Raw genomic sequence first — 56,834 nt, forward strand, 5'->3', positions numbered from 1 at the left:
AGCACCTGCGCCCGGGCGACGCCCGGTTCGCGCTCGACCCGGGCCAGCAGCTCGTCCACGTGCAGGCCCAGCCCGCGGACCTGCACCACGTTGTCGCGGCGCCCCAGCACCCGCATCGCCGGGCCCGGCCGCCCGCACGGGCAGGGGTCCAACTCGCCCGCGTCGCCGGTGCGGTAGCGCAGCACCGGGTTGAGCATGGCGGGATCCAGCGAGGTGAAGTCCAGCAGGCCGTCGTCGCCGACGTGCACCAGCTGGTGCGGGAAGGGGTGGAAGGTGTCGGCCGGGCAGTCGGGGGAGTTGGAGCCCACCACCCAGGTCTCGGTGGAGCCGAACATGCCGTGCCGCCGGGCCTTCGGCGCGACGGCCGCCAGGTCGTCCTCCAGCTGCGGCTGCCAGGCCTCGCCCAGCCACAGCACCTTGCGCAGCGACGGCAGTTCGATCCCGGCGGCACGGGCGTGCGCGAACCACAGCCGCAGCACGCTCGGGGTGCCGCCGATCGCGGTGACCTTCCGGTCGGCCAGGAAGCCCAGCCACTGCGGGTACTCCTCGGCGGTCACCGAGCCGAGCGCGATCACCCGGCAGCCGGACAGGTCGGCCAGGCCCGCCGCCAGGAAGTGCGCGCCCCACATCCGGCCCGCGCCCCAGGCGTTGACGAACACGTCGTCCCGCTCCAGCGGCTGCCAGTGCTCGAACACCTTCGCCATGTAGAACCCGGTCGGCGCGTACCCGACCTTCGGCGCGCCGGTCGAGCCGCCGCTCTGGAACAGCCAGGTCGCCCCGTGCTCGGCGGCGGGCTCCAGGTGCGCCAGCGCCGTGTTCAGGTCGTCCTTGGCCAGCGGCGGCAGCGCGGCCAGCTCCGCCAGCGTGTACGGCGCCGGACAGGACGCGTACCTGCCCTCGAACTCCGGTACGCCGCGCAGCAGTTCCAGCGTCCGGCGGGCCACCGCCAGGCCGTCCGCGGCCGCCGCCTCGGTGAGTGAGAAGGTCATCGTCCGGCACCCCCGCCCGCCACGAAGGCCGCGTGCGCGTCCCGGTAGGCGGTGAACCGGGCCCGGGTGACCGCGCGCTGCACCGGGCGGCCGGGGTCCTCCAGGTCGGGGGCGATCACCCCGTCCGGCTCCAACTCGGAGAACCAGAACCGCTCGCCGTCGTGCAGGAAGTCCACGCAGAAGAACGGGATCGGCAGCTTCTTCGCGAAGTAGGCCGTGGCGTCGACGAGTTCGGGCGGGATCTCGCAGAACTCCATCGACCCGCCGCGGCTGGCGTTCGCCACCGGCGACCCCGCCTCCGGGGTGCGCCGCAGCGCCGCGTACGGGCGCCCGTCGACCACGTACACCCGGTAGTCGACCGTGCCGTCCCCCAGGTACGGCTGCGCCACCAGCACGGTGTCGCCGCCCTGCGCCAGGCTGGCCAGGCCGCGCACGTCCTCCCGGGAGCGGGCCAGGCAGATCCCGCCGCCGCCGCACCAGCCGGACGGCTTCACGATCGCCGGGAAGGTCAACCCGTCCAGCGCCGCCTCGTACTGGTGCTTGGAGACGTCCCGGCCGGAGCCGATCCGCACCGACGGGATCGGCGGCACCGGCGAGTCCGCCAGGAACAGCACCGTGGCGAGCTTGTCGTTGCCCAGCAGCGACACCTGGGCCGGGAACGGCAGGTAGAACCCGGCCTGCTCCAGCACCGTGCACAGCGTCAACTGGTTGAACACGTCCATCGACTGGTACGGCAGCGAGTACAGCGCCGTGATGAACAGGGTGTCCGCGGGCGTGACCGGCTCGCCGTCCACGTACACCCGCGGGCGGCCCGGGTCGGTGCCGTCCACCGTCACCGCCTCCGGCGCGTGCATCGTCCAGGAGAGGCCCAGCTCGGCGGCGATCTCCGCGTACATGTCCCAGAAGTAGTGCTTCCACATCGCGCCCGACCGGCTCGACTCCCGGTCCGGGAAGATCCAGCACATCCGGCGCAACGGCGCCTGCGGCTCGCTCACTCGTCCTCCTCCAGCTCGCTCACGTCGAAGTCCCGCCCCGCAGCCGCCCGTTCGGCCCACCAGGCCCGCCCCTCCGGCGGCAGCGTGTCCACCGGGTCGACGTACGGGTACCGGCGGGCCAGCCCGTCCGGGCCGGACGACGGCTCGCCGCCGCGCAGTTCGAGCCCGGTGCGGTAGTTCTTGGTCCACCACGAGACGCCGCGCGCCCGGTCGTAGCCCACCGCCTGGTGCACCCAGCGCTTGCCGACGTGCGGCACGTCCGCGACCAGCCGGGGCGTGGCGTAGCCCGGCAGGTAGCCGAGGATCGCCTCCTGCAGGCGCTGCGCCGCCGCCAGCGGCAGCCGCCAGTGCTCGGCGTTCGGGACGACGTCGCACAGGTAGAAGTAGTACGGCAGCACGTTGGCCTCGCCCTGCAGCGCGAAGCACAGGTCGAGCAGCGCCCGCGGGCTGTCGTTCACGCCGCGCATCAGCACGCCCTGGTTGCGCACGTCCCGCACGCCCGCGTCCAGCAGGGCCCGGGCCGCCTCGGCGACCAGCGGGGTGACGGACGCCGCGTGGTTGGCGTGGGTGTGCACCGCCAGGTTGACCGAGCGCCGGGCCGCCAGCCGGGCCACCCGCTCCACCCCGGCCAGCACCTTCGGCTGCAGCCAGTGCTGCGGCAGGCCGACCACCGCCTTGCTGGCCAGCCGGACGTCCCGCACCGAACCCAGCTCCAGCAGCCGCAGCAGGAACGACTCCAGCCGCGGCCACGGCACGTTCGCCAGGTCGCCGCCGGAGACCACCACGTCCCGCACCGACGGGGTGCGCTTGAGGTAGTCGAGCATCTGCTCCTCGCGGTCCGCCGGGCGCAGCACCAGCCGGGTCTTGGCGACCTGCGGGGTGGAGCGGCCGACCAGGTCCATCCGGGTGCAGTGCCCGCAGTACTGCGGGCAGGTGGAGAGCAACTCGGCCAGCACCTTGGTCGGGTAGCGGTGGGTGAGCCCCTCCACCACCCACATCTGCGCCTCGTGCAGCGAGTCCCGGGCCGCCAGCGGGTGGCTCGGCCAGGACGGGTGCCGGTCCGCGCGCACCGGCAGCATGTAGCGCCGCACCGGATCGGCCAGGAAGGCCTCGGTGAACGCGTCCGGCTCCAACTCCGCGTCCGCCGCCATGGTGTTCAGCATCTGTGGCGGCACCAGCATCGACATGGTCGCGAACTCCCGCTGGTCGGACGCGAGTTCGTCGTAGAAGCGGTCGGTCAGCAGCGGCCCGTACACCTGCCGCAACTGCCGCTCGTCCTGCACGCAGTGCGCCCGCTGCCACTGCGCGTCCCGCCACTGCGCCGCCGTCACCCCCCGCCAGCCCGGCAGCCGCCGCCAGTCCGGTTCCACCAGCGGCCGCCGCACGTACTGGTAGGGCTGGGCCAGGTGCTCCATCAGGCGGCCGACGCGGTGAGCAGGCCGGCGTGCCGGGTGCGCAGCTCCCGCTTGAGCACCTTGCCGGTCGGGCCGAGCGGGAAGTCCCCGTCGGTGCGGGCCACCCGCAGCGCGGCCAGCTCCGCCAGCCCGGCCCGGCCGAGTTCGGCGTTGGCGGCCTTCAACAGCCCTTCCTCGTCCAGCACTCCGGCCCCCTCCTGGAGCCGGACCACGGCGATCGGCCGCTGCCCGCCGTCCGGGTGCGGGACGCCCACCACCGAGCAGTCCTGCACCAGTTCGGCGCAGTCGGCGAGCAGCACCTCCTCCAGCGGCAGGCTGTACACCGGCCCGTCCAGGGTGTCGATCACGTCCACCGTCCGGTCCAGGTGGAAGAACCGGCCCTCGGCGTCCCGGTAGGCCACGTCCCCGGTCAGCCAGTACCCGGACAGGTGGAAGCTCGCCGTCAGCCGCTCGTTGTTCCAGTACCCGGGCGTGATCGACGGCGCCCGCACCGCCAGCAACCCGGGTGTCCCCTCCGGCACTTCGGCGCCGTCCTCGTCCAGCACGGTGGCGTGCTCCACCACCTCGGACGGCCTGCCCACGCAGCGGTCGGCGCGCTCCGTCTCCGGCGAGGTGACCTGCCCGAACAGCGCCATGCCCATCTCGGAGGAGCCCAGCCCGTCCACGAACTGCGAACCCGGCAGCGCGGGTCGTTCGTCCTTCTCCTGCGGCAGCAGCCACGGCCTGATCAACCCGGCCGGGCGCTCGCCCAGTTGGACCAGCCGCCGGATGTGCCCGTAGTGCGCGCTGTCGCCGGTGTTGAACCAGGAGTGCACCTTGGCCGCGCCCCGCACCGGCAGCTCGCCGGTCGCCAACTCGACGAAGGTGCGCGGGAAGGAGGCCACCATGGTCGGCTGGAACGCCTCCATCACCGGCTCCACCACCGTGCGTCTCCACCCCGCCATCACCACCGTCGGCAGGCCCAGCAGCGTCGCGGTCAGGAAGTAGCTCAGGCCGCCCGCGTGGGTGTGCGGCATCAGCGACATCAGCCGGTCCGTGGGCTCGGCCGGGAAGCGGGTCATCCGCGGCTGCTTGCCCTCCCAGAACTGCCGGTGCGCCAGGATCGTCGACTTCGGGGTGCCCGTCGTCCCCGAGGAGTGGATCAGCGCCACCACATCCTCGGCCGCGTGCCGGTACGGGTACTGCTCCGGTAGTGCCGCCGCGGCCGGGTCGGACGCCTGCACCTCGGCGGTCAGCGCCAGGAACCGGGGTCTGCGCTGCGGGTCCTGCCGGTACGCCGCGGCCAGCCGGGTGGTGTCGTCCGCGACCACCCCGACCACGCCGACGTGGTTCAGGTAGCGCACCATCACGTCCGGCCGCATCGCGTCGTTGACCAGCGCCGGGACGGCCCCCAGCGCGGTCAGCGCGAAGAAGTGCAGCAGCGGCTCCAGCCCCTCCGCCACCACCACGCCCACCGGCTCGCCCGGCCGCACCCCCATCGCGTGGTACCAGGCCGCGTACCGGTCGCGCAGCGCCGCCAGGTCCAGCAGGCTGTGCCCGACCAGCACCACCTGCCCGCGGTGGTCCAGCCGGTGCGAGAACGCGTACGGCACCGCGCAGTTCGGGTTCGCCTCGATCGCCCGGTCGAGGAAGTTGCCCGCCCCCAGGGTCGGATCGGTCATGAACCGCTCCCGGACGGGCAGCGGGGCGAGGGGCGTCTGGTCGCTCATGGCGGTCTCCAAGCAGGACTCGTCGCCGGGCCCGCCCCGCGAGGGCGCGCACCGGTCAGGGGAAAGGTCCGAACGGGATCGAGCAGAAGGGGAGGTGACGGTGCGTCAGTTATCGAGCAGTTCGGCGGCCGCCCGGCGGCCGGAGCGGACCGCACCCTCCAGCAGGCCGAAGAACGCGGTACTGGTCTCGGTGCCCGCGAACCGCACCCGGCCGTGCGGGGCGGTCAGCGTCGGCCCGAGCGCCGACCAGTCGCCGGGGCCGAACAGGGCCGCGTAACAGCCCCTGCTCCACGGCTCGTTGACCCAGTCGGTGACGTGGAAGCCGACCGGCTCGGGCAGCACCGGGAACAGCCGCCGGGCCTGTGCGACCGCCGCCGCCCGCTGCTCGGCGGGCGACAGAGCAGCGAAGCGGTGTGCCTCCGCGCCGGTCACGAAGCCGGTCAGCACGCCCGGCGAACCCTCCGGCGGGGTGTCGTCCACCGTGGACAGCAGCGGACCGGCCGCGTTCACCGACCAGCCGGACAGGCCGTGCGCCCGCCACACCGGCTCCGGGAACACCAGGTGCAGCTTCACCGCGCAGCCCCGCCCGGTCCGCGCACCCGCCCGCCGCACCGGCAGCCCCGGACGGTACTCGATCGCGTCCGCGAGCAGCGGCGGCACCGCCACCACCGCCGCCTCCGCCCGGTAACTCCCCTCCGGCGTACGGACGGTGACCTCGCCGTCGGACTGCTCCACCGACAGCACCGGCTCGGCGGTGCGCAGCACCCCGCCCGCGGCCAGCAGCCTCCGGGCCAGCCGCTCGCACAGCCGGTGCGCGCCGCCCGCGACCCGGTCCTGCTGGGCGCCGCCCGCGAAGGCGTTCAGGTAGCGCAGGCCGCCGCCCGAGCGCAGGTAGAAGGCCATGTGCAGGACCGACACCTTCGCCGGGTCGGCCGCCATCATCTCGCCCAGGAACAGCGGGAAGAACAACCGGGCGTCCGGGTGCGGGAGCTGCCGCTCCGCCCAGTCGGCGGCGGTCAGCGCGTCCAGCCGCTCGGCGTCCGGCGTCAGCCAGGGCGCGTCCGGGCGGACGGCCGCCGCCAGCTCCTCCAGCTGCTCGAACAGGTCGCCCAGGGCGACCGCGTTCAGCGGCGGGAAGCGCCCCTCGACGGTCGCGGCGGCTCCGCCGTCGGCGCCCAGCGCGAACCGGGCGGCGCCCGTCATCTCCGTCGGCGCGGTCTTCAGGTCACAGGCGGCCAGCAGGGCGTGCAGCTCGGTGTGCCGGTCGCCCAGGTACGCGGCGCCCGCGTCGATCCACCGGCCGGGTGCGACCTCGATGCCCCGGGTCCGCCCGCCGACCCGCTCCCGGGCCTCCAGCACCGTCACCCGCACGTCCCGCTCCGCCAGCTCCACGGCCGCGGTCAGCCCGGCCGGACCGGCGCCGACCACCACCACCGAGCGCGGCGCACCGGTGGGGGCGGGGAGGGCGGGGGAGGGGGACGGGGAGAACGCCGCGGCGCTCACCGGGCGGCCGCGACGGCCGTGGCGGCCGTGGCGGCCGTGACGCGGGCGGCGAGGCCCGCCGGGGTCGGGTCGGCGAGGAACTCGTCGAAGGTCAGTTCGACGCCGTGGGTGCGCGCCACCGCGCTCAGCACCCGGGTGGCGACCAGGGAATCCCCGCCCAGCAGGAAGAAGTTGCCGTCCGCGGGTACCTCGGCCAGCTCCAGGACGCGGCGGAACACCGCCGTCAACGAGCCGAGCAGCTCCGCGTCCGAGGGGGCGTCCGGGGCGTCCGGGGCAGACGGGGCGGACGGGGCGGTGGGTGGAGCGGCGGGCGGGACGGCGGGCGTGTCGAGGCTCATCAGGGGTCTCCTTCGACCGGTGCGTGGTGCGCGTGGTCCGGTGGTGCCAGCGGGTGCGTGGTGCGCTGTGCGAAGGTGCGGGGTGCGCGAGGTGGTGCGCGGGCGGTGCGGTCACCGATCTTGACGGATCGTCAGGTGCGGTGCGAAGGGCGGTGGTTCAGGAAAAAGTCGCAGTGCTGGTGCTGGTGCCGGTGCTGCCGTGCAGGCGGTGCGAGGCGGCGCGGTCGATCTTGCCGCCGGCGGTGCGGGCCAGGTCCGGGACGACGGTCAGTCGGCTCGGGACGAGGTGTTCGGGCAGGAACTCCCGCAGGTGGCGCAGGAGTTCCTCGGGGCTGAGCGGGGCCTCGGCGGCTGTGGCCCGGCCGCGCGGGACGACGTAGGCGACCAGTGCGGTGCGTCCGGCCAGGGTGGTGGCGGTGACCGCGGCCAGGCCCACCCGGGGGTGGGCGCCGAGCGCGGTCTCCACCTCGGTCGGGTCGACCCGGATGCCGCGGATCTTGACCTCGTGGTCGATCCGTCCGCGGTGCGTCAGCACCCCGTCCGGGGCCCGGGAGACCCGGTCGCCGGTGCGGAACCAGCGCCGCCCGTCCCGTTCGACGAAGCGTTCCGCGGTGGTCTCCGGCAGGCCGGGGTAGCCGGACGCCAGGGCCGGGCCGCCGATCAGCAACTCTCCCTCGGTGGTCAGCAGTTCATCGACGTGCGGCAGGGCGCGGCCGATCGGCGCGCGTTCGGCCGCCGCCCACGGACGGCCCGGCTCCGGGGTGTCGGGGCCGAGCAGGTCCACCGCGTGGGTGATCAGGGTGGTCTCGGTGCAGCCGTAGGTGTTCAGCAGCCGGATCCGGCCGCTGTCCGCCAATCGGCTCCAGTCCGCCAGCCTGGCCGGATCCGCGGCCTCGCCGCCGATCACCACCAGCCGCAGGCAGGACGGCAGTCGGGCGTCCGGGCCGTCCTCCGCGAGGTGCAGCACCAGTTCGTGCCAGAACGCGGTGGGCAGGTCCAGCACGGTGACGCCGCGCCGCTTCACCGCCCGCAGCAGCCGGGGGAAGGAGGCCGAGTGCGCCTCCGGCTCGAACACCAGCCGGGCGCCGGAGGTCAGGGTCGGAAGGATCTCCTCGAAGCAGGTGTCCCAGTTCAGCGAGGCGAACTGCAGCACCCGGTCCTCGGGCGTCACCCCGAACAGCCCGCGCAGCGACCCGACCACCGCCGAGACCGCTCCGCGCGGCGTCAGCACCGGCTTCGGCTGCCCGGTCGACCCGGAGGTGAACAGCAGGTACGCCGGGTCCGTCGGCTCGACGGTCACCGCTTCCGGTGACTCCCGCTCCCCACCTGCCGGTTCGCCCACCGGCGCGACGTGCGGGAGCCCGAGCGCCGCCGCCTGCCCGGCCGCCCCCACCAACGCGGTGCAGCGGGCCGCCGCGACCATCCGGCGCTGCCGCTCCAGCGGGAAGGCCGGATCCAGCGGGACGTACGTGCCACCCGCCGCGAGGACGCCCAGCAGGGCGACCACGGTCTCCGGCGCGTGCCCGGCCGACACCGCGACCGGGCCCGGACGGTCACCCAGCGCAGCCGCCAATTGGTGTGCGGAGAGCGCGAGTTGACGGTAGCTGAGAGTGCTTGTGGGGGACTCGGCCGCGATCCGTTCGGGCCACCGGAGAGCGGTATCCGCGAACGCGTCGAACAGGTCGGAACCCGGTTGGTTGACGCCGCCGTTCTTTGACATGCCCGCTCCAAGAAAATGCCCAGAGGTGCCCGTCCGTGCTTCGGCGAACCCGGACTCTACCCCCCGTGATCCGGGCCCACAATGGCTGCTGGGCGGGATATCCGGGGGAGCCGTGATCGACCCGTGAACGCCACCCGCCCACCCCTTGATCACGTTCAGTGATCGGCTGGACGTGCGCCGCTGCGGCCCTCCCGGGCGGCCCGGCCTTCTCGTCGCGAGAGCCGCCGTGCCGGGAACGACGTTTCGTCGGCGAATCGGTGCGGCTTTCCGGCGGCGGGGCGGAAGTGCGCGCGGAAACCGACGCACGCGATACCGGACCCGACCGATCACGCTTGCTTGGCGTCCGAACCGACTTTCCCCGGCCCGGCCCCGAACGCCGCATTCCCGGAACGGTCGGCCGCCCCCCGAAAGCGTCCGGGGCACCGAGCCCCCACCGGCCCCGGAGTCCGCCGCTCCGCCGCCGCCCGCCCCCGCCCGCCGTCCGGCCCGGGCCGCCCGTGGTGACGCGGCGTGACGGGCGACAGTAACATCCCTTGAATGAAGACCACCGTGCTGCTGGTCGATGCCGCCGTCCTCGGCTCCACCGGCGCCGCCCTGCTGCTCGGCCCCCGCGCCCTGCGCGCACCCGCCCTGCGCGCACCCACCCGGCCCGCACCCGCCCGATCCGCTCCCGCCCGCCCCGCACCCCGGCCGGAGCTGCTGCTGGCGGCGGTGACCGCACTCATCTACTTCAACCAACTCCTCTGCTCCGCCTACCTGCTGCGGGTGCACGGCGGGGACGCCGGGTACGTCACCCGCTACCTGCCGCCCGGCTGGTTCGCCGAGCCGACCGGCCACCCGGCCGTCCGGGCGCTGGCCGCGCACCTGCCGCGGCCCGGGCTGTTCGCGCCGACCGTGCTGCGCGTGCAGGCCTTCCTGGAGCTGCCGTTCGTGCTGCTCGCCTACGCGACCGTGCTGCACCGCCTCAGCCCCGCCCTGCTGCGCCGCGTCCTCGGCTCACCCGCCCTGGTGTGGACGACCGCCGCCTCGTACACCCTGGTGTTCTCCGTCGTCGAATGGGCGCTGCGCAATCCGTGGACCCTCCAGGACGTGGCGATCCGGACGCTGGCGGCCCTGGTCACCGCACCCTTGCTGCTCCGCACCGCCCGCCGCGCCCCCGGGGCGGAACGGCGCCCCGGCCCCCTCGGGCTGCTGCGCTTCGCCGCCGAACTGTGGGCCGTCGGTACGCTCGTGATGGTCGTCTACGACACCGCGCTGCTCTACAACCTCCGCCACCTGTCCGGCCGTTGGCCCGAGGCCGCGCTCGCCCTGGCCGTCCTCGCCGCCACCGCGCACGACCGCCGCCCCGCCACCCCTGGCCCCACCGCCCCCGGCCCCGGCATCGCCGCACTCACCGTCCTGCTGCACCGGACGCTGGTGCTGTTCCTGCCCCCGGCCCTCGCCGTCCGCTACGGCCTCGGCTACGCGCACCCCCAACTCTCCGCCGCCGCAGCCCTGCTGGTGGCCCTGGCCGCCCTCGCCGACCGCCGCGTCCGCGCGGCCGCCCTCCCGCTCGCCCTCGCCTGCGCCACCGGCCTGGCCGCGGCCTGGCTCGCCCTGCACCTGCGCCACGACACCTACCCCGAGAGCGGTCTGCTCCGCGCCATGGTCGCCCTCCCCGTCGCGGCCACCCTGCTCCTGGCCTTCACCGACCGCCCCGTCCGGACGGCACCCGCCTGACGGCACCCGCCCGACCGCGCCGTACGCAAGGAGTTCGGTGCCGCGGGCGCCGGTCCGGTCGGATGGCACCGCGACGGGGCCCTCGGCCACCGGAGTTCGTCCGCCCCGCCCGCAACGCCCGCCGGGCGGGGCTCAGTTGCGGGCCAGGTCCGCGTCGTCGTCGACCTCGCCGAGGTCCAGCGGGGTCGGGCCCGGGCCGTCGCGGAGCAGGTCGGTGAGCAGGGAGGCCAGGTTGTGCGGGCGGATGACCTGGTCGGTGGCCGCCAACTCCGCGACGCTCCACCAGTGGTGGCCGAACCTGGCCTCGCCGGGGTCGACCCGGACGGCGGCGGTCTCGGCGGCGGTGAGGCGCAGCAGCCGGTACTCCTCCCACTGCCGGAAGGGGCGGCCGTCGAAGGTGAATCTGGTGGCGCGGGTCATGACCGGCGGGCCGAGGCGTTCGGCGGGCAGGTCGAGCCCGGTCTCCTCGCGCAACTCCCGGGCGGCGGCGGCCGACGGGTCCTCGCCCTCCTCCGTACCGCCGCCGACGGTGAACCACCAGCGCCCGCTCCCAGGCCGCGGGTCGCGGGAGCGGAACAGCAGCAGACGGTCCCGGTCGTCGAGCAGCAGGACGCGCGAGGTGTGCCGCACAGGGCGCCGGGCGTCCTCGGAGTGCGCCGTCACGGCCCGATCCTAGGCCGCCGTTCCTCCGGGGAACGGGACGCACGATCCTCGAGCGGCTTCCGGCTCAGGCCACGCTGCCGACCTGTGCGCGGCGCGGCCGCGGGACCAGCTCACCACCGCAGTTGGGGCACACGTGCCGCATGGCCTCGCTGCAGGCCGGACAGAAGGTGCACTCGTACGAACAGATCCGGGCCGCCGCCTCCGGAGGCAGCTCCGCGGCCCCGCACTTCTCGCAGTGGTCGCGCATCTCCAGAGCCATCGTTCTCTCCTAGGGATTCGGGCATCCGCCGACGGCCGGACACGCGCCCATCCTCCGCAAGGTGATCTTGAGCAACAAGCAGCACCGTTGACAGATCCCCGCAAGATCCTGCCACGGGCCGCCCCTCCACCCGGAGACCCGGAGGGGGGACGGCCGATCGCGACGGGACCGGAACCGCCGGCCGTCGCCGGGCGCCGCCGTCAGTCGACGACCTCCCAGGTCTCGTGCATCGAGGTGACGGTGCCGCTGCCGTCGGTGCTGTAGATGAAGAGCGGGCCGCACAGCAGGCCGGCCGGCCGGTTGTCCGGGTCGGGGATGTCGAAGCAGGGCTTGCGGGTCTTCGCGTACTCGGCGAAGGACACCTTCTGCGCGGTGTAGCGCGGGAAGCCCGTCTTGTTGTCGCTGGGCTTCACGAACATGGTCACCGAGGCGTCGGCGGCGACCTTGAAGGTGGTCCCCGGGCCGGAGGTGTCCAACCGCAGGCCGTACTGGCTGCACTCGGTCTTCACCTTGGTGCCCTTGATCTGGCTGCCCGCCGCCGAGGTGACCAGCAGCACCTGGTGCGTCTTGTAGTACGCGGCGCAGCCCGCAGTGTCCATGCTGGCCTTCTCGAACGCGGCCTCGTCGGAGGGGCTGACCGCCTGTCCGTCGACCGGCGCGGCGGCAGCGGGCTCGGACGCGGCACCGCTCGCGGTACCACTCGCGGGGGCGGACGGGGCGGACGCGGTGGCAGAGCCGGCTGCGGCAGCGACGGTGGTGGTGGTCGAGCCACTGCCCGAGCCGGTGCCCGAGCTGTCGTCCGGACCGCACCCGGTGGCGGTCAGGGCGACGGTCAGCAGACCTGCGGCGGCAGCGAGTCGACGGTTGCGCGTGCTCAAGGAATCCCCCCGTGGGACAGCGGTGACGGTGACGACGGTCGGAGAACATACCAACCCGCCCGGGAGACCGGGGAATCGCCACCGCGAGCCCCGGCGGCCCCCCATCGCGCGCGTCCCGGATCCGTCCTCAGCGCCCGAACGCCGCCTCCACCGGCGGGTACGCGGACGGCGCGGCCGACGGCCCGGCGAGCGGCACGGCGGGCCGGGCGGCGGGCGAGCGCAGGTAGGTGGCGTACAGCGCCAGCACGGCCAGGACGTGCACGGGGGCCACCAACTCCTGCACCGTCAGCGCGAGGAACGGGGAGTCGCTCCCCAAGAAGGCCTCCGCGTACAGTTCCTGGACCAGGCTCTCGGCGAGGAACGCACCGAACGCGATCGCGCCCAGCCGCAGCGCCGTCACCCAACTGCCGCACAGCAGACGCCAGGAGGCGCGCAGCCCGCCGCCCTCCAGGAACACGGCCGCGGGCAGCGGCGCGGTCACCAGGCCGCCGAACGCCGCCAGCAGCAGCACCAGGACCACCGGACCCCGGTACAGGTCGAAGGCCACCACCGGGTAGAGGGCCAGCAGCAGTTGGGCCAGCACCGGCACCGACAGCAGCGACGACCACAGCGCCATCCGGCCCAACTGCCGCGGCGGCACCCGCAGTACGGCCGCGAACAGCGGTCCGAGGGCCAGCAGCCGCATCGCCAGGCCGTACTCGCACGCCAGCAGCAGGGCCTCCAGGACGATGTGCACCGCGCGCGTCCACGGGTACGGCGGCACCACGTACACGACCAGCTCGACGACAACCAGCCGGACCGCCGTCAACACCGCCACCACCGCCAGCAGTTGCCACCCGCAGGCCCGGGCGCGCTCCGCGACGGTCCCCCACCAGCTCGCGCCGCCCGGGCGCGCCCCCTCGATCATCATGGGGGGAGGGTAGCGGAGACCGGCCGGGCGGGCGCGCGGGTTCCACCGCTACGGGGCGTGCACGATCTGGACCGGGTCGCCGCAGGTGTCGGCGAAGGCCGCGGCGGCCGGAGGCCCTCCGGCGTCAGTCCTCCGGCGTCCGGCCGAAGGCGTGCTGCAGGACGTCGGCGAGGTCGTCCGGGGCGAGTTCGGCGCGCAGCCGGGCGAGGACCGGAGGGTACTGCCCGTCGTCGATGCCGCCGCCGTACTCGTCGCGCAGCTCCTTGACCAGGGCGACGATCTCGGGGCGCAGCCGCATCCAGGCCCGGGAGGTCTCGATCTCCCGCTCGACCTGCTCCAGGTACCAGCGCAGCACCGGCACCGGGATGTCGAGGTGCTCGGCGCCGTCGGGGGAGCAGGTGCACACCGCGGGCTCCCGGGCCGGGTCCTCGTCGGGGACGATCGCCGGCATCAGGGTGGTGCGTCCGCTCGGGAGGTGGTCGAACTCCAGGTACCAGGCGTCGTCGGGGACGGAGTACAGCGTGGTGATCTCGAACTCGCCGGAGGGGTGCGGGACGGCCATGCGACCCGATGGTGCCAGAGCGCCCCGCGGGCGCGGCGGGCCGGGTCAGGACGGCAGGCGGGCGGCGAGGGCGTCGAGCAGCAGGTCGAGGGCGAGGGGGTAGGCGCTGCGCCGCATGTCGGCGGCGAGCAGGTCGGCGGTGGCGGCGATGTGCGGGTGGGTGTCGGGGGAGAGGCCGCGGTAGGCGGTGTCCCAGACGCCGCTGTCGGCGTGCTGGGCGGGGGCGGGCAGGGCGAGCGCGGCGGAGTCGAGGACGGCGAAGCCCAGCGCCTGGTCGATGAAGGCGTGGTAGAGGCTGACCGCGTCGGGGTCGGGGAACCCGGCCTCGCGGAGTATCCCGAGCATGGTCTCGATGGCGCGGATCTCGTTGGCCCGGCCGGTGGTGCGGTACGCGGCGAGGACGGCGGCCTGCGGGTGGGCCAGCGAGCGGGCGTGGATGCGCAGTCCGACCTCGCGCAGGTCGGCGCGCCAGGCGCCGGTGGGCCGCCAGCCGTCCAGGCCGAGGCCGATGAGTTCGTCGGCGACGGCGAGCAGCAGGTCGTCGGTGCTGTGGAAGTACCGGTAGATCGCGCTGGGGTCGGCGCCGAGCGCCAGGCCCAGGCGGCGGACGGTGAAGGCCTGGGCGCCGTGCTGGCCGACCAGCCGCAGCGCGGTGTCGACGATGACCTGTTCGGAGAGCACGGTGCCCTGCTTGGTGGGGCGTCGGCGGCGGCGCGCGGTCTCGGGGACGACGCGGTCGGAGCGCTCGGGGCGGTCGGGGCGGTCGGTCATGGGCCGTGAGCCTAGGCCATCCGCCCTTACGACAACAGCATTGACGTTCTACGGGGGCGGGGGTTTCATGGCGTCCCTACCGGCGGTCACCCCGCCGGTGGCCCCCACCCGGCGCGCCGAGCCCGCGACGCCCGCCGGCGACCAGTGCACCCCCCGCGCCACCGCTCCGGCGCATCCCTCACCCGGCGCCCGCCCGCGGGCGTCCCCCCACGACACCTCTCGGCGGTGATCCTTTGGCAACGACGGTCAAGGACCGGGGCCTCGTCCCCGACGGCGGTTCCGGCGGCGGCTCCCCCGCGGGCCCGGACGCGATGCGCAGGTCGGTCGGCGTCGGCGCGGCGGTGGTGATCGCCGCGTCCAGCACGGCCGCCACCACCTCGATCGGCATCGGCCTGGGCCTGATGGCGGGCGTGGTCGGCCTGCACCTGCCCGCCATCATGCTGCTGGCCTTCCTGCCGGTGCTCGGCATCGCCTGCGGCTACGGGCAGCTCAACCGGGTCGAACCGGACGCGGGCAGCTCGTACCGCTGGGTCGGCAAGGCGCTCAACCCGTGGCTGGGCTTCCTGACCGGCTGGGTCAACATCGTCACCACCGTCGTCTTCATGGCGTACACCACCACCGTCACCGGCTCGGCGATCATCCAGCTGGCCGGGACGGCGGGCCTGCACGCGCTGCCCGGCGTGCGGCTGGACCCGGACTCCAGCTTCCAGTGCACGCTGATCGGCATGCTGGTGCTGCTCACCGCGACGGTGGTCGCCGTCCGCGGCCTGGACCTCGCCGCCAAGCTGCAGAAGTACCTGCTGGTCTTCGAGTACGCGGTGCTGATCGGGTTCTGCGGCTACGGCCTGTTCGCCGGGGACCAGCCGTTCAGCCTGTCCTGGTACGACCCGTTCGAGATCCCGTCGACGGCGGCGCTGGCCCAGGGCATGGTGCTCGCGGTGTTCTGCTACTGGGGCTTCGAGTCGGTGTTCAGCGTCGGCGAGGAGGTGCGCGACCCGAAGGACGCCACCCGCGGCGGCTTCCTGTCGCTGCTGCTGATGCTCGGACTGTTCCTGTTCGCGGGCACCGCCTTCCAGCGGGTGCTGCCGATCGACGAACTCGCCGACCACGGTGCCACCGGCCTGGCGTACTTCGCCGACAGGCTCGCCGACCAGCCGCTGGCCGCCCTGCCGCTGGTCGCGCTGACCTTCTCCGCCGCCGCCTCGCTGCAGGCCGCGGTCATCCCGACCGCCCGCGGCACCTACGCGATGGGCCGCGACGGCACCCTCGGCAAGGTCTGGACGCGGCTGCACCCGCGCCACCGCACCCCCGCCGCCGGGACGTGGCTGATCACCGGCATCGCGCTGGCGCTGGCCGGACTGGCGCTGGCCATCCCGACCGTCACCGAACTGATCGCGGCCACCGTCAACGCCATCGGCATCGTGGTCGCCCTCTACTACGCGCTGGTCGCCGTCGCCTCCGCGGTGCGCTTCCGGCACCTGCTGCGCGAGAACCTCCTCGAGGGTCTCAAGGCGGTGGTCGCCCCGCTGCTGGGCGCGGTCGTGCTGCTGCTGGTCGGCGGCTACCTCGCCTGGACCTTCTACGACTCCACCGACCACTTCGAACTGACCGCCTACAACGGCTGGTTCGAGCTGACCGTCCCCGTCCTGATGATCGCCTCCGGCCTGGCCGCCGCGGCCTGGTCGTGCTGGGTCCGCCGCTCGCCGTACTTCACCGGCGCCACCGACCGGGCCGGCGCCGACACCGGGGCGGAACCCGCCACCGCAGCCTGACGTACCGTCAACTCCCGTACCCCGCAACGAAAACGGAGCACCACCCATGAACCGTGCCGACCTGGTCTTCACCGGCGGGCCGATCCACACCGGCGACGCCGCCCGCACCCGGGCGAGCGCGCTGGCCGTCACCGGCGAGCGGATCACCGCGGTGGGTCACGACGAGGTACGGGAGTTGATCGGCCCCGGCACCGAAGTCGTCGACCTGCACGGCAAGTTGCTGATCCCCGGCTTCCAGGACGCCCACGTGCACGCCGTCTACGGCGGCATCGAGATGGCCGCCTGCGACCTCACCGGCACCGTCACCGTCGCCGACTACCTGGCCCGGATCGCCGAGTACGCCGCCGCCCACCCCGACAGGGAGTGGATCACCGGCGGCGGCTGGTCGATGGAGAGCTTCGACGGCGGCCTGCCCACCCGGCAACTGCTCGACTCCGTCGTCCCCGACCGCCCGGTCCTCCTCTCCAACCGCGACCACCACGGCGCCTGGGCCAACACCCGCGCCCTCGAACTCGCCGGACTCACCCGCGACACCCCCGACCCCGTCGACGGCCGGATCGAGCGCGAGGCCGACGGCACCCCCAGCGGCGTGCTCCAGGAGGGCGCCGTCGGCCTGGTCGGCCGACACGCCCCCGACCCCACCGCCGCCGACCGCCTCGACGGCCTGCTGCGCGCCCAGACGATGCTGCACTCGCTCGGCATCACCGCCTGGCAGGACGCCCTGCTCGGCGAGTTCGGCGGCAATCCCGACCCGTCCGACACCTACCTCACCGCCGCCCAGGACGGCACCCTCACCGCCCGGGTGGTCGGCGCCCTGTGGTGGGACCGCGAGCGCGGCGCCGAACAGATCCCCGAACTCGTCGCCCGCCGCGCCAGGTTCAGCCACGGCCGGTTCCGGGCGAGCTCGATCAAGATCATGCAGGACGGCATCGCCGAGAACTTCACCGCCGCCCTCACCGCCCCCTACCTGGACGGCTGCGGCTGCGCCACCGGCAACAGCGGCCTCAGCTTCGTCGACCCGGCCGCCCTCGAGGAGCACGTCACCGCCCTCGACGCGCTCGACTTCCAGGTGCACTTCCACGCCCTCGGCGACCGCGCCGTCCGCGAGGCCCTGGACGCGGTCGAGGCCGCGATCGCCGCCAACGGCCGCCGCGGCAACCGCCACCACCTCGCCCACCTCCAGGTCGTCCACCCCGACGACCTCGCCCGGTTCGCCGCGCTCGGCGCGATCGCCAACATCCAGCCGCTGTGGGCCGCCCACGAACCGCAGATGGACGAACTCACCATCCCCTTCCTCGGCCCCGAACGCGCCACCTGGCAGTACCCGTTCGGCGCCCTGCAGCGCACCGGCGCCACCCTCGCCGCGGGCAGCGACTGGCCGGTCTCCAGCCCCGTCCCGATCGACGGCCTCCACGTCGCCGTCAACCGCCGCGAACCCGGCGCCGCCCCCGACACCCCGGTCTTCCTGCCCGAACAGCGCCTCGACCTGGCCACCGCCCTCGCCGCCTACACCGCGGGCACCGCCCACCTCAACCACCTCGACGACACCGGCGTCCTGCGCCCCGGCAACCTAGCCGACCTCGTCGTCCTCGACCGCGACCCCTTCGCCGCCCCCACCGAGGAGATCGCCGCCACCCGCGTCCTGCGCACCTACGTCGGAGGACGGGCCGTGCACGCGACCGAGTGAGAGACCCGTCAGAGAGCCTCGCCAGGGAGCCCCGTCAGGGGCTCGGGGAACGGCGAGTCCGAGCTGCTGGCGGCCGGAGCCCACCGAAGGTCCGTGCTGCTTCGGGCCGCCTGAACAGAACCCGAAGCAACGGCACGCACCGGCAGTGCACCGTGAGCAGCCCCGAGCCCGCCGTTCCCCGGGCCCCTGGTGGTGCACGCGCGTGTGCCCGACAGTTCCCCGTCCCGGAAAACCCTTCGCACACCTGTCGCACGGACGTGATAGGAATCTCGATCCGGGGCGTGCCACGCGCGCGCCCCGACGGGAACGCACAGCACTTCGGAGGGGACCCGGCAATGGGACTGTTCGCACGGCTGCTCGGCCGCAGCGACACCGGTGGCGACCGCGCGGCGGCCGCGGACGCGCGGCCCGCCGCGGGCGCGCAGGGGCGCCCCCGGATCGACCCGGCGTTCGGCGACGCCGAACTGGCCAAGCTGCGCGCCTTCGTCGGGGTCGGCTCCTGGCCCGCCGCCCGGGCGATCCTCGACACCGCCGACGGCCAGGAGGACCTGACGCTGATGGTCGAGGCCGTCGCCGACGTCCCGGGCGCCGAGGTGCTGGTCGGCAAGGCGCTGGAGGCGAACCCGGACGACCCGCTGCTGCAACTGGTGCAGGGCGCCCGGCACGTCGCCTGGGCCTGGGAGGCGCGCACCTCCGGCCGGTCCAGGGACGTCACCGAGGAGCAGTGGAAGACCTTCCACGCCCGGCTGGAGAGCGCCGAGGAGCACCTCTACCGGGCCGCCGAGCTCGACCCGGCCCTGCTCGGCCCCTGGTACTTCCTGCAGCGCAGCGGCCGCGGCGCCTCCCTCGACAAGGAGGCCGCCCGCCACCGCTTCGAGGCCGCGCTGCGCCGCAGCCCCGGCCACCTCGCCTCGCACCGCCAGCGCCTGCAGCAGCTGTGCGAGAAGTGGCAGGGCTCGCACGAGCAGATGCACGCCTTCGCCCGCCGCGCGATGCTCGCCGCCCCCGAGGGCAGCCCGCACGGCGAGCTGGTCGCCCGCGCGCACATCGAGCACTGGCTCGCGCTGCCCCCGGAGGAGGACGCCGCGTACATCGGCCAGGAGCACGTCCGGGCCGAACTGCACGAGGCCGCCGACCGCTCGGTGCGGCACCCCGACTACGTCCGCGCCCGGGACTGGGTGGTCACCCACAACGAGTTCGCGATGGCGTTCGCGCTCTCCGGGCAGCCCGCCGCCGCGCACCTGCTCCTCACCGAACTCGGCGACCTCGCCACCGAACTGCCCTGGGCCTACTGGGGCGACCCGGCTGAGGTGTACCAGCGCACCCGCCTGCAGTGCGCCGGACGCTGACCCCGCCCCGCCGTACCGGACCCCGCCGTACCGGACCCCGCCCCGCAGTGCCGAGCCCCGCCGCACCGGCCCCCGCCCCGACCGACCTCCGCCCGCACCAGCCGAAGGACCAGCCCCGGTGACCCCCAACGACCCCAGCGCGCACACCTTCCAGGTGGACCTGCGCGGCCTGGTCGACCTGCTCTCCCACCACCTGTACTCCAGCCCCCGCGTCTACCTGCGCGAACTGCTGCAGAACGCGGTCGACGCGATCACCGCCCGGCAGGCCCTCGACCCGGCCGCGCCCGCCGCGATCACCGTCACCGCGGGCGACGCCTTCTCGGTCTCCGACACCGGCGTCGGCCTCACCGAGGCGGACGTGCACACCTTCCTCGCCACCATCGGCCGCAGCTCCAAGCGGACCGCCGAAGGAGACCTGGACGCCGGCCAACTCGCCGACGCCCGATCCGAGTTCATCGGCCAGTTCGGCATCGGCCTGCTCGCCTGCTTCGTCGTCGCGGACGAGATCACCGTCACCACCCGCTCCGCCCGCACCCCCGACGCGCCGGTGGTCGAGTGGCGCGGCCGCTCCGACGGCCGCTACACCATCACCACGCTGCCCGCCGGGGCCCGCCCCGAGCCCGGCACCACCGTCACCCTCACCCCGCGCACCGACGCCGAGGAGTGGACCTCCCCCCGCCGCGTCCTCGAACTCGCCCGCCACTACGGCAGCCTGCTGCGCCACCAGGTCACCGTGGTCGACGGCGCCGGGCGCGCCACGCAGGTCAACGACACCCCCGCGCCGTGGGCCCGCCGCTACGGCAACCCCGCCGCCCGGCGCGAGGCGCTCACCGCGCACTGCCGCGACACCTTCGACTTCACCCCGCTCGACACCATCGACCTGGACCTGCCGCTGGTCGGCCTCAGCGGCGTCGCCTACGTGCTGCCCGAGGCCGTCCCGCCGTCCCGCCGGGCCGGGCACCGGGTCCACCTCAAGGGCATGCTGCTCTCCGACCAGGCCGACGAACTGCTGCCCGAGTGGGCGTTCTTCGTGCGCTGCGTGGTCGACGCCGAGCGGCTGCGCCCCACCGCCTCCCGCGAGGCGCTGTACGCGGACGAGACGCTCGCCGCCGTCCGCGACGCGCTCGGCCTGCGGATCCGCGACTGGCTGACCGACCTGTCCGCCAGCGACCCGGGCCTGCTGCACCGCTTCCTGTCGGTGCACCACCTGGCCGTCAAGTCGCTGGCCCGGCACGACGACCAGCTGCTGCGGATGCTGCTGCCCTGGCTGCCGTTCGAGACCACCGACGGCAACGTCACGCTGGACGAGTTCGCCCGCGCCCACCCGGTCGTCCTGGTCACCCGCACCGTCGAGGAGTTCCGCCAGGTCGCCCCGATCGCGGGCGCCGCGGGCCTGGGCGTCATCAACGGCGGCTACACCTACGACCGCGACCTGGTGCACCGGCTGCCCGAGATCCGCACCGGCATCACCGTCGCCGACCTCGACCCGGCCACCGTCACCGCGCACCTCGACAACGTCGACCCGGCCACCGAACTGGCCGCCGCCGCGTTCCTCGCCACCGCCCGCGAGGTGCTCGGCCGCTTCGACTGCGACGTCGCGCTGCGCACCTTCCACCCCAGCAGCGCCCCCGCCCTGCTGCTCGACGACCGGGAAGCCCGGCACGAACGCACCCGCACCCAACTCGCCGACCAGGCCGACGGGTTGTGGGCCGACATCCTCGGCTCGCTGGGCAGCTCCGCGCCCCGCGCCCAACTCGTCCTCAACCACCTCAACCCGCTGGTGCGCCGGGCCGCCGGGATCCGGCACCGCGAGCTGGCGGTCACCACCGTCGAGGCGCTGTACGGCCAGGCCCTGCTGCTCACCCGCCGCCCGCTGAAGGCCAGCGAGTCCGCGCTGCTGAACCGCTCCTTCCTGGCCCTGCTCGACCACGCCACGCTCGGCCACGAGCCCGCCGCGCAGAACCCGCCCGCCACGCCGCCCCAGGAGTCGTGATGCTCGACACCATCGACGCCGTCCGCGCCGCCCTGCGCGACAACGACCAGCTCCCGTACGGCCGCCAGCGCACCGTCACCGCCGAGGAACTCGTCGACGCCGCCGAGCAGTTCGACGACCCCGAACTGCTCGCCGTCGCCCTGCTGGAGCTGACCGAGGCCTACGAGTACGACGCCGAGCAGCGCAAGCTGCCGGTGGCCTTCGCCCGGATCGCCAAGCTCCGCAAGGAGCACCCCGACAGCTTCGGCGACTGGGAGAACCACGCCACCGACTGGCGCTACAAGTGGGTCGCCAGCGCACTGCTGAGCGTCCCCGAGGTGCCGCTGGAGGCGGTCCGCCGCTGGCACGGCGAACTGCGCAGCCACTACCTCGCCCAGGGCCACGACCTGCAGCCCTACTACGCCCGGCAGTACCGGCTCGCCGCGCACACCGGCGAGGGCGTGCAGGACGCCTTCGAGCTGTGGGCGACCCGCTGGCGCTCCCGCTACAGCGACTGCCAGGCCTGCGAACTGCGCGACCAGGCCCTGCACTTCGTCGACCTCGGGGACGACGAGCGGGCCCTGGAGATCTGGCAGCCGGTGTTCTCCGGCGAGCGTTCCTGCTCCGAGGAGCCGCACGTCAGCCGGGCCCTCGCGCTGCTGCCGCTGCTGCGCACCGGCCGGGTCGAGGAGGCCCGCTCCGCGCACCTGACCGGCTACCGCTGGGCCCGCGGCCGCTCCGGCGCCGCCCGGGTGATCGGCCTGCACCTGGAGTTCTGCGCGCTCACCCGCAACGAGCCGCGCGGCCTGGAGATCCTCGCCGAGAACCGCGACCTCTTCGACCGGCACGGCGACCCGCTCTCCCGGCTGCACTTCCTCACCGGCGCCCAACTCCTGCTCGGCCGCCTGGTCGAGGACGGCCACGGCGACGTCCCGGTGGCCGGGCCGCCCGGTGCGCACCGCACCGCCGCCCAGCTCCACGCCGAACTGCGCACCGAGGGCGACGAGTTGGCGGCCCGCTTCGACGCCCGCAACGGCACCGGTGCGGTCGGCGGGGCCCGCCGCGCCCGGCTGGCCCGCACCCCGCTGTTCGCCGAGCCGATGCCGCTGGGCCTGCGCGCCGCCGCCCCCGCCGACACCCCGCTCCCGGCCCCCGCCGCAGCCCCGTCCGGCAGCCCGGAGGAGCCCGTCGACCTTGTCGAACTCGTCGCCAAGGCCCGCGAGTTGAGCAACACCAACCACCCCGACGCGCTCCTGCACTGGAACCGGATCGGCGCCCTGATCGAGGCTCCCGACCACCGCCACCCCGAGGACGCCGAGCAGAGCGGCCTCGGCCCGCTGGCCCAGCTCCGGGCCGAACTCGCCCTGGAACGGGCCTTCGACGAGCGGCTGCCCGAGGCCGAGGCCGACGCGCTGTACGCCCAGGCCGCCGAACTGTTCGAGCAGGCCGGGCTGACCGCCCGCGCCCTCGGCGCCCGGGCCCGCCGACTCGGCCCCCACGGCGACCGGCCCGGCGACCTCCGGCAGATCCGCGAGATCCGCGACCGGCTTGCCGAACTCGCCGCCGCCGGAGCCCCGTTCGGCGGCCGCGAACTGGTCGCCGTCCTGCAGCTGCAGGCCAACGCCGAGATGCGCGCCGTCTTCGCGGCCGCCGCCGAGGGCGGCCCCGACGGCCCCGGCCCGGACCCGGCCGCCCTCGCCGAGGCCGAGGCCACCCTCGAGCTGCTCCACACCGAGGCCGGCCGGTACGGCTTCCCGCACCGCCAGGCCAACGCCCGCCTGCTGGGCGCCCGGGCCCGCTTCCTGGCCGGCCGCCACCAGCAGGGCGGCGACGCGGCCGCCGAGGCCGACCGGATGATCGCCGAGGCCGAGGAACTGGTCGGGCAGGCCGCCGCCCCCTGGCGGCTCGCCCACGTCCACGGCCAGCGCGGCGAACTCGCCCTGTACAACGGCGACCTGAAGACCGCCGAGGAGTACCTCCAGCGGGCCGCCGCCGTGGTCGCCCAGTACGGCGACCGCTCCACCGGCGCCGCCCGGGTGCACGACGGCCTCGGCCGCACCTACCTCGGCCTGGGCCGCCCGGCCGAGGCCGCGGCCGCGTTCACCGAGTCCGCCGCCCGCTACGACCGCCTCGGCGAGGCCGACGACGCCGCCTCCGCGCGCGTCATGCTCGGCCAGGCGCTGTGCAGCGCCGGTCGCGCCGACGACGGCGTCGCCGTCCTGGAGTCCGTGCTGCTGGAGCCCGGGTTCGCCGAACTCGACGTCCGCGAGCAGGCCCAGGCCCGGCTGACCCTGGCCCGCGGCCTGCGCGAGATCGGCGAACCCCGGGCCGCCGCCGAGGAGTACCTGCTGCTCGCCGACCGGGTCGCCGGGTTCGAGGAGAAGCACATCCTCACCATGGTCGCCGCCGAGGCCGCCGCCACCCTCGCCGCCGCCGAGCAGTGGCCCGCCGCCGACCTGGCCCGGCAGCGCGCCCTCGACAGCCACCGCACCGCCCCGCACCCCGACGCCGTCTTCGACATGCTGCTGCGCCAGGCCCGCCACACCGCCGACCGGCACGGCCCCGAGCACCCCGAAGCCGCCGAACAGGCCCTGGCCCGGCTCGACGAGGCCGCCGAGGTGGCGCGCACCGCCGCGGCCGAGGACCAGGACTTCGCCAGCGGCTGCCCCGAGGGCACCCTGCACGACACCCGCGCCCGCACCCTGAGCAGCCTGGGCCGCAACGAGGAGGCGCTGGCCGAGATGGAGCGGGCCGTCGCCGCGTTCGCCGCCTACGGTCCCGGCGCGCACCACGGACAGGCCGAGTCGATCCGGGTCGCCGCCCTGCTGGAGGCCAACCGCCTCGACCGCCCCGACGCCGCCCGGGCCCGCCTGGACGCCGCCGTCGCGATGTTCCGCGCCGCCGGTGACCCCGAGGCCGCCGAGCCGCTCGTCCAGCTCCGCGCCCACCTCGGCCGCCACTGACCGAGCCCGCCGCGCACGCCGACGGCCCGCCGGGGGAACCACCCCCGGCGGGCCGTCGACCCGTGCCTCCTCCGAGCTACTTCAGGTGCAGCACCGAAGCCTCGAAGGCCCGGAACGCCCCCTCCTGCTTCCACTCCAGCGCCGCCTTCGGGCTGGCCGCCAGCAGCGCCGCGCACTTCGGCGTCGGGTTCTCCGCCCCCAGTGTCCGCCCCTGGCACTCCGGCACCGGCTTGAAGCCGTCGCGGTCCCGCCACAGGCTGCGGCCCGCCACGAAGCCGTACTCCAGCGAGTTGCGCGCCAGGTCCTTCAGCTCGGGATAGCCCAGGCCGTAGGTCCGCGCCGCCCGCACGTACTCGTGGGTGATGTCGATCCGCTCCACCCCCGGGTCGTCGGTGGCCAGCGCCGTCGGCACCCCGTACGCGCGGTACAGCGGGAACGGGTGCTGCTGCCCCTCCACCTGGAGGATCTGCGCGTTGGAGGTCAGCGGCACCTCGACCAGCACCTTGCGCTCGGCCAGGGTGCGCAGCAGCTCCGCCGAGTCGTCCTCGTGGGTGACGTCCACGCCGTGCCCGATCCGCTCGGCGTGGCCGGTCAGCACGGCCTGCCGGATGTGGAAGGCCAGGTCCGCGGGCTTCACCAGCCCGGGCACCAACTCGCCCGCGTGCAGGGAGACGTGGGCCTTCGGGTAGAGCGGACGCAGGAAGTCCAGCATCTCCATCTGGAGCTGGTAGTTGTCCAGCGAGGACTGGTAGTCCTCCGGCTGCACCAGGTTCACCGCGACGAACCGCTCGTCCTGCGAGGCCAGTTCCATGCCCAGCAGCAACTGCGCGAACACCCGCGCCGGGGTGGACGCCCGGGAGGCCTGGGACTGCACCCGCACCGTCACCGAGCAGCCCGGCCGAGCCTGCGCGGTGCCGCACCGCTCGGTGGCCTGGTACTCGGCCAGCGCGGTGTCCAGGTCGGTGCGGGCCCCGTCCACCAGCGCCTGCATCCGGCCGTCCGCCAGCAGCTTCTGCCGCAGCGCCGCGAAGTCGGGGTCGAAGCCGACCTCGCCGGCCAGCTTCGCCACCCCGACCGAGGACGGGGTCAGCATGGTCTCCAGGTAGCTCTGGTGCTGCGCCGCCATGGTGTCGGTCACCTCGGCGAGCATGGTGCCCGGGTGGCGCCAGCTGGCCTCGCCGAACTTGCCGAAGGTGGCGAAGAAGTGGTCGTGGCCGGACTCCGGCCCCGGCGCGAAGTCCTGCATCGACCAGGCCCGGATCACCTGGGTGCGGAAATCGCCCTCCGCCAGCGCGTCCTCCGCCGGGCGCAGGGTGCCCTGGCAGGGGCCGGTCGCCGAGGTGAAGGTCACCGAGTCGATGCACAGGCCGTCCTGCGCGGCCAGCTTGATCAGCAGCTCGGTGGAGACCGCGCCGGAGAGGTGGTTGTGCAGGTCGCCGCCCTTGGGCATCGCCCGCAGGAAGGCGTCCAGGCGCGCCGGGTCCTGCCGGATGCCGTCCAGCACTCCGGAGACGGCTTCCTCGGTCGAACGGGGCCCGGGCCGGTCGGCGGCACCGGCGGCGGGGGCGAGCGGCAGCAGCAGGGCCGTGCAGGCGACGAGGGCTGCTGAGGCGGTACGGCGTAGCGACATCATGATCGCCATGCTGACGGACCGTCAGCCGCCGTACCCCGCAACGCCGTTCATGCCACGGGCGCGTCATCCGAAAGAGTGCCGCCGCACCGGGACGGCCCTGCGACGATCGGATCGTGCTACTTGCCGCCCGGCGCCCGTTGCCGCCCGCTACTTGCCACTGCGGCTTGCTACTTGCGCAGGGACTTGCCCGCGGCCCGCTCGGCCTTCACCTTCGCGGCCTTCTCCGCCGCCGCCTGCACCCGCTGCGTCTCCTTGCGCACCTCGGCCTGGAGCGCGCGCTCGCGGCGCAGCCACTCCGGGTCCTCCTCGCGCAGCGCGTCGATCTGCTCGGTGGTCAGCGCCTCGGTGATCCCGGCCCGGTTCAGACCGGTGACCGAGATGCCGAGCCGGGCGGCCACCACCTGCCGCGGGTGCGGCCCGTTGCGCCGCAGGTCGGCCAGCCACTGCGGCGGCTCGGCCTGCATCGCGTTGAGCTCGTCGCGGGAGACGACGCCCGCCTGGAACTCGGCGGGGGTCGCCGCCAGGTAGATCCCCAGCTTCTTGGCCGCGGTCGCGGGCTTCATGGTCTGGGAGGTCTTGGGCTTGGGCGTAGTCATACGACAAGGGTATAGGGAACGAGCCCCCGCCCAGCTCACGGCCGTCCCGCCGTCCGCGCCCGCCGCCTGTCGCCCCCCCTCCGGTACCGCCGCGCACCCTGCCGTCTCCGGCCCGCCACCGCCCCGGCCTTCCCGGCCTCCGCCGCCGCGCACCCTGCCGCTCCGGGCCCGGCCCCGTGCCCCGGCCGCTCGCGGTCGCCGCGCCCCCCGCCCAGCTCACGGCTGTCCCGCCGCCCGCGCCCGCTAGCCTGGAGCCCGTGACCGAGACCGAGAACCAGCCGTCCCCCGCCTCCTTCCGCCTGGTGTACGTGCCCGGGGTGACGCCCACCAAGTGGCTGCGGGTGTGGGGGGAGCGGCTGCCGGACGTCCCGCTCGAACTGCTGCAGTCGACGCCCGCCGACGGGCACGCCCTGCTGCTGTCCGGCGGCGCGGACGCCGGGCTGGTCCGGCTGCCGGTGGACCGGGCGGTGCTGAGCGCGATCCCGCTGTACACCGAGACCACCGTCGTGGTGTTCCCGAAGGACCACTGGCTGGCCGCCGCCGAGGAGGTCACCGTCGCCGACCTCGCCGAGGAGATCGTCTTCCACCCGCAGGACGACACCCTCGACTGGTCCGAGCTGCCCGGCCGCCCCGCCTTCGAACGGCCCGCCACCACCGGCGACGCGATCGAACTGGTCGCCGCCAACGTCGGCGTGCTGGCCGTCCCGCAGTCGCTGGCCCGGCTGCACCACCGCCGCGACCTGACCTACCGCCCCCTGCTCGACGTCCCGCAGTCGCAGGTCGCCCTCGCCTGGCCGGAGGAGGCCACCACCGACCTGGTCGAGGAGTTCATCGGCATCGTCCGCGGCCGCACCGCCAACAGCTCCCGCGGCCGCACCGCCGCCGCCGAGGAGCAGCGCCGCCCGTCCGCGAAGAAGCCCGCCCGCCCGCAGCCCAAGGGCCAGCCCGGGGCCCAGTCCCAGCAGCGCGCCGGCCAGGGCGGCAAGCCCAAGCCCAAGCCGGGCTCGCGCACCGGCGGCGCCCGCACCGCCCAGCCCAAGCGCAGCGGCGGCGGCGGACGCAAGAAGTAGCCCCCTGCCCGGTCACCGGCCGCCCGTGGCACGGACGAAGGGAGCGAACCGGGACGGCATCCGTCCGGTCCGGGCGTCGAGGGCGCTCACCCTGCCCACGTGGGTCGAGACGACGGCGATGCCGTTCCACAGGACGGGCACGGTGCCGCCCCCGGGGCCTAGGTGCCGCTTCCAGCGCCGGGCGCCGGTGGCCAGGTCGACGGCGCACAGGTAGTGCACGTCCCGGCCGGAGACGGTCCAGCCCGAGGTGCCGCTGAGGGCGACGGCCGAGGCGTCGCCGGGGTCGGTCGAGTGCCAGCGGATCTCGCCGTCGGCCGCGTCGACGGCGTAGCAGCCCGTCCGGCGCGACCTCCTGGTGCCGAAGTACACGGTGTCGCCCAGCACCGAGACGCTCTCCCGGACGAGCCCGTCGTAGGCCCGGGCCCACAGCACCTCGCCGTCCTCCGCGGCGTGCGCGAACAGCGTCGACTGGACGGCGGCGTAGACGACCCCGCCCGCGACGCACGGGGTGTTGGACATGCCCACCCAAGTGCTGTCGCTCTTCACCCGCCACAGGCGGTCGCCCGTGGCGGCGTCGAACGCGCTCAGGTCGCCGACGTCACTGGTGTGGAAGATCCGCCCGTCGGCGAGGGCGGGATGGGTGGAGGAACAGTCGAAGACCCTGGACCTCCAGAGCGGTTCGCCGCTGGCGAGGTCCGAGGCGAACAGGCTCGAGGGGTTGGCGCCGCGGTGGTACATCCAGGCGGAGTCCACCCCGTACAGCACACCGTCGTCGGCCACGAGCCGTATCCGACCCCGGTGGTGGTCGCGCCAGCGCTCCCGGCCGTCCTCGGCGTCGAGCGCGTACAGCCCTCCCTCGTCGTCGGTGACGCAGACGACGCCGTCGCTGACCACGGGGGGTGCGAAGTCCATCCGTTTGCCGATCGTGGTGCTCCAGCGCACGGTTCCCGTCACCGCGGACAGGGCGTAGCAGACGCCGTCCTGGGAGCAGACGTACACCGTGCCGTCGCAGACGCTCGGCGACTGGAGGTCCCGGTGCCTTCCGGTCCGGAACTGCCAGGGCCGGAAGTCCGGGGGGAGCGCCCCCTCGGGGTAGACCCCGTTCCGGGTCGGCCCGCCCTGCAGCATCGTCCTCGAACCTGCCATCGTCCCTCGCGTCCCGGCCGCCGCGTGCGGCGGGTTCCCGTGCGGCGGTCCGTGCGCGACAGCACTGCGCCGAGGTCCTTCCCGCAGCCTCCGCGTAGGCTGCCCCGCCGCCCGGGGAACAAACCGGGACCGGCGGGCCGGACGCAGGCGCCCGCGTCAGCGCGGTCAAGTCCGGCCGGTCCGGCGGGAACTGACGCCGAGCAGCACCGAGCGGCCCCGCGGTCCGCGCGGGTCGGACGGGTCGGACGGGCGGGGTGCCTCCGTTCCCGGGGCCGGGAGTCCACGCCGTTCCCGCGCTCGGGGCGGTGTGGCCCGCATGATGGTCGGCGGGCATCCTTGCCGTACCGACCGAGGGGAAGAACCACATGGTGCACGCACGGGCCGGTCAGCCGGCGCAGCCGCAGGACCTGATCGACGTCGCCCGCCTGGTGACGGACTACTACGCACTGCAGCCGGATCCGGAGGACGTCGCCCAGCGCGTCGCCTTCGGCACCTCCGGCCACCGGGGGTCGGCGCTGCGCGCCGCCTTCAACGAGGACCACATCGCGGCCACCGCGCAGGCGATCTGCGACTACCGGGCCGAACAGGGCACCACCGGGCCGCTGTTCCTCGGCATCGACACCCACGCGCTCTCCGCGCCCGCCCGGGCCACCACGCTGGAGGTGCTGGCCGCCAACGGCGTCACCGTGCTGCTGGACACCGCCGACGGCTACACGCCGACCCCGGCGGTCTCGCACGCGATCCTGACCCACAACCGCAGCCGCCCCGCCGCCCTCGCCGACGGCATCGTGGTGACGCCCTCGCACAACCCGCCCGCCGACGGCGGCTTCAAGTACAACCCGCCGCACGGCGGCCCGGCCGACTCCACCGCCACCGGCTGGATCGAGCGCCGCGCCAACGCCCTGCTCGCCGCGGGCCTGGAGGGCGTCCGCCGCGTCCCGTACGCCCGGGCGCTGGCCGCCGACACCACCGGCCGCTACGACTTCCTAGGTGCCTACGTCGACGACCTGCCCGCCGCGGTGAACCTGGACGCCGTCCGCGACGCGGGCCTGCGGATCGGCGCCGACCCGCTCGGCGGCGCCTCGGTCGCCTACTGGGGCCGGATCGCCGAGACCCACCGCCTCGACCTCACCGTGGTCAACCCGCTCACCGACCCGACCTGGCGGTTCATGACCCTGGACTGGGACGGCAAGATCCGGATGGACTGCTCCTCCCCGTACGCGATGGCCTCGCTGATCGACAAGCGCGACGCGTACGCGCTGGCCACCGGCAACGACGCCGACGCCGACCGGCACGGCATCGTCACCCCCGACGGCGGCCTGATGAACCCCAACCACTACCTGGCCGTGGCCATCGACTACCTGTACCGCCACCGCGAGGGCTGGCCCGCGGCGGCGGCCGTCGGCAAGACCCTGGTCTCCTCCTCGATGATCGACCGGGTGGTGGCCGGGCTCGGCCGCGAGCTGCTCGAAGTCCCGGTCGGCTTCAAGTGGTTCGTCGACGGCCTGCTGAACGGGACGGTCGCCTTCGGCGGCGAGGAGTCCGCGGGCGCCTCCTTCCTGCGCCGCGACGGCTCCCCGTGGAGCACCGACAAGGACGGCATCCTGCTGGCCCTGCTCGCCTCCGAGATCACCGCCGTCACCGGCAGCACGCCCTCCGCGCTGTACCGCGAGCTGGTCGCCCGCCACGGCGACCCGGTCTACGCCCGGGTCGACGCCCCCGCCGACCGCGCCCAGAAGGCCGCGCTGGCCGCCCTGGACGCCGACCAGGTCACCGCCGACACCCTCGCGGGCGAGCCGATCACCGCCGTCCTCACCCACGCCCCCGGCAACGGCGCCGCGATCGGCGGCCTCAAGGTCACCACCGAGAACGCCTGGTTCGCCGCCCGCCCCTCCGGCACCGAGGACGTCTACAAGATCTACGCCGAGAGCTTCCGCGGCGAGGACCACCTCGCCGAGGTCCAGTCCGCCGCCCGCGACCTGGTCACCGAGGTCCTCGCCAAGGCCTGAACCCCGCCCCCTCCTGCCGCACCCCTCCGGTCCGCCGATCGGAGGGGTGTTGCATTGTGGTGCACTCTGTTCGAAGATGTTCGGTGTATCGGCTCACCCCTCCTGCCCCCGAGCCGCGACCCGAACCACGAGGAGTGTGCCGCCGTGCACAAGACGGTGACCGAACTGGCCGACGGCCGCGAACTGATCTACTACGACGAGCAGCCCGTCCTGCGCGAGGCGCCCGACCGGCGGCCGCTGGAACCGGCCGCGAGCGTCTCCGAGGTGCGGGTCGACCCGTTCACCGGCGACGCGGTCACCATCGCCGCGCACCGCCAGGCCCGCACCTACCACCCGCCGGCCGACGAGTGCCCGCTGTGCCCGTCGCGGGAGGGGCGGCTCAGCGAGATCCCGGCCGCGGACTACCAGGTCGCGGTGTTCGAGAACCGCTTCCCGTCGCTCGCCGACTCCTCCGCCGCCCACGTCGCCCCCTGGTCGGACGGCCCGTACGCGCTGACCCCGGGCACCGGCCGCTGCGAGGTGGTCTGCTTCACCTCCGACCACCGGGCGTCCTTCGCCGACCTGTCCGAGCAGCGCGCCCGCCTGGTGCTGGACGCCTGGACCGACCGCACCGCCGAGCTGTACGCCCGCCCGGGCGTCCGGCAGGTGTACTGCTTCGAGAACCGCGGCGCCGAGATCGGCGTCACCCTCGGCCACCCGCACGGCCAGATCTACGCCTTCCCGTTCACCACCCCGCGCACCGCCCTCGCCCTGGACCGCGCCGCCGCCCACCTCGCCGCGACCGGCCGCAACCTGTACGACGACGTGCTGGCCGCCGAGCGCGCCACCGCGGGCAAGCCGGACTCCCGGGTGGTGCTGGCGGGCGAGCACTGGACGGCCTTCGTACCGTTCGCCGCCCGCTGGCCGTACGAGGTGCACCTCTACCCCAACCGCCGGGTCGCCGACCTGACCGCCCTGGACGCCGACGCCCGCGCCGAGTTCCCGCGGGTCTACCTCGACCTGCTGCGCCGCTTCGACCGGCTCTTCCCCGCACCGGCCCCGTACATCGCCGCCTGGCACCAGGCGCCCCGGCCCGCCGCCACCGAACTCGCCCTGCACCTGGAGCTGTTCACGCTGCGCCGCACCGCCGATAAGCTCAAGTACCTGGCGGGTACCGAGTCCGGCATGGGGGCGTTCATGAACGACGTCCGCCCCGAGACCGCGGCCCGCACCCTGCGCGAGCTGTAGGCCCCAGCGAAAGAGGACCCGCCCGGCAGGCTCTGCCGGGCGGGTCCTCTTTCGTCGCCGGAGGCCTACGCGACCCGGTGCGCGCCCTGCGAGGGCACCGCCGGGAAGGCCTGCGGCTCGCCGAACCCGGCCGCCGCGAACGCCTCGCGCACCGCCCGCTCGACCTGCTCCAGCCGGTCGGTGTCGACCAGGGCGAGCACCGAGCCGCCGAAGCCGCCGCCCATCATCCGGGCGCCCAGCGCGCCCGCCGCGTTGGCGGCGGCCACCGCCAGGTCGGTCTCCGGGCAGGAGACCCGGTAGTCGTCGCGCAGCGAGGCGTGCCCGGCGGTCAGCACCGGGCCCAGCGCCCGCGGGTCGCCCGCGTCGAGCAGCGCCACGGCGTCCAGCACCCGCCGGTCCTCGGTGACCACGTGCCGCAGCAGCGGCCGCAGTTCGGCGGGCAGCCGCTCCTCGGCCGCGGCCAGCCCGTCCGCGTCGACGTCGCGCAGCGCCCGCACCCCGAGCAGCTCGGCGGCCCGCTCGCAGCCCGCCCGCAGGCCCGCGTACGCGCCGTCGCCGAGGTCGTGCTTGACCCGGGTGTCGACCACCAGCAGGGACAGGCCGACCGCGGGCAGGTCCAGCGGCACCTGGCGGCCGGTGAGGGTGCGGGTGTCGAGGAAGTACGCGTGGCCCGCGACGCAGCAGCTGGACGCCATCTGGTCGAGCGCGCCGCACGGCACCCCGACGTAGGCGTTCTCGGCGCGCTGGGCCAGCAGCGCCCGGCCGGGGGCGTCCAGGCCGAGGCCGTACAGCTCGTCCAGGGCGATCGCGGTCGCGCACTCCAGCGCGGCGGACGAGGACAGGCCCGCCCCGGTCGGCACGTCCGAGGAGAACGCCAGGTCGGCGCCGCCCACCGGGTGCCCGGCCTCGGCCAGCGCCCAGAACACGCCCGCCGGGTACGCGGCCCAGCCCGGCACCGAGCCCGGCACCAGTTCGGCGAGCGCGAACTCGGCCACCGAGCCGTCGCCCTGCGCGCTGAACACCCGCACCCGGCCGTCCTCCCGGCGGCGGGCCGCGACCCGGGTGGCGTGCGGCAGCGCGGCGGGCAGCACGTAGCCCTCGTTGTAGTCGGTGTGCTCGCCGATCAGGTTGATCCGGCCGGGAGCGGCCCACACGCCGTCGGGCGAGCCGCCGAAGGCGGAGGCGAAAGAGGCTGCGGCATCGGTGGCGGCATCGGTGGTCATCGGGCGCTCCAGCGGACGTTCACGGACGATCAGGCGATATAGTCAACACATTCAAACACACTGCACCAGACTCGAACAGGGTCGGTGCGCCGCCCCCGCGAACTATGCTGAGCGCCGTCCCACTCGCACCCCCACCCGGAGGACACCGTGACGACCGACGGCGGACTGCTCGCCGACCAGCGCCGGGCCCTGATCCTCGACCTGGTCCGCCGCGACGGAGCCGTCAAGGTCGCCGAACTGGTCGACCAGCTCGGCGTGTCCGACATGACCATCCGCCGCGACCTGGACGCCCTCGCCCGCTCCGGCGCCGTCCGCAAGGTCTACGGCGGCGCGGTCGCCCGCACCACCACCGCGGAGGAGCCCGCCTTCGAGGCCAAGTCCACCCTGGCCGCCGACACCAAGGCCGCCCTGGCCGAGGCCGCCGCCGCCCAGGTCCAGCCCGGCAGCGTGGTCGCCGTCTCGGCGGGCACCACCGCGTACGCCGTCGCCACCCGACTGCTCGACGTCCCCGGCCTGACCGTGGTCACCAACTCGCTGCCGGTCGCCGAACTCGTCCGCGCCCGCGGCGACGGCGGCCCGGCCCTGCTGCTCACCGGCGGCGCCCCCACCCGCTCCGCCGCCCTGGTCGGCCCGCTCGCCGACCAGGCGATCCGCTCCCTGCACGTCGACCTGCTGGTCATCGGCGCCCACGGCGTCAGCGAACGCGCCGGGCTGACCACCCCCAACCTCGCCGAGGCCCAGACCAACCGCGCCCTGATCGCCTCCGCCCACCGCACCGTCGCCGTCGCCGACCACAGCAAGTGGGGCGTCGTCGGCCTCAGCAGCTTCGCCGCCCTCACCGACCTCGACTGCTTCATCACCGACCGGGACCTGCCCGCCGACGCCCGCGCCGTCCTCACCGAGACCTGCGGCGAACTGCTGCTCGTCTGAGCCCGCGAGCCCGTGAGCCCTCAGCGGGCGGCCAGCGCCGCCGAGATCCGCTCCTGCCGGGCCGCGGGCAGCGCGTGGGCGCACCGGGGCGAGTGCTCGCCGTCGTTGACCAGCGCCCCGTCCGGGTCCCTGCGCCAGCGCGGCGCACCGCACGGCCCCTGGGCCGCCAGCAGCGCGGCGGCCAGCCGTTCGGGCTCCGCGAACCGGGTCCGCGCCCGCAGTGCGGCGGCCAGCCGGTCGACCGCCCCGGCGGGCGCGTCCGCGTCGCCGAACGCGGGCAGCAGCAGGAGCAGCCGGGCGTGCGGATCGGCGGTGCTGCCGCCGGGCAGCCCGTTGTCCGCGGCGGCCACCAACTCGTCCCAGCACAGGCCGGGCCCGCTGAAGCAGCCCTCGTCGGCGGCCACCTGCTCGGCCGCGTCCCACTCCGGGTGGTGCAGCAGGTAGTCGATCCCCTCGTCCTCGGCGAACGCCCGGTACACCACGTGCAGCAGGCACCCGCCCGCCAGCGGCACCGTGAACACCGGCCACTGCTCCCCGCTCAGCAGCCCCGCCTGCAACCGCCCGGCCGCCAGGTCCTCCGCCTCCTCGACGAACTCCTCCACCTCTTCCAACTCCGCGCACCAGTTGTGCAGGTGCCCCACCCAGAACAGGTGGTCGTCCAGCAGTTCGGGCCGGTACCGGTACGGCCCGCCGTCGTAGCCGGGGATCACGGCCGGGGGAGTGGAGGGGAGGTGCGGGTGCGTCACGCGGGCCATCCTAGGAGCGCGAGCCGCCCGCACTCGACCCCCGGGCCGTCGTGGTCCGATCGCAGGCGCACCGTGGGGGATCGACCCCCGTCCCATCCATCGGTTATAGGGTCGGGAGCGAGGAGGGGAGCGGAGGGATGGGTGTCGCGGTGTGGGCGGCGATGCGGCGGCGGCCGGTGCGGTTCCTGGTGTCGTGGTGGCCGTGGCGGGCCTGGGCGCTGCTGGTGACGGGCGCGGTGCAGGGAGCGCTGGTGCTGGTCGCGTTGGCGGTCGGGCTGCTGGTCGGGGTCGGGCTGTCGGTGCTCGGCGTCGGGGTGCTGGTGCTGGCGTGGACGGCGCTGCTCGGGGTGCCGGTCGGGGCGGTGGAGCGGTGGCGGCTGTGCCTGGTCGAACCGGAGCGGCTGCCCGACCCGCACCACAGCACGGCGCACGGGCTGCGCGGGCGGCTGCGGGAACGGGCGAGCTGGCGCGAACTCGGCTATGCGCTCGTCCAGTCCACCGTGCTCGCCGCCGCCGGGCTGCTGTTCGCCGCCGCGCTGGCGTTCTGCCTGCTCCTGCTCTCCGCCCCGGTGTTCATCCTCGCGGTCAGCCCGGACACGGTGATGCTGTGGCCCGGCCGACCGGTCTCCGGCCCGCTGGACGGCTTCGCGGCGAGCGCGGTCGGCCTGCTCGGCCTGGTCGTCCTGGCGTACAGCGGCGCCCTGCTCGCCGGGGCCCAAGTACGGCTCGCCCAGCAGTTGTTGGGGCTGCGGGACGCCGACCTGGGCGTCCGAGTGGTCGAACTCACCCGCTCCCGGGCCCGGTTGGCGGACGCCTTCGAGGCCGAGCGCCGCCGGATCGAACGCGACCTGCACGACGGCGCGCAACAGCAACTCGTCGCCCTCGCCATGACCCTGGGCCTGGCCGAGCTCGAACTGCGCGGCCACGACACCCCCGCCGCCGCCCTGGTCACCCGGGCCCGCGGCGAGGCCGGGCTCGCCCTGGAACAACTGCGCACCCTGGTCCGCGGCATCCACCCGCAGGTCCTCACCGACCACGGACTCCCGGCCGCCGTCGCCGAGTTGGTGGCCCGCCACCCCGTCCCGGTCCGGCTCGAACTGCCCCTGCCGCGACTGCCCGGGCCGGTGGAGAGCGCCGCCTACTTCACCGTCACCGAGGCCCTCACCAACGCCGCCAAGCACAGCGGAGCGGACGAGATCACCGTCCGCGGCACCCTCGACGCGGGCACGCTGCGGCTGTCCGTCACCGACAACGGCCGCGGCGGGGCCGACCCCGGCACCGGAGCGGGCCTGCGGGGGTTGGCCGACCGGGTCGCCGTGCTGGACGGACGACTGACCGTGACCAGCCCGCCCGGCGGGCCCACCCGCCTCGACCTGGAGGTCCCGTGCTCCGGATCGTGATCGCCGAGGACGCCGTCCTGCTCCGGGCCGGACTGGTCGAACTCCTCGAACGCGTCGGCCACCGGATCGTGGCCGCCGTCGGCGACGCCACCGCCCTGGTCCGCGCCGTCGACGCCGAACGGCCCGACGCGGTCGTCACCGACGTCCGGATGCCGCCCGCCCACCGCGACGAAGGGCTGCGCGCCGCATTGGAGTTGCGCGAACGCCATCCCGGCCTGCCGGTCCTGGTGCTCTCGCAGTACGTGGCCACCGCCTACGCCACCCGGCTGCTCGGTGCGGGCTCCGCCGGCCTCGGCAGCCTCGGCTACCTGCTCAAGGACCGGGTGTCGGAGGTCGGCGACTTCCACGACGCCCTGGAACGGGTCGCCGCCGGACAGACCGTCATCGATCCCGAGGTGGTGCGCATCCTGCTCGCCCAGCACACCGCCGACGACCCGCTGCGCCGCCTCACCCCGCGCGAACGGGAGGTCCTCGGGCTGATGGCCGAGGGCTGGAACAACCAGGCCATCGCCCAGCGGCTGACCGTCACCGAGGCGTCCGTGGTCAAGCACGCCGGGAACATCTTCATGAAGCTCGACCTGGACCCGGTGGAGGGCAACCGCCGGGTGCTGGCAGTGCTCGCCTACCGCAACCACCTGGCCGAGGAGGTGTCCTGACGGCCGGTCAACCCGCGGATCCGTCGCCTCCCGCCAGCAGTTCGGCCAGGCGGCGGGCCGAGGCGTCCCAGGTCCACTCCCGTGCCACCCACTCCCGCCCGGCCCGCCCGAACTCCCGTGCCCGGTGCGGCTCCCGGAGGAACTCCACCACCGCCTCGGCCACCTCGGCGACCTCCCGGCCGTCCACCACCGTCCCGGTCCGGCCCGGTCGCACCGCGTCCGGCGCACCGCCCGAACGCCCGGCCACCACCGGCAGGCCGCTCGCCGCCGCCTCCAGGAACACGATGCCCAGCCCCTCCGCCTCCAGCCCCGCCCGCCTCGTCCGGCACGGCATCGCGAACACGTCCGCCGCCGCGTAGAACCGCGCCGTGTCCGCGTGCCCGTGTCCGCCCGCGAACACCACCGAACCCGGTGGGCAGCGCCGGGCCAGTCGTCGCAACCGCGGTTCGTCCGGGCCCGAACCCACCAACAGCAGCACTGCGGACGGGACTTCGCGCCGGATCAGCGGTACCGCCCGCAGCAGCGCGTCCTGCCCCTTGCGCGGCACCAGCCGCGCCACACACAGCACCACCGGATGCGACCCCAGCCCGTACCGCTCCCGCACCGCCCGCCGGGCCGCCGCCGAGGGCCGGAACACCGCCGGATCCACCCCCGGCACCAGCTGCGCACCCACCGTGCCGGGCCCCAGCGCGGGGGCGATCCGGCGGCGGGTGTACTCGCCGAGGTGGGTGACGACATCGCAGTGCGCACCGACCCGCCGCAGCAGGCGACGCGCCAACGGCAGCCGGGCCCACCACACTTCGTGCCCGTGCGTGGTCGCCACCAGCCGCTCCGCCCCCGCCCGCCGCAGCGCCGGGGCCAGCGCCGCCAGTGGAGCCGCCGCCCCGAACCACACCCGGTCGCAGCCGTACTCGGCCATCACCCCCACCGCCCGCCGGGCCGTCCGAGCCGTCGGCAGCAGCATCCGCACCGGCACGCGCACCACCGGGAACGGCAGCCCCGCGTCGAACTCCGCCGCTCCCGGCTCGGCAGAGGTCAGCACCACCACCCCCGCTCCGCCCCGGGCCAACCGGACGGCCATCGCGTGCACGAAGGTCTCGATGCCGCCCTGCCGGGGCGGGAAGTCATTGGTGATGATCAAGGTGGAACCCATGGTTCTCCTTCGAAAGGGCAACTACGGCTACTGGCAAGGTCGTTGCTGGGCATGCGGCAGTACGGCGGCACGGCGGCACGGCGGTGCAGCGGACGGGAACGGGGCGGGGGCGGGCGGTTCAGCCGGAGCGGGGGCGGGCCGCCAGTCGGACGAAGACGGACAGGAACAGCGGCAGCGCCAGGTAGCCGAAGCGTCCGGCGGGGGCGAGCAGGAACGCCAGCGCCAGACCGACCGCCAGTCGGTCGGCCGCCGCGACCGCGCACCGGGGCGGGCGCAGCAGCAGCGAGAGCGCCACCACCGCCCCGCCGAGCAGCAGCAGCCCGACGGCCGCCCCCACCCGGCCGGACCGAGGTCCGCGAGCAGCCGCCCCGGCAGCGGGCTCGCCGCAGGAGTGGGCCACCCGCCCCGGTCCAGCGGGAACGCGAAGACCTGACACACCAACGGCCCCGGCGCCCGCAGCAGCCACGGCACCACCAGCGCCGCCGTCCCGGTCGCCGCCACCCCGGCGCAGCGCGCCGCGGCCCGCCGTCCGGCGGTCGCCGCGAGCAGCGCCACCACCACCGCGACGGCGGGCCAGGCCGTCCACTTGAGCGCGCCCGCCGCGGCCAGGGCCAGACCGGCCCCGGTCGGCCGCCGGGCCGCGCCCAGCGCCAGGGCCAGGCAGAGCAGCCCGGTCAGCGGAAGGTCCACCCCGCTGACGGCCAGCGCCAGCGCCACCGGCGGCGAGGCCAGTAGCGCCACCACCCCCACCCGCCGGGGTCCGCCCCGTGCGGACAGGGCGCGCCAGGCGGCCCACAGCGCCGCCAGGAACGCCGCGGCGCACCACCACCGGGGATCACCCGCCGCCCCGCCCCCGCGCAGCAGCGCGTGCGGCAACCCGAACAGGGCCATCCCCGGCAGGTAAGGGGTGACCTCCCCGGGGCCCGCCGGGGCGTCCAGGTAGGGCGAACCGTGGGCCAGCAACAGGTCCCCGGCCCGGGCCAGCACGGCCACCTCGCTCTGTCCGGACCCGGCGCCGACCAGCAGGGCGAGCGGGAGCACCCCGGCCCCGCCGAGTGCCACCCACCCGGAGCGCCCCGCCCCGGCCACGCCGGGCAGCAGTGCCACGACAGCAGCCAGCAGGTACCCACCGGCGGCGAGGGCGCCCCAGACCCGGTGCGGCCCGAGCTGCGAGAGCAACGGGAACAGCCCCGCCCATCCCGCGCAGCCCAACCAACCCGCGCACCACCACCCACGCCGCTCCCGGCCCCGGAAGCCGGGTCGAACGAGGGGCCGGGGCAGGGAACGGGCCAGGCGCCAGGGCAGGGCACGGACCAGGAGCCGGGCCGGAGGCTGAACCAGGGGCTGCGTCAGAGGGTCTGTCACCCCTCCATTCCAGTGCCGCGGCCGGGTCCGGTCATGACGTCCAGGCGGACACCCGGTGGTCGACTTTTCCCTACCCCCGCCCTCTGCCCGCCACCACGTACCGGCCTGTTTGCCGGTACGTGCCACTTGGTCTGGACCACTGGACGCCCGGCGGGCCGCTTGCGCACACTGGCGGGATGAGGCTCCGACCGGCCGCCGGCCTGGAACTGCACGACCTGGACGTACCCGATCCGGGGCTGCTGCCGTTCGCGGCGGGCAGTTTCGACGCGATCGGGCCGCTCTCCCGGGCGGACTTCCCGCACCGGCACTCGTTCTACGAGCTGGCCTACGTGGTGGCGGGCAGCGGCACGCACGTCATCGACCTGGTCGAGCACCGGATCCAGCCGCCGGTGCTGTACGCGGTGCTGCCGGGGCAGGTGCACCGGTGGTGCGGGGCCGGCCGACTCGACGGCTGGGTCCTGCTGTTCAACGAGGACTTCCTGCACCGGCACCCCGAGGACCTGGCCCTGCTGCGCTCCCTCGCGACCGCCCGGGCGATCCGGCCGGACCGCCGGGAGCACGGTGAAATGGTGTCCGTCCTGCGGGAGTTGACCGCCGAGCACGAGGCCGGGCTGGACGGCGGGCCGAGCGTGCTGCAGGCCCTGCTGCACGTCCTGCTGGTGCGCGCGCTGCGGGTGGCCCGCCGCCGCGACGCGGCGGCGGTGCCCCGCGCGGCCGGGCACCCGCTGGTCGGCAGGTTCACCCGGCTGATCGCCGAATCCGACCGCACCGACCGCTCGGTGCTCGCGATGGCCCGTGAACTCGGCGTCTCCGCAGGCTACTTGCACGAGGTGGTGAAGGAGGCCACCGGCCGCACCCCGGCCCGGCTGATCCGTGAGCAGCAGACCCTGGAGGCCAAACACCTGATCACCAGCACGGACATGACGATCCGTCAGATCTCGGCTGCGGTCGGCTTCTCCGACCCGGCCTACTTCTGCCGCTTCTTCCGGCGCGAAGTCGGCCGCACTCCGGGCGAGTTCCGCGAGCAGTCCGGCTGAAGGCGACCCGAAGGCGACCCGAAGGCGGCCTGAAGGCAGCCTGAAGGCAGGCTCAAGCCGAACTCTAGGACGTTCGGAAGCGAACCGGGTCATTCTCAACTCTCGTGTCAGGCACGGAAATTGAGTTCGAACCCGGACCGAATCCCGGTCGAACGGCGCGTGACGGCTGCTGAGGAATGCACCACGTCCCGCCGCCCCCGTCCATCGACTGCCCGGCCGGGCAGGGCCTAGCGTCTGAGGCACCCCACAGCGCCGCCGCACCGGGAGGCCCGACCTCTCCAGGTGTCATGTCCCATCCAAGGGAATCCGGGCGTGCGGCGACCACCCGAAGCAGTCGAACGGAGAGCCATGTCCACCCCCCGCAACCCACTGGACGGCCTGGGAGAACTGGCCGATCGCAAGATCAGCCGCAAGGGCCTGCTCAAGGCGGCCGCCGCGGCCGCCGCCGCCCCCGTCCTGGTCGGCACCGGAGTCGCGCTGGCCCGCGACGCGGTCGCCGCCGACGCCCCGGCCCCGCTCACCCCCGAGTGCACCGACGGACACGTCACCGGCGAGCAGATCGAGGGCCCGTACTTCAAGCCCGGCTCCCCGCTGCGCACCAGCCTGGTCACCAGCGGCACCCCCGGCACCCCGCTGACGCTGAGCGGCTACGTCTTCGGCCGGAACTGCCTGCCGGTCGCCGGAGCCCTGCTGGACTTCTGGCAGGCCGACACCAACGGCGCCTACGACAACTCCGGCTACACCTTCCGCGGCCACCAGTTCAGCGCCGCCAACGGCGCGTACACGCTGACCACGATCGTCCCGGGCCTCTACCCGGGCCGCACCCGGCACATCCACGTCAAGGTGCAGGCCCCCAACCAGCCGATCCTCACCACCCAGCTGTACTTCCCGAACGAGCCGCGCAACGCGACTGACACCATCTACGACCCGGCGCTGCTGATGACGGTCCGCCAGGTCGGCAACGGGCGCGAGGCCAGCTTCGACTTCGTGCTCAACGTCAACGGGACGGGCTCGCCCAGCCCCAGCCCCAGCACCTCGAACCCGGGTTCGCCCAGCCCCAGCCCCAGCCCCAGCAGCACGGGCGGCGGCTCCACCACCTGGACGGTCGGCGCCAGCTACAAGGCGGGCGACGTGGTGACCTACAACGGCGTCAGCTACGTCTGCATCCAGGGCCACATCGCGTACGCCGGGTGGGAGCCGCCGAACGTCCCGGCCCTCTGGCAGCGCCGCTGACCGGCCCCCGGTCCCGTCGCTGACCGGCCCCACCCCCACGCGGACGGTCAGCGGCGACAGCCACCCGAAGCGGCGGCGCGGCCCCCACTCCCCGGGAGGGGAAAACCGGGAGGCCGGGGGCCGCACCCGCCAGTGCCGTGGCGGCCCGAGCGCGGGGTGCCCGGGCCGCCACGGCGCACCACCGGACCGACCGGCACCACCCTCCCGACCTCCCCGCACGTCCGTGAACCCCTCGCCGCCCACCCCCGGAACCACCCCACCCGCTCGGTGCACCGGCGGGGCGGCGAGGCCGGACGCCCGACGACCCCTCGCGCGATAACCACTCGCGACCCGGCCGTCGCGGCGCCTACCCTCCGGCACGGGACCGCCACCGGGGGAGAGCCGCACCGTGCCGATGCACCACACCGTCCGCGCCGTCAACCGGCTCACCGCCCGCTGGGGGCGCACCGCCCCGGCCGACGGCCGCAACACCGCCTTCAGCGCCCCCGGCGCCTGGGCCCCGCTCGCCCTCCTCGCCGCGGGCGCCACCGGCCCCGCCGCCCGCGAACTCGCCGACGCCCTCGGCGTCCCGACCACCGGCGCCGCCGCGGCCGGACGCGAACTGCTCGCCGCCCTCGACCGCACGCCCGGCGTCACCGCCGCACTCGGCCTCTGGACCAGGGACCGCCTCCCGCTCGAACCGGCCTGGACGGCGGAGCTGCCCCCGCACAGCCACCGCCGGATCACCGGCGACCCGGCCACCGACCGCGCAGCGATCGACAGTTGGGCCGCCGAGCGGACCGCGGGCGCGATCCCCCGGATGCCCGTCGCGGTCACGCCCGACACCGAACTCCTGCTGGCCGGCGCGCTCACCGTCCGCACCGACTGGATCCGCCGCTTCGACTCCCACCCGTACGAGCCCCAGGCCGGCCCGTGGCAGGGCCGCCCCGTCGCGGGCCTGCACCGCCGCACCGGCCTGCTGGACCGGGTCGGCGTCGCCGAGGACGTCGGGGCCGGACCGCTCACCGTCCTCAAGGTGCTCGGCCTGCGCGGCGTCGACGTCCACCTCTGCCTGGGCCCCGAGGACGCCGCCCCCGGCGCCGTCCTCGCCGCCGCCGTCCGCACCGCCGAACGGCCCGGCCTGCTGCGCCCCGGCCCCGAACTCCCCGACGGCGCCCCCGGGCCGGGCCTGACCGCGGGCTGGGTGCGCAGCTACTCCCGCGAGCCCGAACTCCTGGTCAGCACCGTCGAGTTCGACCTGACGGACGACCACGACCTGCTGGAACGGCCCGACCTGTTCGGCCTGCGCGCCGCCGCCGACACCACCCGCGGCCACTTCCCCGGCATCAGCACCGCACCGCTGGCGGTCGGCTCCGCCCGGCAGACCACCACCGCCGTCTTCGGCCCGCGCGGCTTCCGCGCCGCCTCGGTCACCGCCTTCGGCGTGGCCGCCGGGGCCGCGGCCGTGCGGCCCCCGTACGCGGTCCGGCGCCTCACCGCGGACTTCGACCGCCCGTTCGCCTTCCTCGCCGTCCACCGCACCTCCCGCCTGGTCCTGGCCGCGGGCTGGGTGGCCGACCCGAAGCCGTACGACCCGGAGGCGGACGACCCGGAGTGGGGCGACCAGGAGGGGGACGACCCGGAATCCGAGTGGTGAGACCCCCGCGCCCCGGCGTCCGGGGTACTCGCTACACTCCCGGCTCGATCCCGTGCGAACGGCACGGTGACGGCGGACGCCGCACGGCGGACAGGGGAGCGGGGACGACATGAGACGGTGGAGCGGATTCGGCAAGGCGGCCTTGGTCCTCCTGATCCTCGGCCTGGTGCTCCCGGCCGCCTCGATCGGCTACCTTGACTAATCGCAGTGCACCGGGCTTCAGCCCGGTGGTGAAGCGATTCTGAGACTTGCCCTGACGCTGGCGGTGGGCACCCTCCCGCGCTGTGGACGGTGTCCACTGCAGGCGTCAGGTCGGGCGGTTCTGCTGCTCGATGTACTGGCGTACCACCGACAGGGGTGCGCCGCCGACGGAGCCGGCGAAGTACGAGCCGGACCAGAGCCGCTGTGCCCGCCAGTAGTGCTTGACCAGGTCGGGGAACTCCTGGCGCATCCGCCGGGAGCTGACGCCCTTGAGGCTGTTGACCAGCTTCGACAGGGCGACCTTGGGCGGGAAGTTCACGAGCAGGTGGACGTGGTTGTTCTCGCCGTTGAATTCGACCAGCTCGACCTCGAAGTCGGTGCAGACGCTCCGCATGATCTCTTCGAGCCGGGTCAGGTGGCGGTCGGCGAACACCTTGTGCCGGTACTTCGTCACGAAAACCAAGTGCGCGTGCAAGAGGAAGGAGCAGTGTCTACCTGTGCGAATGTTCTGATGCTCAGCCATAAACCAATATGGTACGGTGCCGTTGTGCAGCTCAGGTACTCCTTCCGCGTCTACCCGACGACGGGTCAGCGCGCGGCGCTGGCCCGGGCGTTCGGGTGCGCAAGGGTGGTGTACAACGACGCACTGCGCGCCCGGGAGGACGCCCGTGCGGCGGGGTTGCCGTTCCCGAGGACGGGGGACCTGTCGAAGGCGCTGATCACCGGGGCGAAGAAGACCCCGGAGCGGGCCTGGCTGGGCGAGGTGTCGGCCGTCGTACTTCAGCAGTCCCTGCGGGACCTGGACGCCGCGTACCGGAACTTCTTCGACGGGCTGAAGAGCAGGCGGCCCCGCATGGGAGCGCCGCGCTTCAAGTCGCGCAAGGACACCCGGCAGGCCGTCCGGTTCACCGCCAACGCCAAGTGGAAGATCACCCCTGGCGGGAAGCTGTCCCTGCCGAAGATCGGCGACCTCGCGGTGAAGTGGTCGCGCACGCTGCCCTCGACGCCGGCCACGGTGACGGTCGTGAAGGACGGCGCGGGCCGGTACTTCGCGAGCTTCGTCATCGAGACGGACCCCGCCGCAGACCTCACCCGCATGCCCGACACGAACACCGTGGTCGGCATCGACCTGGGGCTGACGCACTTCGCGATCCTGTCCGACGGCACGAAGATCGACAGCCCCCGCTTCCTGCGCCGTGCCGAGCAGAAGCTCAAGCGCGCACAGCAGGCCCTGACCCGCAAGACCAAAGGCTCGGAGAACCGCGCCAAGGCTCGTACCAAGGTCGCCCGCGCACACGCGCAAGTGGCCGACGTGCGACGCGAGTTCCACCACCAGCTCTCCACCCGGCTGATCCGCGACAACCAAGCGGTCGCCGTCGAAGACCTGGCGGTCAAGGCACTCGCGCGCACGCGCATGGCCAAGTCGGTGCACGACGCCGGCTGGTCGCAGTTCGTCACCATGCTGGAGTACAAAGCCGCCCGATACGGGCGGGAACTCATCCGGATCGACCGCTTTGAACCCACCAGCCAGGTGTGCTCGAACTGCGGCGTCAAGGACGGGCCCAAGCCCCTCGACGTCCGGATGTGGACGTGCGGGGCGTGCGGGGCCGTCCTCGACCGGGACATCAACGCGGCGGTCAACGTCGCCAAGGCCGCCGGACTGGCGGTGTCAGCCTGTGGAGCGCGGGTAAGACGGGCACCCGTGCCCGCACAGCGCAGCGAAGCAGGAACCCACCCGAAGCGACCCACCCAACCGGTGTGGGAGCAGGCGGGAATCCCCGGCCTTTAGGCCGGGGAGGATGTCAAGGGGTCTCCCTGCGGCCGCGCGTGATCGTGATGGAGGGCAGCGGGCATGGCCCCCACCTACCACGCCGGTCAGCGGGTCACCACCTACGCCGTCGACCCCGGGGAGGTCCGGCGCGGCGACGTGGTGGTCTTCACGCCCCCGGAGGGCGGCGGCGCGCGGAACGAGAAGGGCTTCCAGCGGGTGATCGCCCTCGGCGGCGACCACATCGCCCAGTGCGGCAACCAGCCCGTCCAGTTGAACGGCGCCCCGCTCGACGAGCCCTACCTGTACGGCGACGAGCCCAACGGCCAACGCTGCTTCGACGTGACCGTCCCCGCCGGGGAGGTGTTCCTGATGGGCGACCACCGCTCCATCTCCCTGGACTCCCGGACCCGCGGGACCGTCCCGGTCGACTCGGTGCTCGCCCGCACCGAGGGGGACAGCGCCGCCCTGGCCGCCGTCGGCCTCCTCTTCCTGCTCGGCGTGCTGCTCCTCCCGGTGGCCCTGGTCCTCTCGCTGATCGCCCGCCGCCGTCGGCGCACCGCCCCGCCCGAGGCACTCGCCTACCCGGCCTGGGTGCTCGCCGCGACGCCTCCCGCCCCGCAGCCCGCCGCCGAGCAGCCCCCGGCCCCGCAGCCCCCGGTCCCGCAGGCCTCGGCCCCGACCTCCCTCGACAAGGCGCCCTGAGCCCAACTTCCCCGCACCTCCGCCGGATTGTCGGTGCGGTGGCCTACCATCGCGCGCATGCGAGCATCAGGAATCTTCACCGTCGCCGAGTTCGTCCCCGCGCCCGTCCCCGAGAGCGACATCAAGACGGCTGCGGGGGTCGGCGTCGCCACCATGCGCAAGGAGTTCAGCGGCGAGGTCGCGGGTCGTGCCGACACCCTGTTCACCGCCGCCTTCGACCAGGCCACGGGCGTCGGCACCTACTTCGCGATGGAGTCCTTCACCGGCACCCTGGGCGAGGCGGAGGGCACCTTCAACTTCGCCCACTCGGCGACCACCCTCGGCACCGCCCGGGACGACGAGTACTTCGTCATCGTCCCGGGCAGCGGCACCGGCGCCCTCGCCGGCATCACCGGCACCGGCTCCATCGTCATCGACGAGGACGGCACCCACCGCGTCCACCTCGACTACGAACTCCCCTCGTAACGCCCCGGGTTCAGCTCTGGCGCGCCCACGCGCACAGCACCGGCACGCACCGCTCCGCGAAGTACTCGTAGTCCTCCGCGGTGTTGTACACGTGCGTCGACAGCCGGAAGTACCCCGTCCCGCCGAAGCTGGTGAACGCCGCCTCGACGCCGAACTCGGCGGCCAGCCGGTCCCGCAGGGCGTCGGCCTCCAGGCGGGTGCGGCCCAGCCCGGCCGGGAGCTTGACCAGTCGCAGGGCGTTCACGGGCATGCCGACGTCCGCCGCGGCCGGTTCGCCGGTCGCGGCGGCGATCTCGGCGCCGATCAACTGCTCGGCGTAGTCCGCGAGTTCGCCCATGTAGCGGCGGGCCTCGGCCCAACCCCACTGCCCGGCGACGAAGTCGAGCGCGGTCGGCGCGGCCAGGTAGCCGGTGACGTCCAGCGTGCCCTGGGTGTCGAAGCGCTCCGGGAACGGCTCCTGGGCGCCCCACGAGTCGATCAACGGGTGCAGGGCGTGCCGGAGTTCACCGCGGGCGACGAGCGCGGCGGTGCCGCGCGGCGCGCAGCCGAACTTGTGCAGGTTGCCGACCCAGGCGTCGCAGTCCACCCCGGCCAGCGGGTCCTCGTCCAGGCCGGGCACGTGCGCGGCGTCGACCAGCAGCGGGACGCCGCGCTCGCGGGCGAACGCGCCGACCAGGTCGACCGGCAGGTGGCGGGCGGTCGCGGAGGTGATCCGGTCCAGCACGATCAGCGCCGTCCGGTCGGTCACCGCCCCGGTCACCGCCGCCGCGGCCTCGGCCGGGCCCGCCCCCAGCGGCACGTGCACGGTGCGCACCGACCCGCCCCAGCGCCGGGCCAGCCGGGCCGCGCCCATCGTCACGGCCCCGTAGCCGTGGTCGGTGACCAGCACCTCCCCGCCGTCCCGGTGCGGCAGGCTCCCGTACACGGTGCTCGCCCCGGCACTGGCGTTCGGCACCAGCGCGGTGAACTCGGCCGGTACGCCCAGGAATTCGGCGACCGCCGTCCGCGCCGCCGCCACCCGCCGCGGCAGCCCGGGGAACCAGACCACCGGCGAGGCGTCCATCTCCTCGCGCAGCCGCTGCTGCTCGCGCTGCGCGACCACCGGCACCGCGCCGAACGAGCCGTGGTTCAGGTGCCGCATCCCCGGGTCCAGCGACCACCCGGCGGCGGCGGGACGCCCGTCCCGCAGCAGCAGGGGCCGGGGTGCGACGAGGGTGCCCACGACGGTGCTCTCCGTTCCGTCCGGGGGCGACTCCGCCCCGGTGACCTGCGAAGATCCTGGCACAACCGGCCCCTGCCCCGAACGGCGGCCCCGCCCCGTCCACCGGCCCCGCCCCGCCCGCCCGGGCCCGGCGCCGCTCCCGGTCAGGCCCGGCGGGAGATGAACATGACGTACTCGCAGGGGGCGTCCGTCCGGTTGGCGAAGCCGTGGTCCGCGTCGGCCTGCAGGAACAGCGAGTCCCCGGCCCGCAGGGTCTCGCCGGTGCCGCCGAGCTCGACGGTGAGGGTGCCCGCGAGCACCAGGAGCTGCTTCTCGGCGCCCGCCGGGTACGCGGGCAGCAGCCCGGTGGAGACCCGGGCGGGGAGGCGGTGCAGGACCATCTCGGCGCCGCCCGCGCCCGGGGCCGCCGACACCACGTGCCGCTCGAAGCCGGTCTCCGGGTCGCGGAAGACCGGGCGGTGCTCCGCGCGCAGCACCACGGCCACGCCGGGCGAGGAGGCCGGAGCGCCGGTCAGCTCCGAGAGCGTGGCGCCGAGCGCGTGGGCGATCCGGGACGCGACGCCGATCGTCGGGCTCTTCTCGCCGCGCTCGACCTTGGAGAGCATCGCCCGGCTGACCGCCGACCGCGCGGAGAGCTGTTCCAGCGTCAGGCCCGCCTCCTCGCGCCGCCGCCGCACCCGCCCGCCGAACGCCCCGGCGGGCTCGTCGTCCCGGCGCGCCCCGGCGGGCTCGTCGTCCTGCGGTGCTCCGGCCGCGGTTCCGTCCTGCTCGGCCACCGTGCTCCTCGGTCGATGGGGTGCCTGCCCGACGGCCCCAGTGTAGTGTTTCTCCTATCGAAGATTCATTCTTCCATCGGAGACGCGCGTTGCGCGTCCCGTCACGAGGGGGGTTCCATGCGCCTGGTCTCCACCGGCCGACTGCACACCGCGTTCGACTTCGGCGACCTGCGGGTGGTCGCGCTGCGGGACGGCCACATCGACATGCCGCCGACCCGGCTCCGCCACGAGGACGGCTGCGGGTTCGACGTGCTGCCCGACGGCGTCCCGCTGGTCGGGGGCAACCTGCGGCTGGCGGTCAACGCCTTCCACGTCACCGACGGCACCCGCTCGCTGCTGGTCGACACCGGCGGCTCCGACGTCTGGCCCGACCCGGGCATGGGCCTGCTGTACGAGGCGCTCGACGAGGCGGGCGTCGACCGCGCGGCCGTCACCGACGTCGCCGTCACCCACCACCACGAGGACCACGTCGGCGGCCTGGTCGCCCCCGACAGCACGGAGGCGTTCCCCGCGCTCGAGCGCCTCTGGATCGGCGCGGGCGACACCGCGGTCCTCACCGGACGGCTCGCCCCGTTCCGCGACCGGGCCGTCCCGCTGACCGCCGAGACCGCCCTCAACGATTGGGCCACCGCCCTCCCCGCCCCCGGGCACACCCCCGGCCACACCGTCTACGACATCCGCAGCACCGCCGGCCACCTCCTGGTCTGGGGCGACACCGTCCACGTCCCCACCCTCCAGTTCGGCCGTCCCGGGGTGACCTGGGAGTACGACGCCGACCGGCCCGGCGCCCGCGCCGCCCGCCTGGCCCTGCTGGAGCGGCTCGCCACCCCCGACCACTACGTGGCCGGCGCCCACCTCGAGTCCCCGGGCATCGCCCGGGTCACCCCCGACGGCGACGGCTACGCCCTGGAGTACCTCGCCCCGCCGCTCGGTTGACCCGGCCCGGGGCGGCGGCGACATTCGTACAAGACCGGGGGCCGGCGCCCCGGCACCCTTCCGTGCATGGGAACCCACGAAGACAGGTACGTGCACGGGACGCGCGTGGTCCACGACGGCCCCCGGGAGGCGCCGCCGCTGCTCCTCGTCCACGGCTCGGGGGCCGCTGGCAGCTCCTGGGGCCCGGTGGTGCCGGCCCTGGCCGAGCGGCACCGCGTCATCCGGATCGACCTCCCGGGCCACGGTCAGTCCCCGCCCGCGCCGTCGTACGACGTGCCCGGCCAGGCGGCCAGGCTGGCCGCGGTGCTCGACGAACTCGGCGTCCGCGCGGTCACCGCGGCCGGGCACTCCAGCGGTGGGTACGTCGCCACCGCCCTCGCCGAACGGCGCCCGGACCTGGTGGGTTCGCTCGCCCTGATCAGCAGCGGCCCGAGCCCCGACGCGCTCCTCCCGCAGCCCCTCCTCCTCCGGGCCCTGCTCGGGCCGCCGCTCGGGCCGCTCCTGTGGAGGGCCCGTTCCGACGCGGTGCTCCGCCGGGGCGTGACCTCGGTCTGCCACCGCCCGGTGGACGTCCCGGACGAGCTGGTCGCCGACGTCCGGGGCATCGGCTACCCCGCGTTCAGGGCGGTGCTGCGCCAGAACGGCGCGTACATCGCCGAGCGGAGCCTGCCCGCCCGCCTGACCGCCCTCGACCTCCCGGTCCTGGCGCTCTTCGGCGCCGCCGACCCCCGCTGGGACCCGGCTTCGGCGCACCAGTACGCCACGGTGCCGAACGCACGGGTCGAACAGCTGCCCGGCGTCGGCCACTTCCCCATGCTCGAGGCACCGGAGGCGACCGCCGAGTCGCTGCTGCGCTTCGCGGCGGCGCGGCTCCGGGAGTGAGGGCTCGGCGTCGGTCCGCGCCGCCGTGCGGGAGGACCTGCGGGCCGGTGCGGCCCCCGACGGTCACCCCGGTCGCGGTCTCCGAGAACACCGGGGCCACCGGGCTCCCCACCGCCTACCCTGGTGCCGTGAAGTCCGCCGAACCACCACCTGACCGGGCGTCGGTGGAGGTCGCCGTGCCCCGGCGACCGGGCCGGCTGCCCGGGGTCCGCATGACCGGGTTCCGCCAACGCGGGCCGGAGCGCGCGGACATCGCGATGGTCGCGCACCCCTCGGTCACCCTGCTGATCGACCTGAGCGACGGAGACGGCCTGTCCTGCCGGGCCCGGGGCCGGCGCGAACGCGGCAGTACGGTCATCGGGCTGCTGCCGGGCGACGTCCGGCTGGGCGGCCGGGGGAGCGGGGGCACCGAGTGCCTCCAGATCCGGCTGTCGCCGGTCCTGGCGCCCGCCGTGTTCGGCGAGTCGGCCGCCCTCACCGGGGCGGCGGTGCCCCTGGAGGACGTCTGGGGCCGCGACGCCGGGCGGGTCGAGGGGGAGCTGCGGGCCGCCGCGTCGTGGGAGGAGCGGTTCGCGATCGCGGCGGACGCCCTCGGCCGGCGGATCGCCGCCCGCCCCCGCTCGACCCGGAGGTGTCCGCCGCCTGGCGGCTGCTGCTCGCCGACCGGGGGCGGGTGCGCGTCGACGCGCTGGCGGACGAGGTGGGCTGGAGCCGTCAGCACCTGTGGTCCCGCTTCCGGTCCCGGATCGGCCTCACCCCCAAGCACGCCGCCCGGCTGGTGCGCTTCGACCACGCCGCCCGCCTCCTCGCGGCGGGCCGCCCCGCCGCCCGGGCGGCGGCCGCGAGCGGATACACCGACCAGGCCCACCTCCACCGCGAGGTCAGGGCGTTCACCGGAGTGACGCCCGCCGCCGTGGCTGCCGCGCCGTGGCTCGCCGTCGACGACGTCGCGTGGCCGGCCCGCCGGGGTCAGGGGCGGACGGCGCCGACGTAGGGCATCACGTCCAGGTCGACGATCTGGACGTTCTTGCCGGTGCGCGGGGCGTGCAGCAGCTTGCCGTTGCCGACGTAGATGCCGACGTGGTGCAGGTCGTCGTAGTAGAAGACCAGGTCGCCGGGCCGGAGGTCGGCGCGGGCGACGTGCTTGCCCGCGTTCCACTGGTCCTGGGTGACGCGGGGGAGGCTGACGCCGCCGGCCCGGTAGGCCATCTGGGTCAGGCCGGAGCAGTCGAAGGAGTCCGGGCCCTCGGCGCCCCACTGGTAGGGCTTGCCGATCTGGGCGTAGGCGTAGTCCAGGATCGCCTTGGTCCGGCCGGTCGCGGGTCCGTCGTAGGTCTCGCCGCGGGCCGAACTCCGGGACGCGGCGGGGGAGTCGTCGCCCAGGACGCGGGCCCGGTCGGCGGCCTTCAGGCCGGACAGGACGCGGTTGGCCTCGCCGAGCTTGGCCTGCACCTCGGCCTTCTTGGCGCCGAGGGCGCCGCGGGCCCGTTCGAGCTCGGCGAGCTTGGCGGCGGTCTCGGCCCGCTCCTGGTCGACGGACCGCTGCAGGCGCAGCGCGTCGCGCAGGGCGTCGGCCTGCCGGTCGCCCGCCAGGGTCTGCAGCCCGGCCTGCCGCAGGTACGCGTCGGGGGAGGAGCTGAGCACCAGCCGCATGCCGGGGTCGATGCCGCCGCTGCGGTACTGCTCGGCGGCGAGCGCGCCGAGGGTCTCCCGGTACTGCAGGACCTTCTCCTGCTGCCGGGCCAGCCGGTCCTGCAACTTCCCCGCCTCGTCCTGGAGTCGGCGGGCCCGCTCGTCGAGCTTGTCGTACTGCTCGGTGGCCGCCTCGGCCTCCTCGTAGAGGCCGTCGACCTGGGCCTTGACCTGGGCGGTGCCGGGCGCCGGTTCGGCGCTGGCGCCGGTGGCGGGCAGCAGGACGGCGGCTCCGGCGGCGGCGCCGAGCACGGCGGTCCTGGCGCGTCCGGCGGGGCGGGGCCTGCGGTGCGTTCCCATCGGGGGCGTTCTCTCCTCGGGGTCGGGCACCCGCCGTCCGGGCGACGTCCGGGCCATCAGTACGAGACAACTTAGTAGTTCAGTAGAAGGGCGGGCAACCCACCCCCCACCCACTACGATGAGCACCCGGACGACCAGGCCGGGCCAGGAGAGGCGGGAGCGGGAGCAGTGCGCAGACTCGGCGACCTGGAGGCGGAGATCATGGACCGCCTGTGGACCTGGGGCCGCCCCGCGACCGTCCGCGAGATCGTCGACGACCTCAACCGCACCCGGCCGCTCGCCTACACCACCGTGATGACGGTCGCCGACATCCTGCACCGCAAGGGCATGCTGCGCCGCGAGAAGGCCGGCCGGGCCTGGAGCTACCGGCCCGCCTGCACCCGCGAGGCGTACAGCGCGGCCCTGATGCGCGACGTGCTCGGCGAGAGCCCCAACCCGGGCGGCGCGCTGGCGCACCTGGTCGAGCAGCTCACCCCCGAGGAGCTCGCCGCCCTGCGCAGCGCCCTCGAATCGGTCGACCGCGAAGCGCCCGGGGACGGCCCCCGGTGACGGCGGCCCTCGCGCTGCTCGGCTACGCGCTGCTGGTCGGCGCGCTCGCCCCGGCGCCGCTGGCCCGCTCCGGCTGGGCGCACCGCGCGCCCCGGCTGGCCGTCGCGCTCTGGCAGGCGCTCGCGCTCTCCTTCGTCACCGCCCTGGTGCTGGCCGTCCACCACCTCGCCGTGCCGGGCGTCCACCTGCACCTCGGCCTGGCCGGGCTGATACACCTCTGCGGGGTCGACCATCCGGGCCCGCTCGCCCCCGGCACCGGCTGGCGGCTGCTGCTGCCCGCGGCCGTCGCGCTCTGGCCGCTCGGACGCCTGGCCGCCGCCCTGGCCCGCACCGCCCGGCACCGCCGCCGCCACCGCGCCGTCCTCGACCTGGTCGCCGCCCGCGACCGCGACCTCGGCGCGCACGTCCTGGACCACGCCACCCCGGCCGCGTACTGCCTGCCCGGTCGCCGCTCCCGGATCGTGCTGACCCGCGGCGCCCTCGAACTGCTCACCGACCGGCAGGTGGCCGCCGTCCTCGCCCACGAGCGCGCGCACGTCACCGGCCGCCACCACCTGGCCCGCACCGCCGCGGACGCGTTCGCCGCCGCGTTCCCGTTCCTGCCGCTGGCCCGGCTCGCCGCCCGGGAGACCCCGCTGCTGCTGGAGATGGCCGCCGACGACCGGGCCGTGCGCCGCCACCCGCGCGCCGTCCTGGCCGCCGCCATGTACCGGGTCGCCGACGGCCAGGTCCCGCGCGCCGCCTTCGCCGCGGGCGGCCCCGCCGCCCTGCTGCGCGTCCGCCGCCTGCTGGCCCCCGCCCCCGCCCCGCACCCCGCCCTGCGCGCCGCCGCCGCCCTCGCCTCGGCCGCCGCCCCGCTCCTCCCGCTCCTGGTCACCTGCGGCCCGGTCCTGCCCTGACCCGCCCCCGCCGCGCACCACCGCCCGCCCCGGCACGGGACCGGGACGGGCGGTCGGTCGGGCGGACGGGCGGTCCGGCGAGCGGTGCTACGCCGGCGGCTGCGGCCTGATCAGCGCGAACGGCGCGCCCTGCGGGTCGGCGACCACCGCCATCCGGCCCGCCATCATGTCGGACGGCGGCGCGAGCACCGTGCCGCCCCGCCTGACCAGGGCGTCCACCGTGGAGTCCACGTCGTCGACGGCGAAGTACGTCAGCCAGTGCGGCGGGGTGCCGGGCGGGTCGTTGGCGAGCAGGGTGACGCCGCCGACCGCGCGGCCGCCGACCCGCAGCTCCCAGTACGAGTCGGCGCCGTCCAGCGGCTCGATCTCGATGCCGAACGCCTCGCCGTAGAACGCGGTGGCGGCCGGCACGTCGCTGGTGTGCAGCTCGTTCCAGACCAGCGCCCCGGCCTCGTTGACCACCCGGGCGCCGAAGAACTCGCCGGGCTGCCACACGCCGAACACCGCGCCCTGCGGGTCCGCGGCGATCAGCATCCGGCCCAGGTCCCCGACGTCCACGGTCGGGACGAGCAGCGTGCCGCCCGCGGCGACGATCGCGTCCTGGGTGGCCCGGGCGTCGGTGCTGGCCAGGTAACTGCTCCAGACGGTCGGCGGCTCCGGCATCCCCTCGGGCGACATCGCCGGGCCGATCCCGGCGACGGCCCGGCCGTCCAGCTCGCAGACCGCGTACCCGCCGAACTCGGCCGGTCCCGGCTTCCCCTGCCAGCCGAGCAGGTCGCGGTAGAAGTCCAGCGCCGCCTGCTGGTCCTTCGCCATCAAGTCGACCCAGCACGGGGTGCCGGTCGCGTACGGGGTGGTGACTTCGGGCATCTCTCGCTCTTTCCGGTTCGGGTCCTCCGGTGCGTCCCCCGCCAGCCACCCTCCCGGTGCCGCCCCGGATCCGCCACCCGAACCCACGGGGACCCCGCGACGACGACCCGCAGGACCCACGCCGGAGTGAGGGCCCGCGGGCACCCGCCGGACGGCTTCACCGGAGCCCTGCGGCGGCAGCCCGCACGTGCTACGCCCGGGTGAGGGCCTGCGGGCACCCGCCAGGCGGCTTCATCGGAACCCATTGGAGCCTCGCGGCAGCAGCCTGCAGGGGCCTACGCCCGGGTGAGGGCGCGCGCACCCGCCCGTCCTCCGTCCGGCCCGTCCGCGCGCCGCCAGGGTTCCCCCGCCACCCCCACGGACCCGGGCGCCGTCCTCCGCCCCGTCCGTCGATCCGCTCTCCCGAGCCCCACGGCGGCGGCCCGCAGGGCCTACGCCCGGGTGAGGGCGATCAGCGCGATGTCGTCGGAGAGCTGGTGCGTCCAGTCGCGGACGTCCTCGGCGAGCCGGTGCACCAGGCGGCCCGGGTCGGCGGCCCGCAGGACGGACAGCCGTTCGCCCAGCGGGTAGAACTCGCCGGAGGAGTTGCGGGCCTCGCTCAGCCCGTCCGTGTGCAGCAGCAGCGCCGAGCCGCCCGGCAGGGCCAGCGGGGTCGGGACGGGGGCCGGGCCGAGGCCGAGCGCGCCCAGGCCGAGCGGGAGCAGGGCCGGGACGGGGGTGGTGCGCACCCCGTCCGGGCCGACCCGCAGCGGGGCGAGGTGCCCGCAGTTGACCACCTCGACCCGGGTGCCGCCGTCCCGGTGCTGCAGCAGCAGGGCGGTGGCGAACAGCTCCTCGTCGCCGCGGGCCGCCGCCAGCCGGGTCAGCTGCCGGTCCAGCCGGGCCGCGAGCTCGCCCAGGTCGGCGGTCTCGTGCGCCTGGGAGCGGAAGCAGCCCAGCAGGTCGGTGACGGTGTGCACGGCCTGCAGGCCCTTGCCGCGGACGTCGCCGATCAGCAGCCGGGTGCCGTGCGGGGTGCGCACCGCCTCGAAGAAGTCGCCGCCGACGCCGGTGCCCGCCGTCGCGGGCTGGTAGTGCCCGACCAGCCGCAGTTCGCCGAGCTGCGCCGGGATCGGGTGCAGCACGGCCTGCTGCAGGGCGATCTCGCTGGCCCGGACGCGCGCCAGCCGCTCCGACTGCTGGCGCCGGCTCCACGCCACCAGGCCCATCGCCGCGCCCACCGCCAGCGCCGCCACCGCCGCGCCCGGACGGTCCGCGGCCCGTTCGCCCGCCAGCGCGACCAGCAGCAGGTGTTGCAGCCCGGCGCCCGCGGCCACCGCCAGCGAGACCACCGGGCGGCCCAGCAGCATCGCCACCAGCGCGACCGCGCCGCAGGCCACCCACAGCACGGTGCTCAGCTCCGGGGGGCCGCCCTCGCCGGTCGCCAGCGCCGTGCTGCCCGGCACCGCCTGCCCCAGCACCCCGCCGAACAGGATCGCCACCGGGTACAGCGCCGAGGCCGCCGCCCGGCGCTGCCGCGGCAGCGCCGCCAGGAAACCCGCCAGGTAGGGGATCTGCGCGACCACCAGCCCGAAGCCGACCAGTAGCGACACGGCGCCCGCCACCAGCGCGGCCCGCCCGGCCTCGGCGGGCAGGAAGTGCAGCGCGGCCAAGCCGACCGCGGCCAGCGGCAGGCCCAGCGAGGCGCTGGTCAGCGGGGTCAGTCGCCAGTGCCGGGCCACCAGCCCGGCCGTCAGCATGCCCAGCCCGTAGCCCGACATCGACAGTGTCACGTGCCCCAGCGTCACGCCGCGCTGCAGCAGCACCACGGGGAGGGCGGCGGTCAGCGCGAGCTGGGTGAAGCCCAGCGTGGCGCCCGCCGCCACCGCCCCGCCCGCCGCCCGGGCCGGCACGCCGGGCACCGGCGGCGGCTCCGGGTGCCGCCGGGCCAGCAGCACGCTCCGGGCCCGGCAGGCCGCGAACAGCAGCGCCGAGGCGCACAGCAGCGCGCCCACCAGCGGGTCCGACCAGTCGAGCAGCGGGCCCAGCTCCAGCCCCGCGACGGCCAGCAGGGCCGCCGCCGCGATCCCGGGCCCGCACACCGGGGCGGCGCCGGGCCGCGAGCGGGGGAGCCGTTCGCGCGGCAGCAGGCGCAGCGAGGCCAGCAGCAGCAGTGCCGCGGCGGCCGGGACCACCGCCCCGCCGAGCCGCCAGCCCGCGACCGCGTCGATCCGCACCGCGATGTTCGCGCCCAGCACGAAGGCGGTGGCGACGCCCGCGACGGCCCCGCCCACCACCCGGGTGATCCGTCCGGGCAGGTTCAGCACCGGGACGGAGGCCAGCGCGGCGATCAGCA

Annotated in this window: 49 protein-coding genes (2 of these 49 cut by a window edge); 23 read left to right on the plus strand and 26 right to left on the minus strand. The window is 75.2% G+C overall.

What is annotated here, in order from left to right:
• The 7 genes from ACFY00_RS03215 to ACFY00_RS03245 form a co-directional block, all read right to left on the minus strand.
• Positions 1-989: the 5' portion of a phenylacetate--CoA ligase family protein gene (locus tag ACFY00_RS03215; protein WP_388026652.1), read on the minus strand. Its footprint begins 223 nt before the window's first position; only the first 989 of its 1,212 coding nucleotides appear in the window; the start codon lies at positions 987-989; its stop codon lies off the left edge, out of view.
• The gene (locus ACFY00_RS03220) at positions 986-1,984 is read right to left on the minus strand and encodes a RimK family alpha-L-glutamate ligase (RefSeq protein ID WP_388026653.1); all 999 of its coding nucleotides are present in this window, start codon (positions 1,982-1,984) and stop codon (positions 986-988) included. The genes ACFY00_RS03215 and ACFY00_RS03220 overlap by 4 nt, the downstream gene beginning before the upstream one ends.
• Entirely contained in the window at positions 1,981-3,399 is a 1,419-nt protein-coding gene (locus tag ACFY00_RS03225; protein ID WP_388026654.1) for a KamA family radical SAM protein, read from the minus strand. The genes ACFY00_RS03220 and ACFY00_RS03225 overlap by 4 nt, the downstream gene beginning before the upstream one ends.
• Positions 3,399-5,108, minus strand: a complete 1,710-nt coding sequence (locus ACFY00_RS03230; protein ID WP_388026655.1) for a class I adenylate-forming enzyme family protein — start codon at positions 5,106-5,108, stop codon at positions 3,399-3,401. The genes ACFY00_RS03225 and ACFY00_RS03230 overlap by 1 nt, the downstream gene beginning before the upstream one ends.
• 105 nt (positions 5,109-5,213) lie before the next feature.
• Positions 5,214-6,611, minus strand: a complete 1,398-nt coding sequence (locus tag ACFY00_RS03235; RefSeq protein WP_388026657.1) for a flavin monoamine oxidase family protein — start codon at positions 6,609-6,611, stop codon at positions 5,214-5,216.
• Positions 6,608-6,949, minus strand: coding sequence for an acyl carrier protein (locus ACFY00_RS03240; protein ID WP_388026658.1), 342 nt, complete (start codon positions 6,947-6,949; stop codon positions 6,608-6,610). Before ACFY00_RS03240 ends, ACFY00_RS03235 begins: the two co-directional genes overlap by 4 nt.
• A gap of 157 nt (positions 6,950-7,106) precedes the next feature.
• Complete coding sequence (locus ACFY00_RS03245; protein ID WP_388026660.1) at positions 7,107-8,669, minus strand: amino acid adenylation domain-containing protein; 1,563 nt, start codon at positions 8,667-8,669, stop codon at positions 7,107-7,109.
• Positions 8,670-9,206: 537 nt separating this feature from the next.
• Between ACFY00_RS03245 and ACFY00_RS03250 the strand changes: the two genes are divergently transcribed.
• Positions 9,207-10,388, plus strand: a complete 1,182-nt coding sequence (locus ACFY00_RS03250) for a hypothetical protein (RefSeq protein WP_388026661.1) — start codon at positions 9,207-9,209, stop codon at positions 10,386-10,388.
• 132 nt (positions 10,389-10,520) lie between these two features.
• Here the strand turns inward: ACFY00_RS03250 and ACFY00_RS03255 are convergent, their stop codons facing one another.
• The 6 genes from ACFY00_RS03255 to ACFY00_RS03280 all read right to left on the minus strand — a co-directional run bounded on the left by ACFY00_RS03255 (position 10,521) and on the right by ACFY00_RS03280 (position 14,431).
• Positions 10,521-11,051 carry an NUDIX hydrolase gene (locus ACFY00_RS03255; protein WP_388026662.1) on the minus strand — a complete coding sequence of 177 codons (531 nt, stop codon included), beginning with the start codon at positions 11,049-11,051 and terminating at the stop codon, positions 10,521-10,523.
• Between the two features lie 64 nt (positions 11,052-11,115).
• Positions 11,116-11,310, minus strand: coding sequence for a DUF1272 domain-containing protein (locus tag ACFY00_RS03260; RefSeq protein ID WP_388026664.1), 195 nt, complete (start codon positions 11,308-11,310; stop codon positions 11,116-11,118).
• Between the two features lie 200 nt (positions 11,311-11,510).
• Positions 11,511-12,188: a hypothetical protein gene (locus ACFY00_RS03265; protein WP_388026666.1), complete on the minus strand. Its 678-nt coding sequence runs from the start codon at positions 12,186-12,188 to the stop codon at positions 11,511-11,513.
• 127 nt (positions 12,189-12,315) lie between these two features.
• Entirely contained in the window at positions 12,316-13,098 is a 783-nt protein-coding gene (locus tag ACFY00_RS03270) for a hypothetical protein (RefSeq protein WP_388026667.1), read from the minus strand.
• A gap of 124 nt (positions 13,099-13,222) precedes the next feature.
• Positions 13,223-13,660 carry a hypothetical protein gene (locus tag ACFY00_RS03275; protein ID WP_388026668.1) on the minus strand — a complete coding sequence of 146 codons (438 nt, stop codon included), beginning with the start codon at positions 13,658-13,660 and terminating at the stop codon, positions 13,223-13,225.
• Positions 13,661-13,705: 45 nt separating this feature from the next.
• Positions 13,706-14,431, minus strand: a complete 726-nt coding sequence (locus tag ACFY00_RS03280) for a TetR/AcrR family transcriptional regulator (protein ID WP_388026670.1) — start codon at positions 14,429-14,431, stop codon at positions 13,706-13,708.
• A 311-nt stretch (positions 14,432-14,742) separates the two neighbouring features.
• Here ACFY00_RS03280 and ACFY00_RS03285 point away from each other — a divergent pair, with 311 nt between their 5' ends.
• The 5 genes from ACFY00_RS03285 (at position 14,743) to ACFY00_RS03305 (ending at position 24,174) form a co-directional block, all read left to right on the plus strand.
• Entirely contained in the window at positions 14,743-16,203 is a 1,461-nt protein-coding gene (locus tag ACFY00_RS03285; RefSeq protein WP_388027347.1) for an APC family permease, read from the plus strand.
• Positions 16,204-16,249: 46 nt separating this feature from the next.
• Positions 16,250-17,890 (plus strand): amidohydrolase, encoded by a 1,641-nt coding sequence (locus tag ACFY00_RS03290; RefSeq protein WP_388026672.1) that lies wholly within the window; start codon positions 16,250-16,252, stop codon positions 17,888-17,890.
• A gap of 335 nt (positions 17,891-18,225) precedes the next feature.
• A complete protein-coding gene (locus ACFY00_RS03295) occupies positions 18,226-19,239 on the plus strand; it encodes a hypothetical protein (RefSeq protein ID WP_388026673.1) in 1,014 nt (337 codons plus the stop codon).
• 118 nt (positions 19,240-19,357) lie between these two features.
• Positions 19,358-21,232 carry an HSP90 family protein gene (locus tag ACFY00_RS03300; RefSeq protein ID WP_388026674.1) on the plus strand — a complete coding sequence of 625 codons (1,875 nt, stop codon included), beginning with the start codon at positions 19,358-19,360 and terminating at the stop codon, positions 21,230-21,232.
• A complete protein-coding gene (locus ACFY00_RS03305) occupies positions 21,232-24,174 on the plus strand; it encodes a tetratricopeptide repeat protein (RefSeq protein ID WP_388026676.1) in 2,943 nt (980 codons plus the stop codon). The genes ACFY00_RS03300 and ACFY00_RS03305 overlap by 1 nt, the downstream gene beginning before the upstream one ends.
• Before the next feature lie 76 nt (positions 24,175-24,250).
• On the opposite strand, the gene ACFY00_RS03310 is transcribed toward ACFY00_RS03305, so the two are convergent.
• Complete coding sequence (locus ACFY00_RS03310) at positions 24,251-25,816, minus strand: adenosine deaminase (protein WP_388026678.1); 1,566 nt, start codon at positions 25,814-25,816, stop codon at positions 24,251-24,253.
• Positions 25,817-25,974: 158 nt separating this feature from the next.
• Positions 25,975-26,403, minus strand: coding sequence for a DUF5997 family protein (locus ACFY00_RS03315; RefSeq protein WP_388026679.1), 429 nt, complete (start codon positions 26,401-26,403; stop codon positions 25,975-25,977).
• 257 nt (positions 26,404-26,660) lie between these two features.
• On the opposite strand from ACFY00_RS03315, the gene ACFY00_RS03320 reads away from it, so the two are divergent.
• Positions 26,661-27,473, plus strand: a complete 813-nt coding sequence (locus ACFY00_RS03320; RefSeq protein WP_388026680.1) for a LysR family substrate-binding domain-containing protein — start codon at positions 26,661-26,663, stop codon at positions 27,471-27,473.
• A 12-nt stretch (positions 27,474-27,485) separates the two neighbouring features.
• Here the strand turns inward: ACFY00_RS03320 and ACFY00_RS03325 are convergent, their stop codons facing one another.
• Positions 27,486-28,619 carry a PQQ-binding-like beta-propeller repeat protein gene (locus ACFY00_RS03325; protein ID WP_388026682.1) on the minus strand — a complete coding sequence of 378 codons (1,134 nt, stop codon included), beginning with the start codon at positions 28,617-28,619 and terminating at the stop codon, positions 27,486-27,488.
• 365 nt (positions 28,620-28,984) lie between these two features.
• Here ACFY00_RS03325 and pgm point away from each other — a divergent pair, with 365 nt between their 5' ends.
• Together pgm and galT are read left to right on the plus strand one after the other, a co-directional pair.
• Positions 28,985-30,628: a phosphoglucomutase (alpha-D-glucose-1,6-bisphosphate-dependent) gene (pgm, locus tag ACFY00_RS03330; RefSeq protein WP_388026684.1), complete on the plus strand. Its 1,644-nt coding sequence runs from the start codon at positions 28,985-28,987 to the stop codon at positions 30,626-30,628.
• A 144-nt stretch (positions 30,629-30,772) separates the two neighbouring features.
• Positions 30,773-31,855, plus strand: coding sequence for a galactose-1-phosphate uridylyltransferase (gene galT, locus ACFY00_RS03335; protein ID WP_388026685.1), 1,083 nt, complete (start codon positions 30,773-30,775; stop codon positions 31,853-31,855).
• Positions 31,856-31,920: 65 nt separating this feature from the next.
• Here galT and galK read toward each other — a convergent pair whose 3' ends face one another.
• Positions 31,921-33,078 carry a galactokinase gene (gene galK, locus ACFY00_RS03340; RefSeq protein WP_388026686.1) on the minus strand — a complete coding sequence of 386 codons (1,158 nt, stop codon included), beginning with the start codon at positions 33,076-33,078 and terminating at the stop codon, positions 31,921-31,923.
• A gap of 147 nt (positions 33,079-33,225) precedes the next feature.
• Here galK and ACFY00_RS03345 point away from each other — a divergent pair, with 147 nt between their 5' ends.
• Positions 33,226-34,008 (plus strand): DeoR/GlpR family DNA-binding transcription regulator, encoded by a 783-nt coding sequence (locus tag ACFY00_RS03345; RefSeq protein WP_388026688.1) that lies wholly within the window; start codon positions 33,226-33,228, stop codon positions 34,006-34,008.
• Between the two features lie 20 nt (positions 34,009-34,028).
• On the opposite strand, the gene ACFY00_RS03350 is transcribed toward ACFY00_RS03345, so the two are convergent.
• On the minus strand, positions 34,029-34,754 hold the full coding sequence (locus ACFY00_RS03350; protein ID WP_388026689.1) for a hypothetical protein: 726 nt from the start codon (positions 34,752-34,754) through the stop codon (positions 34,029-34,031).
• A 137-nt stretch (positions 34,755-34,891) separates the two neighbouring features.
• On the opposite strand from ACFY00_RS03350, the gene ACFY00_RS03355 reads away from it, so the two are divergent.
• Positions 34,892-36,154 carry a sensor histidine kinase gene (locus ACFY00_RS03355; RefSeq protein ID WP_388026691.1) on the plus strand — a complete coding sequence of 421 codons (1,263 nt, stop codon included), beginning with the start codon at positions 34,892-34,894 and terminating at the stop codon, positions 36,152-36,154.
• The gene (locus ACFY00_RS03360; protein ID WP_388026693.1) at positions 36,139-36,810 is read left to right on the plus strand and encodes a response regulator; all 672 of its coding nucleotides are present in this window, start codon (positions 36,139-36,141) and stop codon (positions 36,808-36,810) included. The genes ACFY00_RS03355 and ACFY00_RS03360 overlap by 16 nt, the downstream gene beginning before the upstream one ends.
• Positions 36,811-36,817: 7 nt before the next feature.
• Here the strand turns inward: ACFY00_RS03360 and ACFY00_RS03365 are convergent, their stop codons facing one another.
• Positions 36,818-37,963, minus strand: coding sequence for a glycosyltransferase family 4 protein (locus tag ACFY00_RS03365; RefSeq protein WP_388026695.1), 1,146 nt, complete (start codon positions 37,961-37,963; stop codon positions 36,818-36,820).
• A 27-nt stretch (positions 37,964-37,990) separates the two neighbouring features.
• Positions 37,991-39,142, minus strand: a complete 1,152-nt coding sequence (locus ACFY00_RS03370; protein WP_388026696.1) for a glycosyltransferase 87 family protein — start codon at positions 39,140-39,142, stop codon at positions 37,991-37,993.
• A 362-nt stretch (positions 39,143-39,504) separates the two neighbouring features.
• Here ACFY00_RS03370 and ACFY00_RS03375 point away from each other — a divergent pair, with 362 nt between their 5' ends.
• The 3 genes from ACFY00_RS03375 (at position 39,505) to ACFY00_RS03385 (ending at position 43,234) form a co-directional block, all read left to right on the plus strand.
• Entirely contained in the window at positions 39,505-40,365 is an 861-nt protein-coding gene (locus tag ACFY00_RS03375; RefSeq protein ID WP_388026697.1) for an AraC family transcriptional regulator, read from the plus strand.
• A 348-nt stretch (positions 40,366-40,713) separates the two neighbouring features.
• Positions 40,714-41,598, plus strand: a complete 885-nt coding sequence (locus ACFY00_RS03380; RefSeq protein WP_388026698.1) for a carbohydrate-binding protein — start codon at positions 40,714-40,716, stop codon at positions 41,596-41,598.
• 394 nt (positions 41,599-41,992) lie between these two features.
• Positions 41,993-43,234: a serpin family protein gene (locus tag ACFY00_RS03385; RefSeq protein WP_388027350.1), complete on the plus strand. Its 1,242-nt coding sequence runs from the start codon at positions 41,993-41,995 to the stop codon at positions 43,232-43,234.
• 307 nt (positions 43,235-43,541) lie between these two features.
• Here ACFY00_RS03385 and tnpA read toward each other — a convergent pair whose 3' ends face one another.
• A complete protein-coding gene (gene tnpA / locus ACFY00_RS03390; RefSeq protein WP_388026699.1) occupies positions 43,542-43,958 on the minus strand; it encodes an IS200/IS605 family transposase in 417 nt (138 codons plus the stop codon).
• A gap of 24 nt (positions 43,959-43,982) precedes the next feature.
• Between tnpA and ACFY00_RS03395 the strand changes: the two genes are divergently transcribed.
• The 3 genes from ACFY00_RS03395 (at position 43,983) to ACFY00_RS03405 (ending at position 46,373) form a co-directional block, all read left to right on the plus strand.
• Positions 43,983-45,224, plus strand: a complete 1,242-nt coding sequence (locus ACFY00_RS03395; RefSeq protein ID WP_388026701.1) for an RNA-guided endonuclease InsQ/TnpB family protein — start codon at positions 43,983-43,985, stop codon at positions 45,222-45,224.
• A gap of 63 nt (positions 45,225-45,287) precedes the next feature.
• On the plus strand, positions 45,288-45,908 hold the full coding sequence (lepB, locus tag ACFY00_RS03400; protein ID WP_388026702.1) for a signal peptidase I: 621 nt from the start codon (positions 45,288-45,290) through the stop codon (positions 45,906-45,908).
• Between the two features lie 57 nt (positions 45,909-45,965).
• On the plus strand, positions 45,966-46,373 hold the full coding sequence (locus tag ACFY00_RS03405) for a DUF3224 domain-containing protein (RefSeq protein WP_388026704.1): 408 nt from the start codon (positions 45,966-45,968) through the stop codon (positions 46,371-46,373).
• 10 nt (positions 46,374-46,383) lie between these two features.
• Here ACFY00_RS03405 and ACFY00_RS03410 read toward each other — a convergent pair whose 3' ends face one another.
• Together ACFY00_RS03410 and ACFY00_RS03415 are read right to left on the minus strand one after the other, a co-directional pair.
• Positions 46,384-47,595 (minus strand): aminotransferase class V-fold PLP-dependent enzyme, encoded by a 1,212-nt coding sequence (locus ACFY00_RS03410; protein WP_388026706.1) that lies wholly within the window; start codon positions 47,593-47,595, stop codon positions 46,384-46,386.
• A 143-nt stretch (positions 47,596-47,738) separates the two neighbouring features.
• Positions 47,739-48,371: a helix-turn-helix domain-containing protein gene (locus ACFY00_RS03415; protein ID WP_388026708.1), complete on the minus strand. Its 633-nt coding sequence runs from the start codon at positions 48,369-48,371 to the stop codon at positions 47,739-47,741.
• Between the two features lie 117 nt (positions 48,372-48,488).
• On the opposite strand from ACFY00_RS03415, the gene ACFY00_RS03420 reads away from it, so the two are divergent.
• The 3 genes from ACFY00_RS03420 (at position 48,489) to ACFY00_RS03430 (ending at position 51,183) form a co-directional block, all read left to right on the plus strand.
• On the plus strand, positions 48,489-49,307 hold the full coding sequence (locus ACFY00_RS03420) for an MBL fold metallo-hydrolase (protein ID WP_388026709.1): 819 nt from the start codon (positions 48,489-48,491) through the stop codon (positions 49,305-49,307).
• Positions 49,308-49,373: 66 nt separating this feature from the next.
• On the plus strand, positions 49,374-50,189 hold the full coding sequence (locus ACFY00_RS03425; protein ID WP_388026710.1) for an alpha/beta fold hydrolase: 816 nt from the start codon (positions 49,374-49,376) through the stop codon (positions 50,187-50,189).
• A gap of 631 nt (positions 50,190-50,820) precedes the next feature.
• Complete coding sequence (locus ACFY00_RS03430; RefSeq protein ID WP_388026711.1) at positions 50,821-51,183, plus strand: helix-turn-helix domain-containing protein; 363 nt, start codon at positions 50,821-50,823, stop codon at positions 51,181-51,183.
• Here the strand turns inward: ACFY00_RS03430 and ACFY00_RS03435 are convergent.
• Entirely contained in the window at positions 51,159-52,181 is a 1,023-nt protein-coding gene (locus ACFY00_RS03435; RefSeq protein WP_388026713.1) for an NlpC/P60 family protein, read from the minus strand. The genes ACFY00_RS03430 and ACFY00_RS03435 overlap by 25 nt on opposite strands.
• A gap of 168 nt (positions 52,182-52,349) precedes the next feature.
• Here ACFY00_RS03435 and ACFY00_RS03440 point away from each other — a divergent pair, with 168 nt between their 5' ends.
• Positions 52,350-52,730: a BlaI/MecI/CopY family transcriptional regulator gene (locus tag ACFY00_RS03440; RefSeq protein ID WP_388026715.1), complete on the plus strand. Its 381-nt coding sequence runs from the start codon at positions 52,350-52,352 to the stop codon at positions 52,728-52,730.
• Positions 52,727-53,629 (plus strand): M56 family metallopeptidase, encoded by a 903-nt coding sequence (locus tag ACFY00_RS03445; protein WP_388026716.1) that lies wholly within the window; start codon positions 52,727-52,729, stop codon positions 53,627-53,629. The genes ACFY00_RS03440 and ACFY00_RS03445 overlap by 4 nt, the downstream gene beginning before the upstream one ends.
• Positions 53,630-53,716: 87 nt before the next feature.
• Here the strand turns inward: ACFY00_RS03445 and ACFY00_RS03450 are convergent, their stop codons facing one another.
• Both ACFY00_RS03450 and ACFY00_RS03455 read right to left on the minus strand, forming a co-directional pair.
• The gene (locus ACFY00_RS03450) at positions 53,717-54,499 is read right to left on the minus strand and encodes a VOC family protein (RefSeq protein ID WP_388026718.1); all 783 of its coding nucleotides are present in this window, start codon (positions 54,497-54,499) and stop codon (positions 53,717-53,719) included.
• A gap of 431 nt (positions 54,500-54,930) precedes the next feature.
• On the minus strand, positions 54,931-56,834 hold the 3' portion of the coding sequence (locus ACFY00_RS03455) for an MFS transporter (protein ID WP_388026719.1). The gene runs 337 nt beyond the window's last position; 1,904 of the gene's 2,241 nt are visible here — the last part of the coding sequence; the start codon falls outside the window, past its right edge — the gene reads right to left on this strand; it ends in the stop codon at positions 54,931-54,933.

Origin of the sequence: Kitasatospora sp. NPDC001540 (assembly GCF_042894345.1) — a bacterium.
In the GTDB taxonomy this organism is placed as follows: domain Bacteria; phylum Actinomycetota; class Actinomycetes; order Streptomycetales; family Streptomycetaceae; genus Kitasatospora; species Kitasatospora phosalacinea_C.

Bases quoted from the DNA above. Each gene is read 5' to 3' on its own strand.
- ACFY00_RS03225 (WP_388026654.1), bottom strand. From the start codon at position 3,399: ATGGAGCACCTGGCCCAGCCCTACCAGTACGTGCGGCGGCCGCTGGTG.
- ACFY00_RS03230 (WP_388026655.1), bottom strand. From the start codon at position 5,108: ATGAGCGACCAGACGCCCCTCGCCCCGCTGCCCGTCCGGGAGCGGTTC.
- ACFY00_RS03240 (WP_388026658.1), bottom strand. From the start codon at position 6,949: ATGAGCCTCGACACGCCCGCCGTCCCGCCCGCCGCTCCACCCACCGCC.
- ACFY00_RS03245 (WP_388026660.1), bottom strand. From the start codon at position 8,669: ATGTCAAAGAACGGCGGCGTCAACCAACCGGGTTCCGACCTGTTCGAC.
- ACFY00_RS03250 (WP_388026661.1), top strand. From the start codon at position 9,207: ATGAAGACCACCGTGCTGCTGGTCGATGCCGCCGTCCTCGGCTCCACC.
- ACFY00_RS03260 (WP_388026664.1), bottom strand. From the start codon at position 11,310: ATGGCTCTGGAGATGCGCGACCACTGCGAGAAGTGCGGGGCCGCGGAG.
- ACFY00_RS03270 (WP_388026667.1), bottom strand. From the start codon at position 13,098: ATGATGATCGAGGGGGCGCGCCCGGGCGGCGCGAGCTGGTGGGGGACC.
- ACFY00_RS03275 (WP_388026668.1), bottom strand. From the start codon at position 13,660: ATGGCCGTCCCGCACCCCTCCGGCGAGTTCGAGATCACCACGCTGTAC.
- ACFY00_RS03280 (WP_388026670.1), bottom strand. From the start codon at position 14,431: ATGACCGACCGCCCCGACCGCCCCGAGCGCTCCGACCGCGTCGTCCCC.
- ACFY00_RS03285 (WP_388027347.1), top strand. From the start codon at position 14,743: ATGCGCAGGTCGGTCGGCGTCGGCGCGGCGGTGGTGATCGCCGCGTCC.
- ACFY00_RS03290 (WP_388026672.1), top strand. From the start codon at position 16,250: ATGAACCGTGCCGACCTGGTCTTCACCGGCGGGCCGATCCACACCGGC.
- ACFY00_RS03295 (WP_388026673.1), top strand. From the start codon at position 18,226: ATGGGACTGTTCGCACGGCTGCTCGGCCGCAGCGACACCGGTGGCGAC.
- ACFY00_RS03305 (WP_388026676.1), top strand. From the start codon at position 21,232: ATGCTCGACACCATCGACGCCGTCCGCGCCGCCCTGCGCGACAACGAC.
- ACFY00_RS03310 (WP_388026678.1), bottom strand. From the start codon at position 25,816: ATGGCGATCATGATGTCGCTACGCCGTACCGCCTCAGCAGCCCTCGTC.
- ACFY00_RS03315 (WP_388026679.1), bottom strand. From the start codon at position 26,403: ATGACTACGCCCAAGCCCAAGACCTCCCAGACCATGAAGCCCGCGACC.
- ACFY00_RS03325 (WP_388026682.1), bottom strand. From the start codon at position 28,619: ATGGCAGGTTCGAGGACGATGCTGCAGGGCGGGCCGACCCGGAACGGG.
- pgm (WP_388026684.1), top strand. From the start codon at position 28,985: ATGGTGCACGCACGGGCCGGTCAGCCGGCGCAGCCGCAGGACCTGATC.
- galK (WP_388026686.1), bottom strand. From the start codon at position 33,078: ATGACCACCGATGCCGCCACCGATGCCGCAGCCTCTTTCGCCTCCGCC.
- ACFY00_RS03355 (WP_388026691.1), top strand. From the start codon at position 34,892: ATGGGTGTCGCGGTGTGGGCGGCGATGCGGCGGCGGCCGGTGCGGTTC.
- ACFY00_RS03365 (WP_388026695.1), bottom strand. From the start codon at position 37,963: ATGGGTTCCACCTTGATCATCACCAATGACTTCCCGCCCCGGCAGGGC.
- ACFY00_RS03375 (WP_388026697.1), top strand. From the start codon at position 39,505: ATGAGGCTCCGACCGGCCGCCGGCCTGGAACTGCACGACCTGGACGTA.
- ACFY00_RS03380 (WP_388026698.1), top strand. From the start codon at position 40,714: ATGTCCACCCCCCGCAACCCACTGGACGGCCTGGGAGAACTGGCCGAT.
- ACFY00_RS03385 (WP_388027350.1), top strand. From the start codon at position 41,993: ATGCACCACACCGTCCGCGCCGTCAACCGGCTCACCGCCCGCTGGGGG.
- tnpA (WP_388026699.1), bottom strand. From the start codon at position 43,958: ATGGCTGAGCATCAGAACATTCGCACAGGTAGACACTGCTCCTTCCTC.
- lepB (WP_388026702.1), top strand. From the start codon at position 45,288: ATGGCCCCCACCTACCACGCCGGTCAGCGGGTCACCACCTACGCCGTC.
- ACFY00_RS03405 (WP_388026704.1), top strand. From the start codon at position 45,966: ATGCGAGCATCAGGAATCTTCACCGTCGCCGAGTTCGTCCCCGCGCCC.
- ACFY00_RS03420 (WP_388026709.1), top strand. From the start codon at position 48,489: ATGCGCCTGGTCTCCACCGGCCGACTGCACACCGCGTTCGACTTCGGC.
- ACFY00_RS03425 (WP_388026710.1), top strand. From the start codon at position 49,374: ATGGGAACCCACGAAGACAGGTACGTGCACGGGACGCGCGTGGTCCAC.
- ACFY00_RS03435 (WP_388026713.1), bottom strand. From the start codon at position 52,181: ATGGGAACGCACCGCAGGCCCCGCCCCGCCGGACGCGCCAGGACCGCC.
- ACFY00_RS03450 (WP_388026718.1), bottom strand. From the start codon at position 54,499: ATGCCCGAAGTCACCACCCCGTACGCGACCGGCACCCCGTGCTGGGTC.